50 protein-coding genes and 7 tRNA genes (1 of these 57 running past the window's edge) are annotated in these 57,671 nt (G+C 39.0%); 21 read left to right on the top strand and 36 right to left on the bottom strand.

From position 1 onward, the window contains the following. On the bottom strand, positions 1 to 199 hold the 5' portion of the coding sequence (locus I6F66_RS02780) for a hypothetical protein (protein ID WP_197208720.1). It extends 65 nt beyond the left edge of the window; only the first 199 of its 264 coding nucleotides appear in the window; it begins with the start codon at positions 197 to 199; the stop codon falls past the left edge of the window. After that, positions 199 to 786: a glycoside hydrolase family 108 protein gene (locus I6F66_RS02775; RefSeq protein ID WP_197208718.1), complete on the bottom strand. Its 588-nt coding sequence runs from the start codon at positions 784 to 786 to the stop codon at positions 199 to 201. Before I6F66_RS02775 ends, I6F66_RS02780 begins: the two co-directional genes overlap by 1 nt. Before the next feature lie 167 nt (positions 787 to 953). Here I6F66_RS02775 and I6F66_RS02770 point away from each other — a divergent pair, with 167 nt between their 5' ends. Further along, on the top strand, positions 954 to 1,370 hold the full coding sequence (locus I6F66_RS02770) for a DUF4124 domain-containing protein (protein WP_197208716.1): 417 nt from the start codon (positions 954 to 956) through the stop codon (positions 1,368 to 1,370). 186 nt (positions 1,371 to 1,556) lie between these two features. On the opposite strand, the gene I6F66_RS02765 is transcribed toward I6F66_RS02770, so the two are convergent. The 15 genes from I6F66_RS02765 to I6F66_RS02695 form a co-directional block, all read right to left on the bottom strand. Beyond that, positions 1,557 to 2,669, bottom strand: a complete 1,113-nt coding sequence (locus I6F66_RS02765) for a YiiX/YebB-like N1pC/P60 family cysteine hydrolase (RefSeq protein WP_197208715.1) — start codon at positions 2,667 to 2,669, stop codon at positions 1,557 to 1,559. A 463-nt stretch (positions 2,670 to 3,132) separates the two neighbouring features. Continuing rightward, the gene (locus I6F66_RS02760; protein WP_197208713.1) at positions 3,133 to 3,366 is read right to left on the bottom strand and encodes a hypothetical protein; all 234 of its coding nucleotides are present in this window, start codon (positions 3,364 to 3,366) and stop codon (positions 3,133 to 3,135) included. A gap of 219 nt (positions 3,367 to 3,585) precedes the next feature. Continuing rightward, complete coding sequence (locus tag I6F66_RS02755) at positions 3,586 to 3,771, bottom strand: hypothetical protein (protein ID WP_197208711.1); 186 nt, start codon at positions 3,769 to 3,771, stop codon at positions 3,586 to 3,588. A gap of 128 nt (positions 3,772 to 3,899) precedes the next feature. Continuing rightward, positions 3,900 to 4,253 carry a hypothetical protein gene (locus I6F66_RS02750; RefSeq protein ID WP_197208709.1) on the bottom strand — a complete coding sequence of 118 codons (354 nt, stop codon included), beginning with the start codon at positions 4,251 to 4,253 and terminating at the stop codon, positions 3,900 to 3,902. Beyond that, positions 4,253 to 4,678, bottom strand: coding sequence for a Mor transcription activator family protein (locus I6F66_RS02745; RefSeq protein WP_197208707.1), 426 nt, complete (start codon positions 4,676 to 4,678; stop codon positions 4,253 to 4,255). Before I6F66_RS02745 ends, I6F66_RS02750 begins: the two co-directional genes overlap by 1 nt. Then, positions 4,671 to 5,138 (bottom strand): gp16 family protein, encoded by a 468-nt coding sequence (locus I6F66_RS02740; RefSeq protein ID WP_197208706.1) that lies wholly within the window; start codon positions 5,136 to 5,138, stop codon positions 4,671 to 4,673. Before I6F66_RS02740 ends, I6F66_RS02745 begins: the two co-directional genes overlap by 8 nt. After that, entirely contained in the window at positions 5,131 to 5,310 is a 180-nt protein-coding gene (locus tag I6F66_RS02735) for a hypothetical protein (RefSeq protein WP_197208704.1), read from the bottom strand. Before I6F66_RS02735 ends, I6F66_RS02740 begins: the two co-directional genes overlap by 8 nt. Positions 5,311 to 5,407: 97 nt before the next feature. After that, the gene (locus I6F66_RS02730) at positions 5,408 to 5,593 is read right to left on the bottom strand and encodes a hypothetical protein (protein ID WP_197208702.1); all 186 of its coding nucleotides are present in this window, start codon (positions 5,591 to 5,593) and stop codon (positions 5,408 to 5,410) included. Positions 5,594 to 5,603: 10 nt separating this feature from the next. Continuing rightward, entirely contained in the window at positions 5,604 to 6,206 is a 603-nt protein-coding gene (locus tag I6F66_RS02725; RefSeq protein ID WP_197208701.1) for a DUF3164 family protein, read from the bottom strand. A gap of 6 nt (positions 6,207 to 6,212) precedes the next feature. Then, positions 6,213 to 6,419, bottom strand: a complete 207-nt coding sequence (locus I6F66_RS02720; protein WP_182693909.1) for a hypothetical protein — start codon at positions 6,417 to 6,419, stop codon at positions 6,213 to 6,215. Between the two features lie 2 nt (positions 6,420 to 6,421). Beyond that, entirely contained in the window at positions 6,422 to 6,751 is a 330-nt protein-coding gene (locus tag I6F66_RS02715; protein WP_197208699.1) for a LacI family DNA-binding transcriptional regulator, read from the bottom strand. After that, positions 6,738 to 7,340 (bottom strand): hypothetical protein, encoded by a 603-nt coding sequence (locus I6F66_RS02710; protein WP_197208697.1) that lies wholly within the window; start codon positions 7,338 to 7,340, stop codon positions 6,738 to 6,740. Before I6F66_RS02710 ends, I6F66_RS02715 begins: the two co-directional genes overlap by 14 nt. 10 nt (positions 7,341 to 7,350) lie before the next feature. Next, on the bottom strand, positions 7,351 to 8,058 hold the full coding sequence (locus I6F66_RS02705) for an AAA family ATPase (RefSeq protein WP_197208695.1): 708 nt from the start codon (positions 8,056 to 8,058) through the stop codon (positions 7,351 to 7,353). Between the two features lie 14 nt (positions 8,059 to 8,072). Continuing rightward, positions 8,073 to 10,280 carry a DDE-type integrase/transposase/recombinase gene (locus I6F66_RS02700; RefSeq protein ID WP_197208693.1) on the bottom strand — a complete coding sequence of 736 codons (2,208 nt, stop codon included), beginning with the start codon at positions 10,278 to 10,280 and terminating at the stop codon, positions 8,073 to 8,075. Between the two features lie 3 nt (positions 10,281 to 10,283). Next, positions 10,284 to 10,550, bottom strand: a complete 267-nt coding sequence (locus I6F66_RS02695; protein WP_182693691.1) for a helix-turn-helix domain-containing protein — start codon at positions 10,548 to 10,550, stop codon at positions 10,284 to 10,286. Between the two features lie 282 nt (positions 10,551 to 10,832). On the opposite strand from I6F66_RS02695, the gene I6F66_RS02690 reads away from it, so the two are divergent. From I6F66_RS02690 to I6F66_RS22510, 17 genes are all read left to right on the top strand, one after another. Next, complete coding sequence (locus I6F66_RS02690) at positions 10,833 to 11,441, top strand: helix-turn-helix domain-containing protein (RefSeq protein WP_197208691.1); 609 nt, start codon at positions 10,833 to 10,835, stop codon at positions 11,439 to 11,441. A 686-nt stretch (positions 11,442 to 12,127) separates the two neighbouring features. Then, positions 12,128 to 12,204 (top strand) — tRNA-Asn (locus I6F66_RS02685). A 21-nt stretch (positions 12,205 to 12,225) separates the two neighbouring features. Beyond that, a tRNA-Asn gene (locus I6F66_RS02680) sits at positions 12,226 to 12,302 on the top strand. A 21-nt stretch (positions 12,303 to 12,323) separates the two neighbouring features. Then, positions 12,324 to 12,400: transfer RNA gene (locus I6F66_RS02675), tRNA-Asn, on the top strand. 21 nt (positions 12,401 to 12,421) lie between these two features. After that, positions 12,422 to 12,498 (top strand) — tRNA-Asn (locus I6F66_RS02670). Between the two features lie 148 nt (positions 12,499 to 12,646). After that, positions 12,647 to 14,590 carry an EAL domain-containing protein gene (locus I6F66_RS02665; protein ID WP_197208689.1) on the top strand — a complete coding sequence of 648 codons (1,944 nt, stop codon included), beginning with the start codon at positions 12,647 to 12,649 and terminating at the stop codon, positions 14,588 to 14,590. Positions 14,591 to 14,605: 15 nt separating this feature from the next. Continuing rightward, positions 14,606 to 15,424 (top strand): ABC transporter substrate-binding protein, encoded by an 819-nt coding sequence (locus I6F66_RS02660; RefSeq protein WP_165729532.1) that lies wholly within the window; start codon positions 14,606 to 14,608, stop codon positions 15,422 to 15,424. 81 nt (positions 15,425 to 15,505) lie between these two features. Next, positions 15,506 to 16,087 (top strand): electron transport complex subunit RsxA, encoded by a 582-nt coding sequence (rsxA, locus tag I6F66_RS02655; protein WP_008172491.1) that lies wholly within the window; start codon positions 15,506 to 15,508, stop codon positions 16,085 to 16,087. Position 16,088: 1 nt separating this feature from the next. Beyond that, positions 16,089 to 16,643 carry an electron transport complex subunit RsxB gene (gene rsxB / locus I6F66_RS02650; RefSeq protein ID WP_007585357.1) on the top strand — a complete coding sequence of 185 codons (555 nt, stop codon included), beginning with the start codon at positions 16,089 to 16,091 and terminating at the stop codon, positions 16,641 to 16,643. An 8-nt stretch (positions 16,644 to 16,651) separates the two neighbouring features. Beyond that, positions 16,652 to 19,234, top strand: coding sequence for an electron transport complex subunit RsxC (gene rsxC, locus I6F66_RS02645; protein WP_197208687.1), 2,583 nt, complete (start codon positions 16,652 to 16,654; stop codon positions 19,232 to 19,234). Next, positions 19,231 to 20,289, top strand: a complete 1,059-nt coding sequence (gene rsxD, locus I6F66_RS02640; protein ID WP_024607244.1) for an electron transport complex subunit RsxD — start codon at positions 19,231 to 19,233, stop codon at positions 20,287 to 20,289. The genes rsxC and rsxD overlap by 4 nt, the downstream gene beginning before the upstream one ends. Next, a complete protein-coding gene (gene rsxG / locus I6F66_RS02635) occupies positions 20,286 to 20,927 on the top strand; it encodes an electron transport complex subunit RsxG (protein ID WP_197208685.1) in 642 nt (213 codons plus the stop codon). Before rsxD ends, rsxG begins: the two co-directional genes overlap by 4 nt. Beyond that, positions 20,924 to 21,622, top strand: coding sequence for an electron transport complex subunit E (locus I6F66_RS02630; protein WP_010553676.1), 699 nt, complete (start codon positions 20,924 to 20,926; stop codon positions 21,620 to 21,622). Before rsxG ends, I6F66_RS02630 begins: the two co-directional genes overlap by 4 nt. A 49-nt stretch (positions 21,623 to 21,671) precedes the next feature. Next, positions 21,672 to 22,304, top strand: a complete 633-nt coding sequence (nth, locus tag I6F66_RS02625) for an endonuclease III (RefSeq protein ID WP_024595475.1) — start codon at positions 21,672 to 21,674, stop codon at positions 22,302 to 22,304. Between the two features lie 269 nt (positions 22,305 to 22,573). Then, the gene (locus tag I6F66_RS02620) at positions 22,574 to 23,017 is read left to right on the top strand and encodes a DUF3592 domain-containing protein (protein WP_197208683.1); all 444 of its coding nucleotides are present in this window, start codon (positions 22,574 to 22,576) and stop codon (positions 23,015 to 23,017) included. Between the two features lie 157 nt (positions 23,018 to 23,174). Continuing rightward, the gene (locus I6F66_RS22515) at positions 23,175 to 23,924 is read left to right on the top strand and encodes a hypothetical protein (protein WP_231611819.1); all 750 of its coding nucleotides are present in this window, start codon (positions 23,175 to 23,177) and stop codon (positions 23,922 to 23,924) included. After that, positions 23,864 to 24,535 carry a S41 family peptidase gene (locus I6F66_RS22510; RefSeq protein ID WP_368668189.1) on the top strand — a complete coding sequence of 224 codons (672 nt, stop codon included), beginning with the start codon at positions 23,864 to 23,866 and terminating at the stop codon, positions 24,533 to 24,535. Before I6F66_RS22515 ends, I6F66_RS22510 begins: the two co-directional genes overlap by 61 nt. A gap of 289 nt (positions 24,536 to 24,824) precedes the next feature. Here I6F66_RS22510 and I6F66_RS02610 read toward each other — a convergent pair whose 3' ends face one another. Genes I6F66_RS02610 through I6F66_RS02600 form a run of 3 tightly spaced genes read right to left on the bottom strand, consistent with a single transcriptional unit; the run spans position 24,825 to position 27,152 of the window. Then, complete coding sequence (locus I6F66_RS02610) at positions 24,825 to 25,130, bottom strand: hypothetical protein (RefSeq protein WP_197208681.1); 306 nt, start codon at positions 25,128 to 25,130, stop codon at positions 24,825 to 24,827. Positions 25,131 to 25,186: 56 nt separating this feature from the next. Continuing rightward, a complete protein-coding gene (locus tag I6F66_RS02605; RefSeq protein WP_197208679.1) occupies positions 25,187 to 25,876 on the bottom strand; it encodes an SLATT domain-containing protein in 690 nt (229 codons plus the stop codon). A gap of 13 nt (positions 25,877 to 25,889) precedes the next feature. Further along, positions 25,890 to 27,152 (bottom strand): nucleotidyltransferase, encoded by a 1,263-nt coding sequence (locus I6F66_RS02600; protein WP_197208678.1) that lies wholly within the window; start codon positions 27,150 to 27,152, stop codon positions 25,890 to 25,892. A gap of 660 nt (positions 27,153 to 27,812) precedes the next feature. Here I6F66_RS02600 and I6F66_RS02595 point away from each other — a divergent pair. Next, positions 27,813 to 29,723 carry an aminotransferase class I/II-fold pyridoxal phosphate-dependent enzyme gene (locus tag I6F66_RS02595; RefSeq protein WP_033027026.1) on the top strand — a complete coding sequence of 637 codons (1,911 nt, stop codon included), beginning with the start codon at positions 27,813 to 27,815 and terminating at the stop codon, positions 29,721 to 29,723. 372 nt (positions 29,724 to 30,095) lie between these two features. On the opposite strand, the gene I6F66_RS02590 is transcribed toward I6F66_RS02595, so the two are convergent. The 12 genes from I6F66_RS02590 to I6F66_RS02535 form a co-directional block, all read right to left on the bottom strand. Then, the gene (locus tag I6F66_RS02590; protein ID WP_197208676.1) at positions 30,096 to 33,059 is read right to left on the bottom strand and encodes a TonB-dependent receptor; all 2,964 of its coding nucleotides are present in this window, start codon (positions 33,057 to 33,059) and stop codon (positions 30,096 to 30,098) included. Between the two features lie 524 nt (positions 33,060 to 33,583). After that, a complete protein-coding gene (locus I6F66_RS02585; protein ID WP_197208674.1) occupies positions 33,584 to 36,616 on the bottom strand; it encodes a TonB-dependent receptor in 3,033 nt (1,010 codons plus the stop codon). 325 nt (positions 36,617 to 36,941) lie between these two features. After that, positions 36,942 to 39,674: a poly(beta-D-mannuronate) lyase gene (locus tag I6F66_RS02580; RefSeq protein WP_197208672.1), complete on the bottom strand. Its 2,733-nt coding sequence runs from the start codon at positions 39,672 to 39,674 to the stop codon at positions 36,942 to 36,944. Between the two features lie 462 nt (positions 39,675 to 40,136). Beyond that, positions 40,137 to 41,099: a class 1 fructose-bisphosphatase gene (locus I6F66_RS02575; protein ID WP_010555334.1), complete on the bottom strand. Its 963-nt coding sequence runs from the start codon at positions 41,097 to 41,099 to the stop codon at positions 40,137 to 40,139. After that, positions 41,096 to 42,178 (bottom strand): class II fructose-bisphosphate aldolase, encoded by a 1,083-nt coding sequence (fbaA, locus tag I6F66_RS02570; RefSeq protein ID WP_007585332.1) that lies wholly within the window; start codon positions 42,176 to 42,178, stop codon positions 41,096 to 41,098. Before fbaA ends, I6F66_RS02575 begins: the two co-directional genes overlap by 4 nt. A 14-nt stretch (positions 42,179 to 42,192) precedes the next feature. Further along, positions 42,193 to 42,810 (bottom strand): bifunctional 4-hydroxy-2-oxoglutarate aldolase/2-dehydro-3-deoxy-phosphogluconate aldolase, encoded by a 618-nt coding sequence (gene eda / locus I6F66_RS02565; RefSeq protein ID WP_007585331.1) that lies wholly within the window; start codon positions 42,808 to 42,810, stop codon positions 42,193 to 42,195. 428 nt (positions 42,811 to 43,238) lie between these two features. Then, positions 43,239 to 44,171, bottom strand: a complete 933-nt coding sequence (locus I6F66_RS02560; protein ID WP_165740803.1) for a sugar kinase — start codon at positions 44,169 to 44,171, stop codon at positions 43,239 to 43,241. Positions 44,172 to 44,245: 74 nt separating this feature from the next. Next, the gene (locus I6F66_RS02555; protein WP_007585328.1) at positions 44,246 to 45,553 is read right to left on the bottom strand and encodes an MFS transporter; all 1,308 of its coding nucleotides are present in this window, start codon (positions 45,551 to 45,553) and stop codon (positions 44,246 to 44,248) included. 2 nt (positions 45,554 to 45,555) lie between these two features. Continuing rightward, a complete protein-coding gene (locus I6F66_RS02550) occupies positions 45,556 to 45,900 on the bottom strand; it encodes a cupin domain-containing protein (protein ID WP_002962963.1) in 345 nt (114 codons plus the stop codon). A gap of 5 nt (positions 45,901 to 45,905) precedes the next feature. Further along, the gene (locus I6F66_RS02545) at positions 45,906 to 48,116 is read right to left on the bottom strand and encodes a heparinase II/III family protein (RefSeq protein WP_197208670.1); all 2,211 of its coding nucleotides are present in this window, start codon (positions 48,114 to 48,116) and stop codon (positions 45,906 to 45,908) included. A 5-nt stretch (positions 48,117 to 48,121) separates the two neighbouring features. Beyond that, positions 48,122 to 50,380 (bottom strand): polysaccharide lyase 6 family protein, encoded by a 2,259-nt coding sequence (locus I6F66_RS02540; RefSeq protein WP_197142556.1) that lies wholly within the window; start codon positions 50,378 to 50,380, stop codon positions 48,122 to 48,124. Positions 50,381 to 50,528: 148 nt separating this feature from the next. Further along, positions 50,529 to 51,407, bottom strand: a complete 879-nt coding sequence (locus I6F66_RS02535) for an NAD(P)-dependent oxidoreductase (protein WP_007585320.1) — start codon at positions 51,405 to 51,407, stop codon at positions 50,529 to 50,531. Positions 51,408 to 52,054: 647 nt separating this feature from the next. Here I6F66_RS02535 and gloA point away from each other — a divergent pair. After that, entirely contained in the window at positions 52,055 to 52,456 is a 402-nt protein-coding gene (gloA, locus tag I6F66_RS02530) for a lactoylglutathione lyase (protein WP_024591533.1), read from the top strand. Between the two features lie 284 nt (positions 52,457 to 52,740). Here gloA and I6F66_RS02525 read toward each other — a convergent pair whose 3' ends face one another. The 4 genes from I6F66_RS02525 to I6F66_RS02510 form a co-directional block, all read right to left on the bottom strand. Further along, entirely contained in the window at positions 52,741 to 53,007 is a 267-nt protein-coding gene (locus I6F66_RS02525) for a DksA/TraR family C4-type zinc finger protein (RefSeq protein ID WP_166421086.1), read from the bottom strand. 250 nt (positions 53,008 to 53,257) lie between these two features. Next, the gene (locus I6F66_RS02520) at positions 53,258 to 56,125 is read right to left on the bottom strand and encodes a pitrilysin family protein (protein WP_197208668.1); all 2,868 of its coding nucleotides are present in this window, start codon (positions 56,123 to 56,125) and stop codon (positions 53,258 to 53,260) included. 281 nt (positions 56,126 to 56,406) lie between these two features. Further along, positions 56,407 to 56,482, bottom strand: a tRNA-Glu gene (locus I6F66_RS02515). Between the two features lie 37 nt (positions 56,483 to 56,519). After that, positions 56,520 to 56,595, bottom strand: a tRNA-Ala gene (locus tag I6F66_RS02510). 1,000 nt (positions 56,596 to 57,595) lie between these two features. Here I6F66_RS02510 and I6F66_RS02505 point away from each other — a divergent pair. Further along, positions 57,596 to 57,671: transfer RNA gene (locus tag I6F66_RS02505), tRNA-Val, on the top strand.

Below are 57,671 nucleotides of genomic sequence, written 5' to 3'. Positions count from 1 at the left end.
GGCCGTCTACGCGTAGTTGAATATCAATGGCTCTTACCGATTGCCAGCCTTTATTAAAGTAGCTTTGCATTGTGTTGCAGTGGCTGTGTAGTGGTATTTTGCGTGGGTCGAATGGCATGTTGTGCATGCGGGCGTCAACTTCCAATCCCATGCGTTTTTCGCGGCCTTTTTGATATGACCAATCCCAGTTTTTACCCATTAAGCCACCTCGCTTTGCTGGTTTACTGCAAATTCGGTTACATGAGCTAGGCGGTTATACCAGCCCTCTAGGTTTGGTTTTTGGCGGGTATCGTTTGCACAAATACGAGCGTACTTGCGACCACGGTTTACACTAAGCAGTACAATGAGGCTAAGGGCTGGGCGATCTAAAATAGCGGCTAGGGTTTTTGGTCCCATCCGGCCATCAGGCTTTGAGTTAACTAGACGCTGGGTTAATTGGGCCATGGCAGGTGCGCCGTGCTGTACTGCGCCATCGAGCAGCATAAAATCAACACCTGCGGGGCTTTGCTCGCAGTACATTGCACGCCAATACTCGCGGTGATACAAGCTTACGGCTTTGGCGAGTGTTAGGTTTTTAATATCAAGCTTTGGATACGCGCGCTGGCTTATGCCGTATTTTGTAAGGCCACCACGGTCCGATGCTACGTTGTTTAACCCGCCGTCACTGCGCAAGCCACCCTCTAAATACAAGATAGGTAATATACACTGGGCAAATTTAAGCGAGTACAGGGCAAGCGCAGTTTGTATTTCGGGAGATTGTTTAAAGTAGTTTATAGCTGGGAGCATACCGAAAAACCTTGTTGTTTTTCGGTATTTTGACTAGTTAGCCTTAGTTAATGGCCGTGCGGGATTTCGGGAAAGTTTATCTAAAAAGTAGACAGCCGCAGTAAAGTTTTTTATGGTACTGCAACTTAGCATTTTTCGCTAACCACCATTTAAAAGGATTTAACACATTGAGATACCCTGCCCTTATTTTGCTTGCTATATGGACTCTACCTAGCCAAGCAAAAATTTACCAATGCATTATTGATGATGTACCTACATTTAGCCAAACACCCTGCGCACCTGATGCAAAAGAGCTGCACTTAAAAATAACAAAAGCACCTGATACTAGCGCTGAAAGTAATGATATTTTGCAGCAGTGTACTGAGCTGGCAAAAAAGAATGGAGGATGGCGAGATCCAAATTCATTTATGGTTATGTCGCATGATAAGCAATGGCGTAATGATGCAAGCGGTGCAAGATTAGTTTTAGCTATGCAAGTAAATGCTAAAAATGGCTATGGCGGGTATGGGGCTTCTAAGCCGTTTTATTGCTTTTTAAATCACAGTGGCACGGGGTTAAGCTCTGTTCAACGATGGGTTAATTGAGTAATAATTTGTGATAAGTCAACGCTACTAATAAGCTAAGTAGAATGTTTGGGATTATAAGTAAAAGGATTGAATTTTTTGCCATACAAAATCAGAGGGTTTTCAAAGTCAATCTCAAGGAATTTGTTAAATAAATATTGGCTGCCACTCTTCAACAATAGAGAGTGGAAGCCTTAACTTCCTGACCTAAATGGTATTATCTAATTTTCCTATAAAATTTTCGGCTGAGTCTAAATTCTTCTTTACTAACATCGAAAGCTTATTGATATCTTTAGATGACTTAATATCACCTAAAATTTTCACCCCGCAACTTATTATTAGCAGTCGCACATACACACCAGTTAGCAGGTTGATATATAATCTTAAGTGCAGTCTGAAATATTCAATATTACTTTTCTTCAAAAAACTCATATATGCATTAAGCATCATTGAAAATCGTTTAAACATTTCCGGTTCTTTCTCAAGTTCAAAATCAATAAACCTTTCAATATCTGGCTGTTGACACATAACAATTATAAATAATTGCTGATTGTACCTATAAGGGTTATTTTTAGTATCTTCGTTATAATGTTCTAAGTAACCACTCTCTTTCATGAACCTAGCTACTTTTAAATCATATTCAGAATAGGTAATTAAAAAGTCATCTACATCATTAATTGTTTGAATATCAATATTGCAAAGGTGTGACTCTTTTTGAGCCATAATTCTAACTTTGTCTAACCAATTAAAAGTTCGCCGTTGATTTTCAAGATTAGGATCTTTGCTATTGCTAAACTCGATCTCTACTTTAGTTGCTTTTCGGTAAACGTTATCTACCTTTTGAAATGATTTACAAAGTGAAAGTTGTCTAGGTGAACAATATGAAGGATTTCTAAGATTAATAAAGTCATATCCAATAAAAGCATAAGCTTCTGCTACAAGCCTAGAACAAAACTGCCGCTTACTTTTATCTACCTTTAAAGCAGACTTTATACGCATTGTGATTGCTTCATCCAATGCATATAAACTTCCTGTCTTTGATCTAGCGTAAGAACAAACTCTTTCAATACTTTTTTCAGTTAATTTCTGCTTACTTCTTAATACAATCACATCACTTTCACGGTCAAATATTAACCTTTGAGTGTTTTTTGAAAACACTCCTTTTAATGTGGCTTCAATCATAGTCCCACCTACATATATTGCAGCGTGGGAATACCTAGATGCAGTGGAGATTTTCACGCCAATACTAGATAACGATTTATCACCTGAAAGAATAATATCGCCTGGCTTCAGTAAGGTGCGTTCTAAAATAAAACTCATAATATATCCATATACTTTACAGCCGATGCCTAAAGTTTAAATAACGGGTCACTTATCGTCCCCATTTACTAATTTAATAGAAAACATTTATATAACATATTGTTTTAGTATTTGATGAGCGCATACCGTAAAGTACTCTGCGCTTCTAATTTGTTTAAGATTTAAAAAGATTAATCATACCTATTTGTAGCTTTAGCGGGTCACTGCATCTACAGGTTGTAATAGCACACGAATGGTTAAGTTCTTCATGTGTGCAAAAATACTTATGATGGAGGAAAGTATAAATAGTATTTAAGTTAGAAACAACAAGGGTTTATTACAGCAGGCTACAATATTAAATTAACAAAGGGAAGATGTGAATTTTATACATTTAGGCTTAAAAATTAAGGCTCTGACATCCTCAAAAACACGCAACGATACTGTAGTCAAGTTAAAAACCTAACTACAGGGCATGTGTTACATGTTATTTTAAAAAATTGCCAAACACCTCGTTATATACATGACCTTTTGTATTATAGTTTACTGCTGTAGTTTTCTCTCCAAAGTTAAAATTTGCACGTATGTCATATTGGTTGTTAGGTAATATATTAATACTATCGAAGGACATACCTTCTATATATTCGGGATGAGATCTCAATTGTAGATTAAGTAAGTCCAGTAATTGTTTTTCAGATACTTGTACACTTTGTTCAGTCATTTTCAAATCTCCATTCTGGAATGTTCAGGATTAGTAGGTGTTGCAACCATTTATCATATTAAATCAATATCAGCATTAGTGAAAATAGCAAGCTCAGATATTAATTATGACCGATGAGTAGAAATAAAACTTATATTGAACCTTAAGTAATTTCAAGGCTTAGCTCTATATCTAAGCCCTAAAATAGTAAAAAGCCGCTTTACGCGGCTTATCATTTTATTAATCAAGATTACTGAGATTTTGCTTCATTCGGTGGGCATTATCTGCGAGTACCGTTGCAATATCACTTAAGCCTATTGGTACATCATTGCTGTTGGGGAGACTTGCAAGCTCTGCAAATAAAGATAAGGTGACTTGAATGTTATGTAACTCATTTAATGCATGCTCTTTTAATTTGTTATCCATTACCTATTCCATAATAAACATTTACGTAATTATTGAGTAATTCAGCAGTTACGGAAGTACTTCAACGATTTCAGCCTCTAACTTAACTTAAAACGTAAATCGCGCAACTGATCAGGATTAACTACTGTTTATTGACGTAACTCCTTAATTTTTATCTGTAATTCAGAAATCCCCTTTAGTAATTCATTCGGTTTATGTATAAGCATGAATTCTAATTCGCCTGCCTTTACGCTCTCAAGCGCTACCGATACTTTAGCTATGAGCGGAGCGCCTACTTCATCTATAAATTTGTTTTCGTCTTGCATTACGTGCAGTTGTACTTGTATGTCTGTATGTTGCATTTGCAGTGTGCCCAATAGCACATAGTTGTTTGGGTGTTTACCCTCTAGCATATCAACTATTAGCGTATCTACGCACTCAACCGCCTCGGCAGCTACGTTTACGGCTTCACTAAATACGTTGCTCATCAATACTCTACTCATTAAAATAACCTCCGTTGGCGGCGCTCGGTTTCAACAGCTCGTTGACGTTGAACTATTTCAGCTATTCGTCGCTCTGTTAGTTTAAATTTATTACCTAGCTGCTCAATGTTATTACCTTTGTACTCTTGCCATATTTGTATATCGCGTAGTGCTGCTTTTAGGCGTTGGTCTGTTGGTATGTAAACATCACGCCCTCCAAAGTAGTGACCTATCGCAAGGGTGATAGCTTCACCTAAACCTCGAGGATCGTTTACGCCAGCTTTAGTAAGTTGTGACTCAATAAGCAACGCGAGCGATTGTAAGTTACTAGGCCAGCGCTTGCGTACCTCAGCTGCGTCTGCTGTAGATAGTTTGTTTAGGCAATCTTGCAGTTCTTCGATGCTCTCACCAAATAGCTCTGGTTGTTCCTCTTGTTGGTTAGCCATTATTACCTCGATGTTGCTCTTTTTGTAATGCGCGCTTTTGCCACTGCTTGAGTGATTCGAGTACTTTAAGCGCTTGTTGTTGGGTTAAAAAATGAGTATGAAAACTGACATTCTGACCTAGCTTATTACGATTTAAAACGCGATTAACGTAGCTATCTAGGGCGGTTTCTGAGCCATCACGCACAAAACTTTGTTTGTGCATGGTGATCCAAATTGCGCGAATTTTGTTTATTTCGCCTAGTTGCTTTGGATCTGATTTTGGGCTTAAACGGCGTTTAGCCTTTGTTTTAAACCCTGCTTTTTTAAAGTGTTCTAACACTTTGTTTAGCTCGGGCACACTCATTTGGCTGCATGACGTTTTACCCGATGCGCCTAGTAGTGCTGCGCGGTAGGTATCGTCGTCTAGCCCTAGTTGGCTTTTCGCTATATGAATTAGCTGTATTAGCTTTGCTTTAGCCATTTTTAAACTCTTCTAACTGCTCACGTAGGCTTAAATAGCTTTGGCCTATGTCGGTGGCTTCTTGATCTGTAAATACGCTGGTGTCTATTGCCAGTTTATGTGAGCACTCTAAAAATTTAACGAGTGCAACAAGTTGCTTTAGTTCTAATGTGGGTTGTATTAATAGGGCCATGTGACCTCCTTTTGTTGCTTTGTTTTTATCAAAGTGCTTTTAGTTTTAGATAAAGCACTTTGATAAAAAGCCGCATCCGTGCGCGCTTTTTGGTTACTTAATTAGCCTTTATGGTTGTGCCTATTGGTATTACTGGGTTTACGCTTACCAGTTGGCTTTGCACTACAAAGGTGATGTTTTGAAATACAAAGTTAAGATTTACTGGCTCTTTACTTTGGGCTACCTGGTTAACTATGTTTTGTAGCTCGCTGTGTTCGCTTACTTGAATTGTTATGCCTTCCATGAATTGCTCCTTACAGCTTGGCTATATCAAGTGAGATTGCGTGTTCTTGTTCACCTATGGTTTCGTAAAAACGAATAAAGCGGGTTGAGTCAATGACTTGAATTGCATCGGCTATGATGTCCATTGCACGCTGCCATTTACCGGTATCGTCAGTAATTTTAAGGCGACGTAAACCAAGCACTTTTTGCACGCTTACTTTGCCTTTTTTATCGGTGGCAAAGGTTTGCTCAATAATAAGTTTAAGGTTTTCGTTTGCGCCTTCGCTCCATTCGTTTAAGCATTCGTCTATTAATTCTTTGGCTACTAGTAGCTCGGGGCCAAGCTCTATGCTTTCTTGCACTTGTAGCGTTACTTTTTGTTGGTGATCAAAACTGCGTAGTGTGACGTTTCCTTTTTTACCGCCCATTTCTACTGCGTACTCTTGCGCTAGTAAGCCAAGGAACGCGTCGAACTCGCTAAATTGCTGCGCTTTAAATTCAGCCAGAGCTTTGCTTTGCTGTTTGGCTTTAGCTATTGCTGTTTGTACAAACTCATGGCGAATTATGTCGGCTGGGCGAATAGCCTTAACCGGTACTTGATGGCCTTTGTGGTTTATTAAAAACTCTTGTGGCATGGTGGTTTATCCTTCTATAAACATGATGATTTGACCGTGTAACTTGGCTGGGCGAACCTGGCGAGTTTGCCCGTTTTTAGTTTCAGTTATTACTGGTAAATGTGCTGGGGCTTGGCCTGCTACCTCGATTACATGGCAGCTAAAGCCTTTGTGCGAGCTGATTACTTGTAACCCTCTTTTTTGTAGTTCGATTAATGTGTTACGTAGTTGCATGGTTATTTACTCCCGCATAGTTTTGAGTTGGGGCAACCATTGCGGCATGCTTTATAAAGGGCGACGCGTATATGATTGGTTGCTGCGAATTTTCTGTTTTGGTGCTCAAGACATTGATTTACTGCTATATCGCCAAGGATTGGGCAATCAACTGTAAATGCCATATAAACGCCCTCTACACGCTGCTGTATTACGTGTGTAGAGGCTTTGTATTTATTGTTTAGTACCTGGCTTACAGTTGCTTTGCTCACGCCAAGTTTTTCTGCTACTCGGCGCATTCCTTGCCTTTCAACTTCGTCTTTTAAGACGTGTAACCAGTTATTGGTAATCATGCGCCTCTCCTAATGTTACGGGTGCTATTACATTGGCTTTGCGCTTTACTTCTTTGAACTTTACGAGCTTGTTTAGGTTGGTGTCGTATATACCTGAGGCCTTTGGTATTGGTCGCGTTGGGCCGGTGTTTTTAAGCAGTCGATAAATTGTTGCTTCACCCGCTCGCTCTATTATTGAGCCTGTACGCGGAGCTGATTTAGCAATAAATACATATCCTGCTTTTTTTAAAATTGAGATATATGAACGGGCCGAGGCTAACGACACATCGGATGTACTGGCCACTTGGCCCGCGTCAAATTCGTTGAGGATTCGCATTGATTGCCACATGCGCTGTCTCCCTGAGTTTTGTTTAGTGGCACCATCATTTATAGGCTGTTTAAACGGGTTGTATTCGCCCTTTAAAAGCGAATACGTAACCTCTTCTTGGTCTACATGCTCAGTAATTGCTTTTGCTACGACTAAGCGTTTAGCAAAGGTTTTTAGCTGGGCTAATGTGGTGTGCTCTATTGCATCGCGCACTTGCTGCAATGAGAATTTTTTTAAGATTCTCATTGCATCCCATGCATCTTTTAGTTGTGGGCGGCTCACTAAGTTTCTCCTACGCTTTTTTAAGGAAAAATTCTTTGCTGCCCCACTGCTGTAGGTCGATGCTTGTTAGCCCGTTTGCCAGCGCGAATGCTTCAACTTTTGAAAGCCCTGTAATGATGCGGCGCACTTCTCCGTCGGTATCGCTTAAGAGCTGTTTTAATAAGTCATCTTGAATCGTTAAGCTTGGTTCTATTACTGCACTTACTATTATTTGTAGGTCGTTGAATTGCAGTGGCTTGAACTCTAGCCATTCTGATATACGGTTAAAAAACTGGCGGTGGCGCTGTAATTTACGGCGTACTGATTCCATGCCGATAAGTACAACTGGGCAGTTAGTTAGATCGTGTATGTCGCGCACAATTTCGAGTGTGTTTTTGTCGTTTAGCAGGTAGTCGGCTTCGTCTATGAATAGCGGACGATTAGAGATTGCCATGTGCTCTATGATGTAATTAAGCATGGCCTCGCGGGTGTAAATGTCAGGACCGCTTAGCTCTTTAACTATTTGGCGTAATAGTTGGGCTAATGTCATGCCTGATGTGGCGCGTATATAGATACCGTCGCAGCGGTTTACCAACCATGCGGTTGCGGTGGTTTTACCTAGACCTGGATCGCCATAAATTAAACCTATCCCTGGTACACCATGTGCACGCTGGTTTAGCGCTTCGACCATCATTTGCGTTGCTACTACATTGCTTACAATTGCTATTTTAGTTTTCATGGGTTTTCCTTTTACTATTTATGTAATTGAGTTGGTGCAGCTGGGGCTGCGTTCATGTCGTTTAGTAGGTCATCTAGGCGCTTTGACGAGGCGCGATTTTGTTGTTCCCATATATTTAGCCACTGCGCATCTGCATCAATTAACTGTTTTGCTAGGCGCTGTTTTTTATGGAACATGGCTTTACTTTGTGGATTGTCGAATAGCGGCGTTGGGTTTACGTTTGCTATTGCGGTTTCTTCATCTAACTGCTTACGGCGCTTTTCAAATTCACTTAATTGCTCGTCGCTAAAGCCAACTGCTGGCTTGCTGTCGAGTGCTTTAATAGTTGATTGCGTTATGACGTTAGTGTGTTCAACCGACTGTTTAGGCAGTGTTGCAAGTGCTTTATTTTGGGTGGTGTAATGCCCGAGCACTTCGTTTGCTATGTCTGAAACGTTGACGCTTTTAGCGGTCTTTTTAAGCTCTTTTAGCTTGCGTGATGTTTCGGCTGATTGACTGCGTTTTGCATGTTGCGCAACGTCTTGGCGTGTCATGCCTGCTGACTCTATTTCGTGGTCTACTGCGATACAAATAAACTCGTTATTCATGCGATTGAATACGTAAATACGGCCTACGTTTTTAGGGTCCCATTTACATAGCACTTCATCGCCTACGATTGCGCCTAGCTCTGATGCTATATAGAAACCGCCACTCAGTTTTATGCCCTCTTTGCCTACCATGCGTAAACCGCGATTTGTAGGTATTGGCTGTAGCATTACATCAAGCAAACGCTCGTCTTTGATCACTTTGATTTGGTCGCTACTTGCTGCGAATAAATCGAACGGTGTTTTGTTACCTATGTTGCTGTGTGGCTTGTGGTGGTAACGGCTGTCAATCCAATTATCTACAAACTCTTGCAGCTGCTGCGCTGTTATGTTGATTTCGATAGCTGTTTTATCACCGCCCTGCTTTGCTAATAAGCGCTGTGCAAAGGTTTTTCGCGCTTCGATTGCTTGGCGTTCTGATACGTTGTGACCAACATAGCCTGTTAATAACTCTGCTATATCGTGCGAGAATGTTTTGAAAAAACGCTCTATGTAAGGCTTTTCTTCGCCTGAAAACGGGCGTGTTGTTTCGTGCTTTATGTCGAGCGCGTCGAACACACTTTTGATTTGTATTGAGGTGTAGTCTTTACCGTTATCTGTACGTGCTATTTCAGGGATACCCCAATCAAGTATTGCTTTACGGATAACTAAACAAATACCGGTGCTGTCACTTGTTGGGTGAATAACGACTTTTGCACGGCGACTAAATACGTCAATAATTCCGATTAATGAGTGACGGCCATCGGTTAGCATTACGTCTGATGGGGTTGAATCGAACTCCCATAATTGGTTTAGACGTTTTACGTTTTCGTCCATTTTACCCATGGCGCTCATATACTTGTTTTTCCAAGCATCTGGGTTTGCCATTTTGGTATAAAGTGCGCTGTTTTCGCGCTTCCAACGTGTTAGCCAATCGCGAATTGTGGTTTCAGCTGGTAGTGCTTTACCTACTTGGTAAAAGCGAGCGATTAAACCCTCTTTTATTTGTGTGGCTTTTACGTGTGGGTATTGGTAGATCATGGCTATGCAAAAATCGGCTAGCTCTTTGTCTGAATCGATGATTGATTTGCCTGTACGCTTTGGCTTTAAAGCAAGCCCAGCTATACCTTTTTCAGTAATGGTTTTTTGCCAGCGTATGAGTGAGTTACGCGACACTGATGGTATAAGTGCCTTGTACTCTACTGGGATGTCTAACATGCACTGGTTGTAGTGTTCACTAAAAAGCTTTAAGCCTGCAATCTTCCCTAGCTTGTTTAAAGCTATAAATGAATCGGCAGCCTCTAATATGCGCACTTTCGCATTTACTTTAGGATCTATGTTTTGCAATCCGGCCAAACTTTTAAGATTTGACTGGCGCTGTTGATTGATTAAATCTTTATTTAAGCAGCTCACTTTTTCATTAAGAGCTAAATATGATTCGCCGCTTTTAGATGCGGACGTATCTAAGGATTTAATAATAGCCTCTTCGATTTGTATACGTACGTATACAGGTAACTCACTGAGCGCGTATTTACGCACTTTCCCACCACGGCTTTTAACTTCGGTAAAAGGCCAGTTTTCATTTTTTGCTTTAATTTGAATGCTGCGTTTACTAAAAAGTAAGTAATCAGCAATTTGCTTAGCAGTGTAAAGTTCCATGACTTATGCCCCGTTCATCTTACGACGTCCGATCTTACGGTTTGGCTTGCCATCTTTACCGTAACGCTCTGGCCATATTTCACAGGCACTTACACCGATTACATCTGCAATGATTCTTTCAATAGCTGGGTATGGTCTATGCAGTGCGGTTTGCACTGCATTTGAGGTGTAACCACGACTAAAAGATAATTGGCGACATGACCAACCCTCATCTTCTAACGCAGCTTTTATGTCTGCTTTTGTCCAACCGAGGCATTCTATGCTATCCATTTGAGTTACCTTTTATGTATATTCTTGTATCCATGAACACAAGCATATACATACAATCGTATACATTCAAACTATAATTAACACGACCGTATACACAAATTGGTAAGGCATTGATATTTAGTAGTATTTATTTTTAACTGAAGGGGTTCGCAGTTCGCGCTTTTAAAGCGCGAAAGATCGCACTTGATAACATGGTTCGTGTTAATTTTTTATTTTGTATGCACGCGCTTGTGTGATTAAATACATGATAAGTCCATCATCCGAACACAGACCTAAAGAAACATGACTGCATTCAATGACTATTTAAAAGCGCTAAGAGAGCAAAAGTCCCTAGATATAGGCACTGTGGCTAAGCGTATTGGTGTGCATAGGCATACCCAATCAAATTATGAAGGCCATAGAGATCCTCCTATTGATTATTTGATTGAGTTTGCTGAGGTGGTTGATGTGCCATTTACCGACATTCTTAAGAAGCGCCTGGATGATTCAAAGGCTACAGAACAGGCAAAGAATAATGCCCTCGATTCACTAAACTCTGTGAAATCAAATGACAACACGCTTGATGATATTTACGCAAGAAATAACGATCTTTTGCAAGTTAAGCTGAGTGAAGTATCCCATACCTCTATCCCTGTGGATGCAACTGTATACATAGACACCAAGGATAAATCCATAGCGCCAGGTAGTATGTACGGTTTCCTCAGCCCAATGAATGGTTGCTACTTTGCTGCTAAACTGGCTATAACCGATACTAAGCTCAAGCTATTATTTGATAGTACCGAACGTAAAGATACTGAGTTTAATATTGAAGATGGAAGTACTGAATCGCACTATATTTTGAAGACTCTTGGATTATTGGGTAAAGTTGTCAAAGCAGAGATTGTTTTTTAGTTACCCATCTGTTCCCGCGTAGTAAAACAGGGTTTTAATTTTACCCATTTTATTCGCTCTTTCTTTTTCGCGCTTAATTTTTATTAAACTCCTCTTAAACCCTTATTTCTCCCACATATTCCCATGTATTCTTATCTATTCCCTATTACCCAGTTAGATCTGTCAGTTACATCACGCTAAAAACTGTAGCTCACCAATTTTTCTTCTTAACATAGTTGTACGTTAGGTATAAAAAACGTTTAATACAAAGTTAAGTTATTGATTGCTCTATTTTTGAACGGATAAAAAAAATACTCATTTTATACATAGTGATTAGATCACAATTTAGATCAAAAAATATTTCTGTGAATATACGCATAGATATATTTTTAGAAAATTAAAACAAAAACGAATTAAATACGAGAAATATCGCTAAGTAAAAAATGAGTTTTTATGTTTTTGAGTTGTTTTTTAATAACAAGCCACTTTAATACCGTGTTTAATTTAACCAATTTGAAGGCTCAGCAATAATAAAAGTCACATTGTTATTCTTAAATTTTTAAAAAAGTAACTTTAATAGAGCTATAAAACACGCAGATCGAACACAAAAACAACGAATAAACCTCTTTTTTCAATTTATGACTTTTATATGTTGACACTTTGCGGCGCGGTCATTAATATTTCGCCCCGTTGAAAGGCAAGACGCTTCCCCCTTAGCTCAGTTGGTTAGAGCGACGGACTGTTAATCCGCAGGTCCCCCGTTCGAGTCGGGGAGGGGGAGCCAAGTTTATGTTTATGATGTAGTTCCCCCTTAGCTCAGTTGGTTAGAGCGACGGACTGTTAATCCGCAGGTCCCCCGTTCGAGTCGGGGAGGGGGAGCCAAGTTTATGTTTATGATGTAGTTCCCCCTTAGCTCAGTTGGTTAGAGCGACGGACTGTTAATCCGCAGGTCCCCCGTTCGAGTCGGGGAGGGGGAGCCAAATTCATAATTATCATTTAGTTCCCCCTTAGCTCAGTTGGTTAGAGCGACGGACTGTTAATCCGCAGGTCCCCCGTTCGAGTCGGGGAGGGGGAGCCAATTCTAAGAATTTCATAGACATCTCAAGCTAATTCCACTACTCTTCCTTATATAACTAAAGCATTAGTTTATTCCTTAATGCGCTGTACTTAGTTTATTAATCAAGGACTTGATTCCTTCCCTTTTGAATTATTAAAAGACTGAAAACATGGCTGGATTTAAAAAACTTATTTTTATACAAATTATCTCTTGGTTATTGTGTGTTGCAGCAGGAAGCTACTTCATATCTATAAGCTTTGATACTGCGGTAAGTGATGCACAAAAAAGTGCGCAAACTACTGTTACTAAGTATATTAATGACCTTTCTTTAGACGATATTTCTGCTCAAAATTTAAAACAATCAATTGCAGATGGTAAAACGTTTTCAAGCTTCACTCTAAGAGATTACCAAGGGGCTGAAATATTTAGTATTAACCCCCCTACTCAATTACCAATGTTTACTGATTTTGTACTCTCTAACTTTAACTCAGTGCGCCCTCAATTTGCTGTAAATGACGCCTCAGATATAAAAGTTGAATTTGTACTTAACATTGAGCATTTAGCGTCGCAGCTACAAACCTCCCTTTTTATTGTTATTTTGATTTCTGCCATTTTAGTTATTATTCCAATAATTCTAATGAAATCTATTTTTTACCATTTAAATAAAAACATAAGTACAACAGTTGCTGACATTATCGATATTTATATCAATCAAAACCAAGTTGATAATGATTTAGAAACAGCACTAGATGGCACTCGATTGAAAAAAATGGGAAAAGATTTAGTACCTAGCTTTAATCGATTATCACATTTCTTAAAAAACAAAAACGAAGACATACAAAGCGCTGCTATGACTATTAAGCATGAAGCGTACAAAGATGTAATTACCTCGCTTGGTAATCGTAATATGTTTGTTGAGTACTACGAAAAAAATATTGAAAACACTGAGCAAAGTACATTTGGCTCTTTAGCTATGGTTCGTTGTAGCGAACTACAAGCTATAAACCAAAGCCGTGGTTATCAAAAAGGTGATGAGTACGTAAAAGGCGTTGCCGATATTATTAAGCACATAAGCGGCACTTACACTGGCAGCCAAATATTTAGATTAAACAGCTCTGACTTTGCTGTCGTACTACCCCACATTCCTTTAAAAGAAGCTGAGCGCTTTGGTGAAAACCTGCAATCGCGCTTCACGCAGTACCAACAAAACCAAGAGTTAAGCTCGGTAGCTAATACAGGTATTGTAGGTTACGAAAAAGGTAAGCCGTTAGGCGAATTGCTTTCTGTTGTTGATAACGCAATGAGTATGGCGCAATCAAAACAAGTAAACGCATGGCACGTACAACGCGAAACCGATTTAGTTAATAACGTAAGTGCGGGTTTTGGTAATCAAAACTGGCGTAAGGTTATTAAAGAAGTTATTGAATCTAAGCGTGTGCATTTGGTAATGCAAAACATTATGCCGCTTGGTAAAAGCATAAAAGCCTACGCTGAAGTACAAGTTCGATTTAAAACAGAAGACAATCAAGTACTGCCTACCGCTTCTTTTTTAGCGATGGCCGAAAAGCTTGATATGGCAATAGAAATTGATCGCCTGATCATAGACTCTTCTCTTGAAAAGGTTAAAAGCCGTAATTTATCTGAAAAGTTTTTTGGTTTAAACGTGACAGCTTCTAGTGCACACAACGATCAGTTTGTAATTTGGCTAGAGCGCCGATTATTGAAAGATACGCATATTGCATCTAAACTAGTATTTGAAGTAAGCGAGTTTGGTTTACAGCAAAACATCAAGGCTAGTAAGCGCTTTATCGACATGGTTCACCGTGTTGGCGCACGCGTTACAGTTGAACGTTTTGGTGTTGGCTTAACTTCGTTTAAGTTTTTCCGAGATTTAAAACCTGACTTTATTAAAATGGACGCAAGTTATACTCGCGGCCTCGAAGACGATAAAAACAATCAGTACTTTATGCGCTTAATGGTCGATTTAGCCCACCGCATTGGTGTTAGTGTATTTGCTGAGGGCGTTGAGAGCCAAGAAGAAAAGCACATTATAGAAACGTTGTGTTTAGATGGCGTTCAAGGTTATTACATAGAAAAACCTAAAGACATATAGTCTATTGGAGGCATCATGAAAAGAGTAATTACCTTTATTATACTTTTTATTATGCCTTTGAGTTTGTACGCAAACGCCCCGCAAAAAGAATTAGTTTTTAGCACTCATAACTATCCTCCATTTTCATTTGTTGATGAACACGATAATGCCGCTGGCCCCTTTGTTGATATACTTACCTTAGCGTGTAAACGCCTCAATTATAAATGTGAGTTTGTCAGCGTACCAAATCGTCGCTCTAAGCTCATGTTAAAAAACCTGCAAGCTCAAGGAAACTTTCCTATGGGCTGGAATCTTGACCGCAACGAATGGCTTTATTTTTCGATCCCGCTTATGAAAATGCAATATGGCTTTTTTCAACCTGAGGGTGCTAAAAAAACCATCAAAAGCCTCAATGATCTACAAAAAATGCAAATTGCTGTTTTTGGCCCTTCAAATGCATCTTTTCAACTAATCAAAATACAGCAACAAATGATTAAAGACGGATTGAGGGAATTTGATATTGTTTTACTCACCGATGCCAATGGCACGGGTGTAAAAATGATAGAAAACAATCGTATAGATGGGTACTTTGCCAATACTTTACAAGCACGCGCTAGGCTAAAACAATTTAACTTACATCATGTTAATTTGGCCTTTTTACAAAGCGAATCCCCCTATTTTATTGGTTTTAATAAAATTCAATTATCTCCTGAACAAATTGCCCTATTTAATAAAGCACTATTAGATTTATACCAAGAACACGATCAATTTAAAGATATTTTAAAGCCATATAATATCGATCCTATTCTAATTACACCTGAAATCTTAAGTCGCTTTAATATCATTACTGATTGAGTCGTTTATTTGCTTCTCATGTGTTGTTAATCGATAAAGAAAAAAGGATAATACCCACGTTTATTATAGCGTGAGGCACACATGACAGAATATGTCTTGTTATTGATTGGAACCGTTCTGGTTAATAACTTTGTATTAGTACAATTTTTAGGCTTATGTCCGTTTATGGGCGTATCAGGTAAGCTTGATACGGCGATTGGTATGTCTTTGGCAACCACGTTTGTGCTTACCCTTGCCTCTGTAACTAGCTATTTAGTTAATCAATATATTTTAATCCCTCTGGATATCGCCTTTTTACGCACCATGAGCTTTATTTTAGTGATTGCCGTTGTAGTGCAATTTACCGAAATGGTTGTGCGTAAAACAAGCCCTACTCTATATCGTTTATTAGGCATATTTTTACCGCTGATCACCACTAACTGTGCGGTATTAGGTGTGGCTTTATTAAATATCAAAGAAGATCATTCGTTTTTACAATCTGCAGTGTATGGTTTTGGTGCTGCGGTTGGTTTTTCTTTAGTGCTTGTATTATTTGCAGCACTACGAGAACGTTTAGCAGCTGCTGACGTTCCTACGCCTTTTAAAGGCGCCTCTATTGCAATGATCACTGCAGGCTTAATGTCGATGGCGTTTATGGGTTTTACTGGATTAGTGAAGTTTTAATATGACCTTGTTTTATGCCTTGATAGCGATTGGTTCGCTAGCACTCATTTTTGGACTTATTTTAGGGTTTGCAGCAATTCGCTTTCGCGTTGAAGGTAACCCTATTGTTGAGCAAATTGATACTATTTTGCCGCAAACTCAATGCGGACAATGTGGCTACCCGGGTTGTCGCCCTTACGCCGAAGCCATAGCCAATGGCGATGAAATAAATAAATGCCCACCGGGCGGCGAATCAACCATGAAAAAGCTTGCCGGCTTAATGGGTGTTGATGAAAAACCACTTGCCGGTGGCGAGCAAGCAGAACCTATAAAAACAGTGGCTTATATTCGCGAAGATGAATGTATTGGCTGTACCAAATGTATTCAAGCCTGCCCGGTTGACGCCATTTTGGGCGCAACTCGTCAAATGCACACTGTATTAATTGATGAATGTACTGGCTGTGATTTATGTGTTGAGCCTTGCCCTGTAGATTGCATTGATATGCTACCTGTAGCCGAAACTAAACAAAACTGGAAATGGCAGCTAGATGCTATTCCTGTTACACAAATAGATTAGAGGTTTGAGTGGACAAGTTACTTGAACAAATAAAAAAAGGCACCGTGTGGGCATTTCCTGGCGGCATACACCCACCACAACAAAAATCACTCTCTAATAGTGCGAGTATCACTCGCCTACCGTTGCCCGACAAACTCATTGTTGCGCTTAAGCAACACATAGGCGCAAACGGTAAGTTACTTGTAGAAAAAGGCCAACACGTCTTAAAAGGCCAACCACTTACAGCGCCTGCTGCTAACTGGTCGGTACCTGTGCATGCTCCAAGCTCTGGTGTGGTTACTGATATTGCACCTATGCCATCAGCACATCCATCGGCCCTACCTGAACTAAGTGTTATTATTGAACCAGACGGCAAAGACGAATGGGTAGCTCTAAATAAAAATAAAAATCCTGCTGAGCTTAGTCATGACGAGCTGATAAATATTATTCACCAAGCCGGTATTAGCGGTATGGGTGGTGCTGGTTTTCCTACTTATGTAAAAGCAGATACCAAGCAACCTATCGAATTTTTGATTGTAAATGCTGTTGAGTGCGAACCTTATATTACTGCAGATGACGTTTTAATGCGCGAACACGCTAAAGAAGTTATCCAAGGCATTGAAATAATGCAGCAGCTTTTAAACCCAACACTGTGCATTGTGGGTATAGAAGATAATAAGCCTGAAGCTATTGCAGCAATGAAGCAAGCAGCTGAGCATAACTCAAAAATTATTATTCAAACGGTGCCAACTATTTACCCATCTGGTGGTGAAAAGCAATTAATTAAATTACTTACTAACCGTGAAGTTCCTAGCATTGGTATTCCTGCCGATATTGGTATTTTAGTGCATAACACCGGGACTTTGTTTGCCGTACAACAAGCCGTTTATGAAGGTAAACCACTCATTGAACGTATAGTTACGGTAACAGGTAACACTATTCATAAGCCTGGGAATGTATGGGCACTACTTGGCACTGAAATAAAGCATTTACTTGATTGCCAAGGTTTCTCGCCTGTACCGCAGCAAAGTGTTGTGATGGGCGGCCCAATGATGGGCTTTACGCTACCCACAGTACGTATTGGCATAGTTAAAACAACTAACTGTATTTTAGCGCCTGATCATAAAGAGCTTGCGGAGCCCGGCCCTGAAAAAGCCTGTATACGTTGTAGCGCCTGTGCCGATGCCTGCCCTGCTTCTTTACTGCCACAGCAATTGCAGTGGTTTGCTAAATCAAAAGAGTACGACAAACTACAAGAGCATAATTTATTTGACTGTATTGAGTGTGGTGCTTGTGCATATGTATGTCCAAGCGAAATCCCTCTTGTACAGTACTACCGTATAGCCAAAGTTGAAATTAAAGAACAACAAGCTGACAAAATTAAAGCCGACAGAGCAAAAGAGCGTTTTGATGCACGAAAAGAGCGTTTAGATCGCGAGCAAGAAGAACGTCAAAACCGCCACAAACGTAAACCTGCCGCTAAATCTGCTGACGAAAAGCAAAAAGTAGCAGAGGCACTAGCCCGCGTTAAAAATAAATCAGATAACGGCGATGAAAAATCAGCTGTTGCAGCTGCTATTGCACGCGCTAAAGCTAAAAAGCTAGGCGATCAATCTGCTGAATTAGAGCCAGACAATAGCGAAGTAGCAAAAGAGCGCGCACTACGTAAAGAACAAGCGCGTAAATATAAAGAGCAAAAATCTCAAACAGATGAATCGGCCGCTACTGCGCCCGTTGATGATAAAAAATCAGCAGTCGCTGCAGCCATTGCTCGAGCTAAAGCTAAAAAAGCAGCACAAGCATTAGATAACGCTGAACAAGCAGCAAGTGAAGAGCCACAAAACGTGGCCCCTGTTGATGATAAAAAGTCAGCGGTAGCTGCGGCCATTGCTCGTGCAAAAGCTAAAAAAGCGGCTAAAGCATTAGATGGCGCTGAGCAAACCGTGAGCGAAGAGCCACAAAGCGATGCCCCTGTTGATGACAAAAAAGCAGCGGTAGCGGCGGCCATTGCTCGTGCTAAAGCTAAAAAAGCGGCTAAGGCATTAGATGGCGCTGAGCAAACCGTGAGTGAAGAGCCACAAAGCGATACTCCAATCGATGATAAAAAAGCAGCCGTAGCGGCGGCCATTGCTCGTGCAAAAGCTAAAAAAGCAGCTAAAGCATTAGAAGACGCTGAGCAGTCCGTGAGTGAAGAGCCACAAACTGATGCCCCTGTTGATGACAAAAAAGCAGCGGTAGCGGCAGCTATTGCGCGTGCAAAAGCTAAAAAAGCAGCTAAAGCACTAGAAGAAGCCGAGCAAACCACAAGTGAAGAGCCACAAACTGATGCACCCGTTGATGATAAAAAAGCAGCCGTAGCTGCGGCCATAGCTCGTGCTAAAGCTAAAAAAGCGGCTAAAGCACTTGAAGATACCGAACAAACTCAGCCCCAAGAGCTACAAGTTGATAGCGCAGCACCTAAGAGTGCAGAAAGTAACACCGATGACTCATCCAATTCTACTGAAGCAGATAAACCTAAATCAGCAGACGATAAGAAAAAAGCCGCCGTGGCTGCTGCAATTGCGAGAGCAAAAGCTAAAAAGTTACAAAAAGAAGGAAATAATCAGTCATGAAATTAACCATGGCCAGTTCGCCGCATAATCACAGCCATAAATCGTTAACGCGATTAATGCTTAGCGTTATTGCTGCGTGTATTCCTGGGCTAATTGCTCAAGTTTTCTTTTTTGGAACCGGTGTACTTATTCAACTGGTGCTCGCGCTTGTTGCTGTAAGCGTATTTGAAGCTGCAATAATGCTAATACGAAAGCGCCCTGTTTGGCCTGCATTAAGTGATGGCAGTGCGTGGCTTACTGCCGTGTTATTGGCATTGAGTATTCCACCACTTGCCCCTTGGTGGATAATCGTGATTGGCTGTTTATTTTCTATTGTTATAGTTAAACAGCTTTATGGCGGCCTTGGGTTTAACTTATTTAATCCAGCAATGGCGGCTTATGTACTGCTTTTAGTTTCGTTTCCGGTACAAATGACCGCATGGTTGCCTGTTACCGATTTAATAAATACGCCAATAGGCTTTGCTGATCAGCTAAGGCTAATATTCACCGATTTTACGGCCTCTGGGTTTAGCCTAGATCAAGTACGTGCAGGGGTTGATGGCCTAACAATGGCAACACCGCTGGATACTGTTAAAACAGACATAGCACACGGTTTAACCGTTACCGAAAGCATGCAAAAGCCATTATTTAACGAATGGGCTGGCCTTGGTTGGGTGTGGGTTAACTTAGGCTTTTTAGTGGGTGGTTTATACTTATTAAAAGCAAAAATAATTAACTGGCATATCCCTGTCAGTTTTATCGTAACTTTAGCTGTATGTAGTGCTATTGGTTATATCGCATCACCTGGTACAGAGCCGGGCACCCTATTTCACTTATTAAGTGGTGCCACTATGATGGGGGCCTTTTTTATAGCAACCGATCCGGTATCTGCAGCAACAACTAACAAAGGGCGCTTAATTTATGGCGCGCTAATTGGCTTACTAATTTATTTAATTCGTACCTTTGGTGGTTTTCCTGATGCCATCGCATTTAGCGTATTATTGATTAATATTGCAGTGCCGCTAATAGACTACTACACACAGCCGCGTACTTATGGCCATGGAGCAGTAAAATGATCATTTCGTCAATGGCTAAAAATGGTGCTATTTTAACTGCATTTGCGTTAGCGACAACGGGCTTAGTTGCCTCTATCAACGCACTTACTGCTGATAAAATTGCAGAGCAAGAACAACTGCAACTTACTGCGCAGCTACAAGAAGTACTCGACCCAAAATCGTACGACAATCAATTATCACAAGATTGCGTAATTTTTACTGACGAAAAACTGGGCCCACACGCAAATCAAGTAATTTACCGTGCTCGTAAAAACAATAAACCAGTCGCTGTTGTTATTAGGCATGTTACGCCAAACGGCTACAGTGGCGATATAAACCTGTTAACAGCTGTGTTGAGCGATGGCACTATTGCTGGCGTTCGTACCACTAAACACGAAGAAACACCTGGTTTAGGCGACAAAGTAGAAGTTAAAAAATCACTTTGGATCACCACATTTAAAAGCTTAACGGTTGAAGGCGAAGAAGACGCTCGCTGGGCTGTTAAAAAAGATGGCGGTCAGTTTGATCAATTTACAGGCGCGACCATAACGCCACGTGCTGTTGTGGGCTCTGTTAAAAATGCCGTATTGTTCGCACAAACTAATTTTGATGATATTTTTGCAGCACCTAATGCCGAATGTATGGAGGTAGCTAAATGAGTGAGTTAAAAACATTATACAAAGAAGGTGTGTGGGTGAATAACCCAGCCCTTGTACAGCTTTTAGGTTTATGTCCACTGCTTGCCGTTACCTCAACTGTAACAAATGCCTTAGGTTTAGGCTTAGCAACTTTACTCGTACTAATAGGCTCCAATGTTACCGTATCAATTGTGCGTAACTGGGTGCCAAAAGATATTCGTATACCTGTATTTGTAATGATCATCGCGGGCTTTGTAACAATAGTTCAATTACTTATGAACGCTTATACCTTTGGTTTATATCAATCATTAGGGATTTTTATCCCGTTGATTGTAACTAACTGCGCCATTATTGGCCGCGCCGAAGCTTACGCCTCTAAAAACCCTGTTCATTTATCAGCATTTGACGGCTTAATGATGGGTTTAGGCTTTATGGCTGTACTGTTAGTATTAGGTACTATGCGCGAACTAATCGGCCAAGGTACGCTGTTTGACGGTGCCGACTTATTACTTGGCCCATGGGCACAGAGCTTGCGCATAGAAGTATTTAACTTTGATAACCAATTTTTACTCGCAATTTTACCACCGGGTGCCTTTTTAGGACTTGGGCTGCTTATTGCTGCAAAAAACGTAATTGACGCACAAATAAAATCAAAGCAAATTGCACCGCCAGAGGCTGAAAAAGGCCCTCGAGCACGTGTTACCAGCTTAACTTAAGGGGAAAACGTATTAGAGCAACAATTAGCACTAATACGTTTTAAGTTGCATGAATAAAGAAAAACGTCACCAAATACTGTCGCGCCTGCGCGACGATAATCCGCACCCAGTTACTGAGCTTGAATATTCAAGCCCGTTTGAGTTACTAGTAGCAGTAACACTCTCAGCGCAAGCAACCGATGTAGGCGTTAATAAAGCCACTCGAAAGTTGTTCCCTGTTGCTAATACGCCACAAGCCATTTTAGACTTAGGTCACGATACACTGCGTGATTATATAAAAACCATCGGCTTATTTAATTCTAAAGCTGCCAACGTGTACAAAATGTGCCAAATTTTGGTGGATGAACATAACAGCATCGTGCCAGAAAATCGTGAAGCATTAGAAGCCCTACCAGGCGTTGGCCGTAAAACCGCTAATGTTGTACTCAACACAGCCTTTGGCTGGCCTGTAATAGCCGTGGATACACATATATTTCGTGTATCTAACCGTACCAAGCTTGCCATGGGTAAAGACGTAGTTGCTGTAGAACAAAAGCTTGAAAAAGTTGTACCAAAAGAATTTAAAGTAGACGTTCACCATTGGTTAATACTGCACGGGCGTTACACCTGCGTAGCGCGTAAACCAAAGTGTGGCAGCTGTATTATTGAAGACTTGTGTGAGTTCAAAGATAAAACAGAGTAACTATAGGCTGCCTTGAGCGATAACCGGTCATTGAGATTAGCTAAATATAATAGTTAATTGATTGGTCAAACTGCTTTTTGCGCATATATTCATAAAAATGAGCTGCACGCGCATATTGATCTATTTAACTTAACTCAAATATTTTAGAAAACTTAGTGATAGTAATACCTTAGGTTATTTGTTAAAACTATATAGTGTAGACAAATGAGCGTTAAGTCGGCAGAAATATGTGCGATAAGCGCACTATTAAATTTTTAGGTAACTCAAGTATGTTCAGTATCGTCAGCAAAATGAACAACAACATTAAGATAGGATATATGTATCTGGTACTTGGTGTTCTGATGTTTTTGGGTGGCTTGTATATTACTAAAAGTACGTCAGATTTTATCGACAACGCATTATCAGCAAAAGGCACTGTAATTGAGTTAATTCAAAAAGACGACTCGCTATATCCTGTAGTAAGCTTCATGGATGAAACTGAAAAACAGCATGCTTTTGAGTCTAATTATGGTTGTAGTCCCGCTTGCTATAAAGAACAAGAGCAAGTAACCGTTCTTTATAGCGGTGGTAATGTTAAAGCTCCTGTAATAAGTGGGTTTATGTCCTTATGGTTACCAAGTCTGCTTTTGTTAGGCATAGGCATTAGTTTTATTGTTGTAAGTCTATTCCAAATAAAAAGGTTACGGGGCAATATAGCGCAAAGCGTTGCCTAACAACACGCCCTAAGGTGGACGACCAGTAAAATCAGCTATTAATTACAAATTTTAAAAATGGTGGACCTCAGTTCTTTTAGCCAACAGCAATTTGCCGCTTAAGACAGCATTCTACGCTTAGTCTAGTTCGGTTGTGATTCACTATTAGGAGTAAACTTTGAATAAAGGGGTTTTGTTATTTCTACTCACCGTACTTTGTACCATTAATTCTGCGAACTCCACTGAGACAACTTGGAAAACCCAAGGTTATGGTTACGTTTTTCATACTGTGGACAATAAAACAACAGCCTTTGATTTAACAACTAAGCATTGTTTGGAAAACCACTTTATCACCGATGAGTTTGAACAAATCTCGTTCATTGAAGAAACAAAAAAAGTGAATAAAGATACTCGCTTACTTAACTTTGGTGGTTTGTTTCCGTTAAAGCTAACGAAATTAGATAGTTTACCCGCTCAATGTCAATCCGAAAAAATTGTTAGTATTAAAGACAAAAACTATGAATTTAATGCCAGTATTGTTCTTGACGTTCTAATGAATAATTTTGAAGAGCACTATGCATTTTCAAAAGATAAAAATATTAATTGGGTTGAGCAGAGAAAACTTTGGCAAAAAAGAATAACCTCAAAAACTACGCAAGATGAGCTATTTAGTATCATAGATGACTTTCTTAAAGAATTACGCGACGGTCATGCCATATTACTCAATCAAGATCTTGATAGGCTTTCACATTACTCACCAAGAAAGTGGTCATTTTGGGATGAATTAAAAGCGCACTCAGAAAACTACCCTGAATACTCAACTTACTGGGAATTACATACCGCATTAATTGAAAAGTCTCAGGAAACATTAAAAATTACATTGATAAAAACTATTCCACTCTTCAATATCACGATAATTTTACCTTAGCAAAAACGCCTCAAAATATTGCCTATTTAAAAATAAGTAACTTTGATGATTTCTCAAATAATGACGTAAAAGCAACAAAAGAGGTTATGGAGATATTTACGCCTATCATCAAACAAAGCAATGGTTTAATTATTGACTTACGTTTTAGTATGGGTGGAAGTGACTTAGTAGCATTTTCTATTTTATCTTACTTAATAGATTCAGAATTAGCCTTGGGGGGGAAACAATTTAAAACATCGACAGGTTATAGTGAACTTCAAAAAATTGTTGTCGCCCCATCAAAAATTAATCATTACACAGGAAGCATTGTTGTTTTAACTAGTCAAAAAACACCTAGTGCGGCTGAAGTATTTCTTTTAGGTTTACAAGCAAGAGGCAACGTTACTTTTATTGGTGAAAGAAGCTACGGAGCTTTTAGCGATGCGTTAACAAAAGCTTTGCCCAATGGTTGGGGGATCACATTATCAAATGAAAGATATCTCAATTCTCATGGGGATAATTATGAAAACATTGGATTGCCTGTAGATCATGAATTTGTATTTCTTGATGTGGAGAATATTGAAAGCGGAAAAGATGTGCAGCTTAATGAGGCAATTAAAGCTTTTAGATAAGTGCATTTGGCGTATAACGAGGCGTTACCAATGTCTGCTGATGGCACTAAGCCGAACTTCGGCAAAGAGCGATCAGCAGACGGTCGATCAAAATCATTTTTGGACAGAAATGCGTTTGATCAAAGGTTCAAAAAGTAGGTGGTGGGATTAGTAAATGTATGGATATCAATTAAAGTTTACACTGCGTATCGCGCAGCTCAAAGTCAGTTTTAAGTGGTCTATTTTTGAGTTGCTTTCAAAAACATTGACAGGACTATGCATCCAGTGCAGGAGCCTGACTACACAAAAATTATTTATCGTCATATTGCTCAAAGATTTCAGATACAACTTGATTATTTTGCAACAGCTGTAACTTGATTTTATTGACGTCAGGAATACTTTGAAATGGTCCTGATGGATCATAAGATCTAAATTCAAATAATATTGAACTACCGTCAACTTCATTATAAGTACAATATAAACGATAATAGTGCGCCTCACCTGACACACTCAAGTTCATTTCACGGACTCTGTCGACCAAATAACTAGAATTTTGGATCATTGCAGATTGATTAATATAGCTTTTTATTAGATTGAATTTTACTTCTGCTAACATTGACACTCCATTTTTGACTTTTCCCCACATTCGAACAAAATCTAAGACTTTGTACCTTATTCTTCAGGAAGGCTGGCTTTTGGTAAAATCACTTCAGCTTCTTGGTTAGTAGACTCTATAGTTTTTTCAATCAAGCATCCATTGGGACATGGTTCTTGAATCCAAGTCCATGACTTACTAAAAAAGCAATATGGGTTCATATAAACCAATACGATTATAAGTAAAATGGTGGTTGTAAACCTTAAAGTAAGCGGAATTTTATCTTTCCAAGTTAGCCTTAACTCAGTACAAAACCATTTGTTGTTATGTTCAGAAAACAACTTGTAGTGAGCAAACCAAGAAGTTAACAAAATTGGTGTTGGCTGAAGGACAGCATGATGCTCACCTTGGAGAGTCCCTAATTGCTGCCTTCTTTCTTCATCAGGCAACGAATCTTGAGAATGAAGCAACTCAAGTTTTTTACTGATCGCTGTAAGTTTAACGCCCGCATCTAGATACTTTTCTTTTTGCATCTCCCTAGGTTTAAGCATCAAGCCAACAACACCTGCGATTAACAGAAACGAGGCTAGTATTTTGTTATTAAATGACTCAAATGATAATGCAAGAATACCTAATACAAGAGATAGGAAACTAATGATACTTGGGAGTTTTTCGCAAGTATCAAAAGATGCAAAGTTGAGCTTCGCACCATAAATTACGTTGTAGTATTCCCTAGCAATTTGCTTGGTCACAGTTTGTTCTGTCATATACTTGCAACCCTTATGCTATTGGAACTTCAATACTGTCTCTTGCAACCACAATGTTATTTTGAATGGCGTAGCACTCAACTATATGGTCACCGTAAAAATCTGATGTTTCTGTTTTAGTTCGACTACCATCATCATCGACGATCTGACCACGGATACAGTTACGTTTAACAGACATTTCGCCTTGATTGAGGACCTTCCACTTTAGCTCAAAATCCCCAACGATGTCAGTATCAGAGATCTTAAACTCTAGATTTCGTTCAGGCATGATTCTTTGTTTAACATCAAGCATCCTGGACAAGAAATGAGTAATTGCATCTTTTTTAACCTCACAATCTAATGATATGTTGTACTTTAGATTTTGCTGATATACATCCTCAATGAACTGCTCTGTTGAAGCTTTGACTACCCCTACTCTTGACGGGAACTTCTTACCAAATACGCTTTTGTAGCACTTATTGCATTTATCATCTTGTCCCGCAGCTCTTGCAGCTATAGCTTCATCACAACTCTCTCTCGCCTGCTTAGCGCTCTTCTGAAACTTCTTTTTGACCGATACATGGGAATTGCTCCCAGGTGATCGATAATAATCCTTATCAGGTTCATTTTCTAAGAACTCAAAAAAATCCCTAACTAGTACGTCGTATTTCCCAAAATTTGAATTGTCGAAACTCACATTCTTATCTAAAAAACGATAACATAGCGTGTCAATCAAAAAGCCACTCATTTGTATTTCATTTCTTGAACGCCAAGCTCTAACCATCTTCGCCAAGCGCCTTAGGTTTCCGTTTCGTTCCTGATTTTTGTCTTTAAATGCCTTCAGCTCAGCCTTGGGATCACATACCAGCCAACAACCACCATCATAGGTGTCTGGGTAGTAAAATTTATCATTTTCTAATCGAAAGACAGGAACCACTTCAATCACATAGTTGCTGAAGTTGACGACAACAACATTTCGGTCCTTTTTAGCCTCTGTCTGCGTATAGACTTTCTTGATCTGTTCTTTGCAGTCATCGAGTAAACCAGATTGATTGTTTTTATATTCTGCATATTTTGACGGGGGCAGAATGTAAAGCATATCTAAGTCAGAGATCCCATCGATACCAGTGTATCTGCCGTATGAACCAACTTGTAGGCTATTTGCAGTCTTACTCTCGTTGTCACGAAAGTGCATATTCAGACGACGGGTAATACCGCCATAACGTTTACTGATCTGCCCTGAATTCTTGATCTGTAGGTTTGTGAGAAAAGAACTAAAGTCGCTTTGTACAGTCATTACATTGTGATTTCCTTATCTAATTGTCCTTATAATGTTGGGGTTATAGCGCGCTAATTCAAGTAGTAAGAGGAAGAAATATCATGTTGATAGATTTGAACATTAACATCCATTTAAGGAATGCTTGAGAGCGTTTAAAACTCGTTTCAGGCAACAAAATGTACAGCCTATTCGGGGGTAGGTCTTGTATTTTGCTTGCTCATTAGCGCATGTATGGCAAACATTATTAATTGAATACTGCTCAGTCTGATGAGATAACAAACTTCGGGGCAGAAACGAGTTAATCATGAATGACTGCTTATGGCACTCTCCAGCCACTCGACAACATAAAATGCTGATAATAATTGGTAAGGTATTTTACTGTGTCGGATGGCGCTTCGCTTATTCGACCTACACTGGCACAAAACTGCCCATCAAATAAGTATGATTTTTATACTTTAGTGGTATAAAACTTAAAGGGAAGTATATTGTCGTTGATAATGATCAAAATCTTTATGCTTACGATGCAAACAGAAAACACATGAATTTCATTGCGCCTCTTATTTGTAGTAGCCAATGAAATAGAACAATTATTAGAACATTATCAAAGTATTAATTTCACAACGCTCACGCCTTTGGTTATGCTAGTGAGCATTATAAAATTATATTGCGAAACCCTCTATGCTACCTCTACTTCGTATCTTGATAATTGAACAAGACCCAGCCACCTTACAAGGGCTTTCAACTAATCTGTCAAAGACCATTCCTAACTTTGAGCGAGATGATATTCATATCGATATTATTGAATGCCTTGAGCTTAAACGCGCGTTGGAACATGTAGAGGAAGATGGTGATATTCAAGCCGTGGTTCTCAGCTGGGATATGCACAACAAAGTGGGTGAGCGAATGTATAGTCGCTTTATCGAGGATTTAAAGGCAATTCGTCTTGAGTTACCGGTTTATGTTATCGGCGACGACACTAAAGGGCTGGAAATCGTTAACGAATCAGAAGAAATCGAATCATTCTTTTTTAAAGATGAGGTGATTTCTGACCCAGAAGCTATTTTAGGTTATATGATTAACGATTTTGACGACCGCTCTGAAACGCCATTTTGGACGGCGTATCGTCGTTACGTCGGTGAAGCAAACGACTCTTGGCATACACCGGGTCATAGTGGGGGTTCTAGCTTTAGAAACTCACCTTACATCAAAGATTTTTATCAGTTTTACGGCCGCAATGTATTTGTTGGCGACCTGTCGGTTTCGGTAGACTCGCTAGGTTCATTGTCAGACAGCACCAATACTATTGGCCGTGCTCAAGAGTCAGCAGCAGCAACGTTTGAAGTTAAGCACACCTACTTTGTTACAAATGGTTCATCTACCTCAAATAAAATCATCTTGCAGACACTCCTGCGCAAGGGCGACAAAGTAATTGTCGACCGTAATTGCCATAAGTCAGTACACTATGGCATATTGCAATCAGCTAGTTACCCCATTTATTTGGCGAGTATCTTAAATCCAAAATATGGCATTTTCGCGCCACCGTCGTTGGCCGACATCAAATTAGCAATTGAAAACAATACTGATGCTAAATTACTAGTGCTTACCGGTTGTACTTACGATGGCCTGCTTAGCGACCTAAAACAAGTCGTAGATTATGCTCATCAATATGGTATCAAGGTGTTTATAGATGAAGCCTGGTTTGCATACTCTTTGTTTCATCCTAGCTTTCGTCATTATTCTGCAATACATGCTGGGGCTGACTACATTACGCATTCTGCGCATAAAGTAGTATCGGCATTTTCTCAGGCGTCTTATATTCATATTAACGATCCCGATTTTGATGCTGATTTCTTTCGAGAGATTTATAGCATCTACGCCAGCACATCGCCAAAATATCAGCTTATTGCATCGCTTGACGTGTGCCAAAAGCAATTAGAGATGGAAGGCTATAAGCTGCTCAATGCGCTGCTAAATCATGTTGAAGAGTTTAAACAACAGATGGCCTCGCTTAAGCAAATTAAAGTATTAGCTAAGCAAGACTTTATGGAAATATTCCCGCATTTTAGTGGTGATAATATGGGCCACGACCCATTAAAAATCCTTATTGATATTAGTGAGCTACCCTACTCATTAAAAGATATTCATAAATATCTACTGGATGAAATTGGGCTAGAGATAGAAAAATACACACACAGCACCATTTTGGTTTTACTTACGCTTGGCGGCACGCGCTCAAAAATAATTCGTTTGTACAATGCGTTGAAAAAGCTAGACAGCGGTAAGGTAAAACTATCGAAATCGACGCGTAGAGCTCGCTTACCTGAAAATTTACCTGCCATCGACTTGGCGTGTATTCCAAGCGATGCTTTTTATGGCGACCGCGAATCTGTGCCTATCAGTAAAAGCAACAACCGCATTTGTGCAGGTTTAGTTACTCCATATCCACCGGGCATTCCGCTTTTAGTCCCAGGCCAGCATATCACTAATGACCATATCGAATATTTACAAGAGTTAGCAAGCCAAGGACTGACGATACAAGGCAGTTTCGATGGTGAAATTTATGTTCTTAAGGGTAAGGTTAAGAAGTAACGGTATTGGTTTAATACTATCTCGATAATAATACCAATCTGCTTATATACGGGGTCTATTTAACGTTAAGAAAATTACGCTAGAACTAGGCAAAAATTTTTGTATCTAGTTGTTCTAAATAAAAAATTTTTAACGACGTTATAGTGCAATTTAATTCGTTAAATTGATCAAAGATTTATGCAGGTTGGTATAATTACTGGTGGCAGTGCAGCAAGACATTGCCGCTGTAACAGTATTTAAAAGTAAAATACAAAGTGGAATAAATCATTTTTATAAATGTTAACTAATTTTAGTTAAAAAAAAGCAAGCCAGATGGCTTGCTTTTAGCGTCTTTAAATACACACACTTATAGACTCGATTTAACTATAACGTTTAAAATCTATAGCTTGCGCCAAATGTAATACGGCGGTCTGTAATACCTTGGAAACAAAGTAAAGCACCTTCGTTAACACAAGACTGGCTAACTTCTGATTCAGTTAAGTTTACAGCTTCAATACCGATATTTAGCTGATCGTTCACATCATAACTTATGCTGGCATTAAGCTGCCCTCTGTCTTCTTGAACAACAGGGAAACCCCATGGGAAGCTTGAGGTGCTACCAAAGTCAGTTGAACGGTACCCTTCGCGCCACGTGTAACGCGCTCGAGCAGATAGACCGTATTTCTCATAGTAAAATGTAATATTATATGCGTTTTCTGACAGATCAATGAGTGATTGCTTAGCACTTATGTCTGCATCCGGGTTACCGGTTGTTAATGCAAAAACAGCATTTGCACGACTCGTTGCAGTGTCAAATGATTCACCACCAGAAAATTCTTGATAGGTATAGTTAGCAACCACACCAAAACCTGATGCCCAACCTAGCTCTTTTTCAAAACTTGATAAGTCGTATTGAGCTGCAAGCTCAATACCTTGCTGTGTTGTTTCACCAGAATCATTAATAGTAGTTTGTGTTGGTACACATAACCCTACGCCAGCATCTGGGCCAAACACGTTTATGTCTGCAATTGGATTAAATATGCCGCCTCCTTCACACTCTGGACCATTTGTATCGCGAAAGCCTGTGCTTGGGTCTTCAAATGGGTCAACTTGCTGTGTAACGTGCAAATCGCTACGTGTTTTATGAAAGTACCCCACACTTAACAAAGCAGCGGGTGCAAAATACCAATCTGTAGATATATCGAAAGAGGTTACTTCTTCTGGTGCTAAGCCTGAATTACCAATTGAAACGGCACTATTAGGGCTGGTGCCAAACGTAACAGATGTAGATAGGTCATCAAAATCTGGGCGTCTAATATCTTTTGACCAACCTAAACGAACAATCACATCTTCACTTACATTCGCGGCTAAATTGAATCGAGGTAAAAAGAAATCGTAATCACCTTTAGACGTTAGCTGAGTAACCAGTTCGTTGCCACTTCCATCTTGAGTAACAGAGTTACCTAGCGATGTAACTTCAGTCTCTAAATAACGTAGGCCAAAGTTACCGCGAAACATGCCGTACTCAAAATTTGCTTGTGCATATAAGGCATGTGTTTCTTCTTCAATATCAAAAAACGCATTTACTTGAGACGTTGGTGAACTTATTGGACCACGATCAGAACCCGTTATTGCATTATTAGCTTCAATCGCTTGGTTTAGCGCTGCTAATACGGCTTGTGGATCAGAGGATGCAAGCTCTGGGTTAATAAGTAAGAAATCACGAATATAAAGTGCTCGCCCATCACCATCGTTAAAGTTATCTGGGCCCGCTGTTAATAATTGTGCAAATAAATCACCCGTTGGACTATCAGCCATATTTCTTAAACCAACGTTAGAACGAACTTGATCCGACACACTACTCGTTTTACTGTAGCGGTAACCAAAATCGACTGACGTTATTACATCATCTAAGTAATATGTAAAATCTGTACGAAACGCATCTTCTGTATTTTCTGACTCATCTTGCCCTTGGTTTACGTCACGTAGAACAACATTTGCAGGGTCGAGCAATTGAGCCATTGTTGGCGCGTTTGCCTCTCCCGTTGCAATCCCAAACGTAAGTGTATCACCTGTAAGATCATACTCAAAAGGAGTCCCGTTTTCATTTGAAGAATTAGTAGCAACATTGGGATTTATAAAATTAAGCGTTGTATTAAAGCTTGGTGTAGTTGAATCAGAACGAGAGGTTGAGGCTTCAATACTTGCAAATAATCTATCGCCTTGCCATTCGCCCCCTATTCTAAATATTTTGCTCTTTGTGATGCGTGAATTAGTATCGCTAGAAAAACGCAAGTTAGGATCGCCACCACCATCTTCAACCGGAATAACGCCTCTTACAGCCGCTTGTATGCTGCCTAGGTTTTGTCCGTCCAGTGAACCAAAATTAACTGTTTCAAATTCACTCGGTATTGATACATTTCTAAGATCACTTAGGCCAGATGCTTGTACTCTTGAGCTTTCTTGGCGGCGCTCTTGATCGTTAACAACTGCATCAAAAAAGAATTTCATATTATCGTTTGGTGCATATTCAAATGTACCTGCGAAGTTTTTTGTCTCGTATTCGTAATTATCGTAATCTTGAATTAAAAATTGTACTGGTAGAAAATCAAACGATTGTGCACTTGCAGCACCACTATCAGCGGCTACCGAATTATCTCTATCTGCGCGAGGACGAAATGCGGTTACGTCTTGCTCACTGTAACTACCACTAAATACAACACCAAACTTACCGCCCGAATCAAGCTCCCAGTTATCACCCCAAGCACCTGATACCCTAGGAGTCACTCCATCTGTTGATAAGCTACTATCTTCACCTTGAACTCTAATTGAGCCTAGAGTTTCATTTAACTGTAACGGGCGAATTGTTTTAAGGTTTATTGTTGCGCCCACAGAGCCTTCGATTGTTTTTGCTTCTGGTGACTTAATTACTTCTACACCAGAGATAATTGCAGCTGATACATCCTCAAAACTAATGCCACTTCGTCCAGACCCTGAGCCAACTGTTGATACGCCGTTCACTTCTGTACGATTAGCATTGGTACCACGAATTTGAACACCCGTACCTACCCCTGCTTCACGAGTAATTTGAATCCCGGTTACGTTTTCAAGTACTTCTGCGAGGTTTTGATCTGGTAGCTTACCAATATCTACAGCCTCAATAATTTCAACAAGGCTATCTGCTGAACGCTTTTGTGCAAGCGCATTTGTAAGCGATTGTCGAATACCTGAAACCTCGATAACCTCAAGATCGTCTGCAGCTTTTTTTGGAGCTTCTTGCGCCTGTGTAGACAAAGACATACCAAGTGCGGTTGCCGATATAACTGCCAGTGTAATTTTAGATAACTTGTGACTCATAGTTTTTTTCCTGTGTGTGTGAAATGCTATGTTTAACCAGCTACTTTATTGTTTTTATTAAAAGCCCTTTCTTATTACAAAGTCTTAACTTTATATTTACACCCACACCTACAAAGGTCAACCTTTTGGTAATGAATTTAGATCAAATATTATGCAATATGTTATTACCAAAATAGAAAAACCTAACTAAATTTCAAGTTAAAAGCAAAACTTACATTTTAAGTTGATGTTATTTATAGTTTTTAAATTCTATTAGAAATAGGGCTGTCAATAACAAAGGTTAGAATAGTTATCGTTTTAAAAATGAAATAATTTAGGCAGGAGAAACCGATGATGTTGGGCGTGCTGAATAAACAGCATTATTGGTTAACCAATTTAATTGTTTTTAGTCAAGTAGCGTAATTTAGGAGTGAGTTTTTTAAGTACTGTTTGTTGATGTTATCGAAAATATAAAATTGAAGAATTTGAGGATCAAAAAAGGCGGTAAAACCGCCTTTTTGATGTGATCTAATGTTTAACTATTATTACAGCTTGTAGCTTAAGCCTAAGAATAAACGTGGGCCGTAGTCATTCACTTCACCTAGGTTACCTTCAACAAAGAAGTCTTGTGATTTAGGTGCACTGAACAAGTTAATTGCTTCTGCTTTAACTCTAAAGTGCTCATCAATTTTGTATGATGCGCGCATTTCCCATACGCCTACGCCATCAACATAACGAAGTCGAGTACCATTTGTAGTATATGGTTGGAAATACTCACTACGATATTTGTAAATAACAGCAGTATCAAATCCACCAATTTGGTAGTATAGCTGACTGCTAAATACATGCTTTGAGAAACCAGGTACTGAAGCCGACTCAATAATACCGTCAGTTAACTGTGTAGTATTACCATCTACGTCAGTCTCAAACGTATCGCCGTATAAGCTATCTTGGAACTCAAAATCAGTGTCTGCATAGTTGTAACCAAATTTCATACCGATGCCATTATCCCAGCGGTAAGAAAATGAAGCTTCAAGACCTAATATTTCACTGTCTTCATCTGATGTAACAGAGTTAGTAATTGGTAATGAAACAGTTTCACCGGCAACAGTAAAATCTTCAATTACTGTTTGTTGTTGAAAACCACCGTTGAACTGTTTGTAGTATAAGCTTAACGCTAAGATTGAATCTTCGTTAGGGTACCATTCAAACGCAGCATCGTAGTTCCACGACATAAGCGGTTGAGTGTCCGGGTTACCAGAACCATTTACACCCACTAATAAATCGCTGATTGATGTTGCTGTACCTTCTGTATCTTCTTGGAATGTACGGCTGTAACCTAAATCAGATGGATCTGCGCGTGACATACCACGGTATATACCTGCACGGAATAAAATATCTTCACTGTAGTCAATAACTAGGTTAAAACTTGGTAAATACTTCGTGTAGTCACCACCGCTTTTTATTTTATCCAATGAACCATTATCAGATTCAACCAGAGAAAGTACACCGGTGTCGCTTGTTACTACGTCAAAGCTATTTCTAAAACCAATCGAAGTTACTTCTGTGTCTACAATACGAAGACCAAAGTTACCGCGAATGAATTTACCAAACATTTCAGTATCGTAGTTAGCCATTAAGTACACTGATGTTGTTTTTTCTGTTACATCGATTGTACCTGCATTTTCATATTCAACTTCTGGGTAAGCAAACACACCATCAGCGTTAGAACCAGCTACAGCTTGTGAGAAACATACGTTGTCGTATGTAGCCCATGATGAACCTGTACCGCTATCTACAACGTTACCGTCACTATCAACATTTGTTACGATATCGCCATCAGATACACTTGATAAAAAGCCTGATTCAGGGAAATCGATTTGACAACCTTGTAATACGTCAAGCGCTTCAGTACCAGAGTCTAGTGTGTATTCATTTCGTGAACCGTTACCTTGGCTACCACCATACTGTAGGAAGGTCATTTCAGATGTTCTAATACCACCTTGAATACTGGTGAAAACATTGCCATCTAAGGTATAGTCAAAATCTAGTCGCGCTGAGATAACTTCGTTTTCACGAACATTTTCACGGTCAAGTCGTGTTCTTAGGCTATCTGTAAAGTTTGAAATATCTGTTACGTCAAAGTCTGTCAGTGTGAAATGAGGGATCTCATCGCCCATATCCCAAGAAAAGAAATTACGACCTGATGTTCTACCACGGTTAGATATTTGAAGTTCTTCGCGTTCTGTTTTTGAATACGCTAAATCTAAGTCAACAGTTAATCTATCGGTAACTGTATGTTCTATATTTATGCCGTAACCTTGGTAGTTTTCTTCACGAGAAAATTGCTCACCTGCAGATTCAATTCGCTCTTCGCCTTCCCAATGAAGGATACCGCCAACATCATTAGTAACAAGTGTTGGACCGGTTACGCCTGGTGTTGCACGTTTTTGTAAAAAGATTAAATCGTGGCGTGCTTCTTTTTGTGTTCTATCTGAAATTTGTGCATCAAAGTTAACATCCCAATCAGCTGAAGGTTGATATTGCAGTGCAAAAAACATTGCATCACGTTCATCTGATGTCTCGTTTTGGCGGTAACTACGGCTACTGCCAGTCCAAGCATAAGGAGTCCCATCACTTACTGCTTTACCTGTATCAGGATCAATTTTTGTATCGTAACCTTGATTTTTACTGCCGCTTACTTGATCTTCACAGTCACCTGCGCTGCTGCGATAAAAACCTTCGTTGGTATTATTAGGATCGTTTAAACACGCCCATAATGAAGAACCTGATGGGCTAGAGCTTCTGTATTCAGCTTCTGGTTGGCTGATATCTTGGCGCTGTACACCAAAAGACACACCAACGGCTTGGCCGTTATCAAATTCAAACTGGTCTACATAACTAAACGTGCCACGGTAACCCGCGTCACTTTGAAGTGAGTTATCTACATTACCTTCATCAGGGTTGTAGTTTAATTTAACTTCAGCTGATACACGTTGCTTGCCAAAATCAAGTGGAGTTATAGTTTCAAGTGCAATAACACCTGCAACACCACCTTCAATCATTGACGCATCTTGCGTTTTATAAATTGCTACTTTTTTTACAAGTTCAGACGGAAACTGCGAAAAGTTAACTGAGCGGTCACCACTACCATTAGTCGCTTCACGACCATTGATATGCGTTGCACTTAAAAATGGACCAAGACCACGAATAGTGATTTCTGTTGCACCACCGTTTTCACGGTGAGATGCAGCACCTGTAATTGATTCCAGTGCTTCACCGATAGACAGTGCTGGTAAATCACCAATATCTTCAGATGACAGGCCATCAACTACCGTTGTTGCTTCACGTTTAATTGCTATTTGGTCTTGAATCGTTCTACGTGTACCTGTAACACTAATTATTTCAACGTCTTCTTCAACTTCTGTCGCTTTTCCCTGATCTTCCTGTGCGCTTGCTGTAAATACGCAAGAACTTGCCATACCTGCGATGACCGCTGTTCTTACCCATTTTGCAACTGGGCGCATTGCAAACTGCCCTGTTGTAGAATTATTATTCTTTTCTGACTTCAACGACATGTGAATTCTCCGCTGGTTGTTGTTGTGTGATTTTAGTGTGTTAGCTTGTTATGCTTATGTATATTTTATGTGACCTTTGACGTTAATATACTTAAACGCAGCACGATGATCAACCAATTTGACGCTTTAATATTACCATAAGGTATACCAATTTTAACTTAGCGGCATTACCAGTAGGTCAGACAGGTTTTTTACTAGAATATAAACCGCTCTAAACTAGTTTATAAATGGGTAATGTAGGTTGAGAAAAGTGTGGTGATTATTAATAAATAATAAAAAAGCCCCAAATTTGGGGCTTTTAAAAGTTAACTGATTAATTGGTTATTTAATCGTTTTGTATTTTCCATATAGATCCAACACCGACTTCAGATGATTGAATATAATGAAGACCTTTAGCACCCGCCTCTGCCTGAAGGCCTGCAGGGTCAGTTTCTAATAACGTACTTGTTGCTGTAACGTACTCAAGTACTTCTTTGCCATTAGTTGCTGGGTCTTGGTCAATTGCACCATCAGTATCGAATGCGCCATTACCATTTAGTTTTCTAATTTCAACCCAGTCACCGCTTGCATCGCCTGATACTCGACTATCCATATAACCAAAGTTGTTACTTAGCAGCGAGCTATCATGATTAATTAAGTCACAGTCATATTCAAAAGCATGGTCACTATCAAGTGTATTTGGATAAAATAGGCCTTGAGTTGTAGCACTGCTGTTTATTGTATCTTCGTCTGTTTGATCGCCTAAACCGTTTGCAATTAAATTTCCATTAAAGTTGATAACAAACGCATTTTTGGTTAGACCGTATAGGGTTGGATTATTGACGACCGTTAACTCATCACAATCACTAACGTTTGAATTATCATGTACTTCTGTGCTAAATACGATTGGCTGTTGTGAGTTTAAAACCGTATTGTTAGTTACGTTAAGTGTAAAATCACCGGCACCATCAAGAACGGCTTGATTACCTGACTTTGGTACTCCGCCATCAGCTTGCGAAAATGGATTTGCAGTAAATACAATACCGCCCGCTTCTTTGTTAGCTGAGCGGATGCCTGCAATATAGTTATTGCTCACTGTATGCCCAAGCGGTGTTATTAAAATACCGGCAGGTCTATCTGATGAGCTCGCTATATCTGTAGTACGAATAATAATGTTGTCTGTAACACTGTTAAATCCACCATCTTCTAGTGAAATACCCCCATTAGGATTTACGATTGTATTGCCTTTGATGGTTGCACCAGAAGTTTGTACACGCATTAAACGACGACCTGTTACAAAGTTTTCTACGCGGTTATACTGAATAGTAAAGTTTGCGTTATCAGCTGCACCGCTACCCGTTGTGCTACCTGCATTGATTAAATATAAACTTGATTGACCAAAGTTTGGATTATCACTGTCACTAAATAAATTATATTGAATAACGTGATCAGAGCTTGATGATGATATTTTTATCACAGACCCTTTTTCTGCTACATTTCGATTAGAGAATGTATTTCGCTCAACCAACGCGCTTTGACCTTTTATCATCAGCCAATGGTATTCAGAGTTATTGAGTGTAGCTTCTTCTCCATCCATCGTGTTTTGCGAAAAAGTAAAGTTATCCCCTTCTGAGTAAATAACAGCACCTTCTTCGGTTTCACAAAATGCACCCGCTTTAGTATCTATATTCTTAAAGGTAAGCCCTGTTAATCCAGCGCCATCTACTCCAGCAGCTACATGCACACATACTTCACCGCTAAGTACAGGAGTTTGACCTTCTACAGCGCGAAGCGTTACTGCACTGGTTAATAAAACTGCGTCCATATCAGCATAAACACCGGTGTTTAAGCCAATAACATCACCATCAGCTAAACCACCACTTATAGCACCAAGGAGTGCTTCAGGGTTACTAACTAATTGTGTGTAAACTAATGTATCAAGTGAGTTTGTAACCTCACTCGCAAAACCATCGTTATCTGTATACGTAGCTTTTACCGACATTATTGAGCCAGCGTAAGCAGAAGGTGTAAATGTTTTACTATTACTGTCGGCTACTTCAACGCCATCAGCAGACCAAGTATAAGTAACGTTTGCCTCTTCAACACCGTTGTTATCAGTTATCTCAGCGGTTAACTCGCCACTTGTCAAATAAGGCGCTACGCCCATAATGGCGACGCTACCGGCTTCGTCAACCGCAACAGCAGAAACAGCAATTGTTTCCTCTGATGTATTATCCTCGATAAATCCATTATCATCTGTGTAAGCAACTTGAACACTTATCTTTTGACCTAAAAGTGATGCATCAACTGTAAAGGTGCTTTGTGTTGCGCCATCTATCTCTTGTGCGTCAGCAAGCCATTGGTAAGTAATATCTCCTGTTGCCCCGTCGGTATCAGCAACTTCTGCTGTTAATATATTACCAACGGTTGGCGTGCCACTAATTGTAACTTCGCCTTCTGAGTTTGTTCGTGCTACAACCTCTGTACCCGTTGAAGTCACAGACTCGTTAAACCCACGGCTATCTTCAAAAGATGCACTAACTGTTATAACTGTACCAAACTGTGCGTCTGTTAACGTGAGCGTTGAAAGTGCTTCATCTGCAATCTCTATGTCATCAACAAACCATTTATAAGTTACTGTATCGCCATCAAAGCCATTTTCGTCAGCTACATTGGCTGTTAGTTGCGAACCGACTAGAGCGTCGCCCGTAATAGTTAAACTTGCAGGGAATGCGATTGCGGCAACATCTGCGGTTGGATCTGTAATATGCGATTCATTGATACCGCCATCATCGGTATAAAGCCCTTGAACTGTAATTGGTAACCCTATCTGATCGTCAGTCAGTGTAAACGAAGCGCTATTTGCACCTGTAATTGCCTCACCATCTGCATACCAATAGTAAGTCACGTCACCTGAGATACCATCAGGGTCACTAACTTCAGCTGTTAATGTTTGTCCGCTTGTAACCGTTCCACTAAGAGCAATAGAGCCCAAGTTGTTGTCATTGTTGTTTGAGTTTGTGTCACAACCAACTATTGCAGCTGCAATAGCGCATAGCGCAAAATGTTTTAATTTCATGGTGGCTCTATTCTCCAAATTTATGGTTTTAATATTTGGTTATCTATTGTGTGTGTTACCAAATAAATCATGCGTTTATTACCAAATTCATTTAAATTGCAAATAAATTGTTAACCAACTTGGTAATATAACCATAATAAAATAACTTTTTCCACTACATCCACCCAATTAAATAACAACAAATAAACATAAAGTTAACCCTGCACTGTTGTCGCAGGTCAAAAATTGAATTCAATCATGCACAATTACTGCGAAAATACATAACCTTAGAGTAAAAAATTGGTTTTACATGGGGTTAAGTAAATCAGATTTATTTAATATATATGAAGTATTCTTATTTGAAGACTATAAGAAAATTAAGAAATGAAGTGAGTTTGTATAAAAAGGATTATTTACAGAGAGAATGAAAAATAAGGGTAAAAAAGGGGCTATTTTCTTGCCCCTTTTTTATTAAGTACTGGTTTATAAAATAGCGTTATTATAAAACTCTACAGGCTCATTTGAGCCCAAAGCAACAGGCACACGTTGATGCAAGCTAGTTGGCGCAATATCTAAAATACGCGTTCCTCTAGAGGTTGCTTTACCACCTGCGTTTTCAACTAAAAGCGCTAACGGGTTTGCTTCATAAAGCAGTCTTATTTTTCCGTTATCGTTACCACTGCGTTTATCTTGCGGATACAAAAATAACCCGCCTCGGCATAAAATACGATGAACGTCGCCTACCATCGCTGCATTCCAACGCATTGAGCTTTTTTCAAAGCTTTCACAGGTGTAAAGCAATTTATCAAAATACACTTGTGTCGGTTCGTCCCAATAACGGTAGTTAGCCATATTAACGGCAAATTCACGACTCTGCTCTGGCACACTTAACTGCTTATTTGTCAGTAGATAACCGCCATGCGTTGAGTCTAATGTATAACAACGCGTTGGACCGCCAGTGCTCATTACAAGTAATGATGAAGGGCCGTATAACACATAGCCTGCACATACTTGATTTACACCAGGCTGACTAAATTGCTCGTCGCTGTCGAAGGCAACATCATCACGGGCTAAGTAAATAGTAAATATAGTGCCTATTTGCCCATTAACATCAATATTAGAAGAGCCATCTAGTGGGTCAAAAGCAACAATAAACTTACCTTCAGGATGGCCACCTACCGCATGATCTTCTTCCTCTGATGCAACTGATCGAACGCTGCTGTCGTCAAGTAGTATGTCTTTAAGTAGTTGGTTTGCAATTACATCTAGCTTTTTTTGAACTTCACCTTGGATGTTTTCATTCAATGTTGAACCTAAAACACCGGCTAATTCACCTTGGCTTACTCGAAAAGCAATTTCTTTACTGGTCGCTAAAATTGTGCGAATAAGTAAAATAAGATCGGTATCTACACCGTCTTCTTTTAATACTGTATTTAGTCTTTTCATGCGCTATACCTATTTACACAATTTAGATCGTCAAAGCATTGCTCTAGTCTTGCAACCATACTTTGCTCTGAATGACGCAACCATACGCGAGGGTCATAGTATTTTTTGTTTGGCTTATCATCCCCATCAGGGTTACCAATTTGCTCTTGTAGGTATGCTTGGTTATCTTTGTAGTAGTCTAAAATACCTGTCCAACACGCCCATTGCGTATCGGTATCAATATTCATTTTAACTACACCATAGGTTAAAGACTCTGCAATTTTATCGTACTCAGAACCACTACCACCATGAAATACAAAGTTAATTGAGTTGCTTGGTAGATTGAATTTTTCTGATACGTAAGCTTGTGAATCTTTTAAAATAGTTGGTGTAAGAACAACGTTTCCTGGCTTATATACACCGTGAACATTGCCAAAAGACGCTGCAATTATAAAGTTAGGGCTAATACGACTTAAGCGTTCGTACGCAAATGCAACATCTTCAGGCTGAGTGTATAAAGAAGAGCTGTCTAGGTGTGAGTTATCAACACCGTCTTCTTCGCCGCCCGTGCAGCCAAGCTCAATTTCAAGCGTCATACCTATTTTTGCCATACGCGTTAAGTAACGTTCACAAATTTCGATATTTTCTTCTAAAGGCTCTTCTGACAAATCAATCATATGCGAGCTAAACAGTGGTTTGCCAGTCAGTTCAAAGTGTCTTTCACCTTCATCAAGCAAACCATCAATCCAAGGTAGTAGCTTTTTAGCTGCGTGATCAGTATGAAGCATCACTGCTACTTCATAATGTGCTGCCACTGAATGTACATATCTTGCAGCACTTACCGCCCCAAGCACTGCTGATTGTTGCTCTGGTAAAGATAAGCTTTTACCACAAAAAAATTGAGCTCCACCATTAGAAAGCTGAATAATAACGGGCGAGTTTTTCTTTTTAGCAGCTTCTAGCGTTGCATTTATAGATGTTGTACTAACAACATTTACCGCTGGCAACGCATATTGATTAGTACGCGCATGTTCATACACAGCACTTACTTCATCGCCAACGATTACGCCTGGCAGTATTGTTGGGGCTAAATAATTCATTTATGAAATCCTTTCTATTTTAAAGCCTGGATACAAGAATCAGTAATTGCTTGCCAATTTTCTTGTTCAACCCACTCTTTTTTCGCTATCCAAGTACCGCCAACGGCGAATACATTATTTAAAGAAAGATAGTCCATTTTGTTACTTTCGCTAACGCCGCCTGTAGGGCAAAAGCTGACTGCTCTAAATACTGACGACACAGCTGATACAAAAGGTGCTCCTCCGGCAAGCGAAGCCGGGAATAATTTTTGCTCTTCAAAGCCATATTCAAGTGCCATTAAAATATCACCGGTGTTTGATACACCAGGAAGTACCGGCACATTACATTTAGCAAGTGCTGTAAGTAATGCAGGAGAAACGGCTGGCGTTACAATAAAGTCAGAACCCGCTTCAAGTGCTTGCTCTAAAATGTCAGTATTTATGACTGTACCCGCACCGACTTTTAGCTCTGGCACTTGTGCCTTAATAGCTTTTAATGCTTCTAAAGAAGCCTCTGTTCTTAGTACTACTTCAACTAAAGTAAGGCCAGCGTTAGCCATAGCTTTCGCTATTTGAACACCTTGCTCTGGCGTATCAGCTTGAATTATAGGTAGCAGTGTTTGTCCTGACATAAGTTCAGAAAAGCGAGTCATAACGTTGTTCCTTTATAAAAAGTAATGCGGCCGAGGTATGGCGGCCTTTAATGTTTGATTAACCTGAACTCTAGATAATAAATCTATCTCAAGCAGCTATTTTCAGCGCTAACTGCGTTGAATTTACTTGCAATAGGCCCGCTATTGACGCGTAAATTCGCCTTGTTTTCACTGAAAATCTCTAGCTAGAGAAAATAATTTTAAATATCACCATGATTCAATATGTTAGTAAATCTCTTAACCAGAGTTCAGGTTAATTATTTTGTTATACCAATTGCATTAAATTAATGAGCTATTATAGCGACAAGAAAATAGCTCAATAACAAGGCTAAAATTATGATACATAGTTGTTCTATATAAATAATTTTTAACGTAGTTAGTGAGTTATTTAATACGCTAAGGTGATCATGTTTTTAATAAAATTGGTATCAGATACCAGCTTCAACCATTGCTAGCTGAAATATATCTTTTGGAGCAATAGCGCCTGGCTGTTGTATAACCGCACCGGCGGCTTTTGCAGCAAGTTGTACAGCACTCGAAATTGGTTTATCAGATAAACGAGCACCTAAGTAAACACCGTTAAAAGCATCGCCTGCGGATGTCGTATCTACAACATTTGTTACCGGTATTATAGTGTGGCTTTGAAGCGTATTGCCCTCTTTTGTCACTACCGATTCAGGGCCATTTTTAACAACAATTTCTTCAATTTGGTAAGGTTTTAAATATTCAACAACCGCTTCTACGCTATGAACGTCATAAAGTGTTGTTAAATCTTCAACGCCAGGTAGGGTAATATCTGCAAGCGTAAAGGCTAAATGATATTGCTCTTTAGTTTCCTCTACACTATTCCACAAACGCGCTCTGTAGTTAGGATCAAAAACTATTTTAACCCCAGCATCTTTGAGCTGCTTTACAACTTTCCAAAAATGCTCACGTGCACTTTTTTCAATTATTGCTAATGAAATTCCTGAAAAGAAAAACATATCACCTTGGCTAAGCTGCTCGAGTGCATCAGCATCTAAAAAATCAACAACCTTTTTAGCTGCAGAATCATTACGCCAATAAATAAAGCTACGCTCACCATGCTCATCGGTTTCTATGTAATACATGCCAGGTACTTTGGTATCGTGAGCAAATACGAGTTGTGTATTTATTTGTTCACTTTCAAAGCGTTCTAGCATTTTTTTACTTAAATTATCTTGACCTAAAGCCGTAACAACCGAAGTAGTAACCTGCGGGAAGCAACGTTTTAAATACACTGCAGAATTATAAACATCGCCTGCAAATGATTGGTGTAGTGTGGCTGCGCTCATAGCTCTAAGCTCGACCATGCATTCACCGATAAAGTAAATATTTTTCATCTTGGAAGTTACCCTATGTAGTTAACTGCTATGCGCTTATACAAAACATGTTGGCATAGCAGTTATTATCTAGATTATTGAGGCTTTTTAAGAGGTTCTATTTTTGGAATTAAAATCCAAACAGCTGCCATTGCTATAATGGCTAAAGAAGCACCAATAACAAATGCTGGCGTATAATTACCATCAGCAGTAAGAATAGGCACAAGCGATGTAAGGCCTACAGCACCAAGTTTTGCCGCCATACCAGAGAAACCTGATAATGTACCTACAGCTTTTTTGCCTAACAAATCACTTGGTAGTGTTTGCACGTTACCAATTGCAGTTTGAAAACCAAATAATATAACAGCCATAATTAGTACCGCTGTCGTTGGTCCGCCTGGATTTGCCATTGCAAGTAACGCAGGTAACATAATTAAACAGCCCAGCGTTATAGTTAGCTTACGTGTTTTATCTGTATTCCAACCGGCTTTGAGTCGGTTTTGAGCTAATAAGCCACCAAACCAAGCACCAAACATAGCGCCAACATAAGGTACCCAACCATATATACCAATAGACTTAACATCCATGCCGTATACTTCGTTTAGGTAAATAGGTATCCAAAAAACAAATAACCACCAAATAGGGTCAATCGCAGCAGAGGCAATAATTACACCCCAGCTTTGCTTACGAGAAAGTAACTCAGCAGTTGAAGGGTTATATTCTTCTTCGTCTTCACCTGTTACATCGCCATTATCATCAACACGTCTTTGACCTGTTAAGATATATTCACGCTCTTCGGCAGTAAGCCAAGGATGAGAGCTAGGCGGCGCTTTAACCAAAATTAACCAAGGCACTAACCAAAGAAAACCTAATACGCCCACAAAAACAAACACCATTTGCCAGCTAAAGTAGATAGTTAAATAAGCAATTAAAGGAATAGCAATAATACCGCCAATAGCAGCGCCAGAGTTAAAAATACCCTGTGCTAAGGCACGCTCTTTAGTAGGAAACCATTCAGCATTACCTTTAGCTGCGCCCGGCCAGTTACCAGCTTCTGCTACACCTAAGATTGCGCGAAAAATACTAAGGCTAAGCACACCTTGTGCAAATGCATGTGCAACGGTTGCAATAGACCAAACACCTATCGATAAAACAAAACCGAAGCGTGTGCCTACCCAGTCAAATATTTTACCAAATATGGCTTGACCAAATGCATAAGCAAATACAAACACAATTGAAATATTAGCGTATATTTGTTTGCGTTCTAGCGCTGATTCATCAGGAAATAAATCTTCAACGATGTCCGGCCAAAGCACACTAAGTGCTTGACGGTCGATATAGTTAATAATGGTAGCTAGCGCAATTAGCGCTATAACCCACCAACGTAAGCCTTTAAGTTGCATAATTAATCCTCAAGAAAGTCTTCACGCGCTGGGCTAAAAGTATCAATCAGGATTCCGCCTGTTGGGCAGGTAGCTCCATGATCAGCAAATGGTGGGATTAAGCAGCTATCACCCGGTTTTAAGATTTTAGTTACGCCATCAATGTTAAAGTGGAACTCACCTTCAACAACATACGTTACTTGAGAATGTCTGTGAGCATGGTTATAACCAATAGCCCCTTTCTCAAACCAAATTTTAACAGCCATTAGCTCTTCGTTATAACCTAGCATTTGACGTTTTAGACCATTTCCTAAATCTTCAATTTCGGTCTCGTTGCCAAATGAAAAGTTTGCGCTTTGCTTTTGCATCCTATTTACTCCTGATTATTGTTCATCATATAAACGCCTAATCGGCCATTTAAAGTGAACTCTTTATTTTGATAATTGAATGTATTTTTAGCTGAGGTTGGTGCTTTATTAATAGCCACTAAATATGACTTGCCTTTAATATCAAGTTCAACAAGTGTTAAATCGCCCTGCTGACTATATTCAAGCTTTGTAACTCTACTAACAGCTTCTAACGTATATTCTTTACTTGGATTGTATTCACCGTGAGGCTCTAATACAGATATAAATTTATGATGCTTTTGACCCTCAACACGACGAATAAAACCGTTTTCGTTGCGTAAGTTAAAATCAGGGTCGTTTGCGCCTATTTGAGTAAACAAGAAAGACTCATCACCTTTAACCAAACTCGTTTGCGTATAAAAGCGACCATTTTCGTTTAACCACGTTACTTTAGCTAAACCACTTTGAGGTTGCGCTTGAGCTTTAAGCCATAGATGCTGGTAGCCATTTTTAGTACCTAATGCAGACAGTTGTGTTGCATTCGCTTTTAGCTCAAAGCTGGTATCTATAAGCTGACCTTTATAATGCAAAGGCAAATCAAGCTGATGTGCTTTATTTGCTGCAACATCAAATATATCAAGTGCAACTGTGCTTTGTAGTTCAGGTAAGTTAATAAGTGCAAGCGTACGCTCAAGATCAACGCCTTTATAAGCTGTGCTTATTTCGCCGCTTGAAACCGTGCCGTATTCATTCGTTTCGAAAAAGTTAAGTGTAGGGTAATTACTATTTCCTACTTCAACATTTGCATTAAAATGCGTTGTTTCGTCAACCACTACCGTATTGTGCGCAACCGTGTGTTTAGCGTAAGTTTCGTTTTCAGGTAAATAACGACCGCCGTATTTAGCTTCTACATTTAAAAAACGTGCTGCGCCATAATCAGATACAATTTCATTACCGTGGTCGTAAAACTGCCATGTTAGTTTATCAAAATGACCGTGGCCTAAGCCTTGTGCAGCAGGTTTAAATAGTAGAGCTTGATCGCCACCTACCTGCGTTCTCATTACAACTAGAGCACCTTGTTTACCGTCATTACCATCGCCGAAGGCAACAGACTTAAACGAATAAGGTTTTGCCATGTTGTTATCAAGTGCTTGAGCTACTTTTAGTCCATCACCAGAGAGAATTATTTGGTCTTGTTGCTTAGCAATATCTAAATAACCCGCATCGTTGGTTAAGCCATATGCTGCCGTTACACCATTAACTAACTCAATAGTATCGATACCTTTACTTTTTATTGCATCGTTAATTGGGAAAAACAAACCGTTGTAGCTAAGTTGAATCGTCGTATCAATCGCTTTTAATAATATGCCATCGCGATATTCAAAGATTTTTCGTTGTGGTTCGTTGTTTTCAATCGCTTTAGCAAACGTTACAAAGGGTAATAGTGCAAAGCGTTGATAGTAAGGACCTTCGTTATAGTAACCTTGTGGTGAAAACAGCATCTCTAGCTGCTTAATAAAGCCTCCTTTACCCGACTTTTCTAAATCGTATAATGATTTTTCTACCCACTCAGATTCGCCTAATACATACCCGGCCATGCCAACACCCGCTGTTGCCCATGTTCCATGGTTGTGTACTTTATTAAATGTAGAGGGTTGGCCTACTGATGTGAACAACGAAACAGGACGTAGTAAGTCATCCTCGATTGTTTTAATGTTATCGGCATTTAACGAGTCATGAATTAGATCATAAGCTTGTATTGTGTACACAAGCCACATTGCTTCATTTAGGCTTTGCCAAAAAAACTTACCTGGATTTTGCGAGTCCATTTTACGTTTTGGATGCAGACCAAGCGTTGGGTATAATTTTGCATACTCAAGCAACATATCACGTACATAGTTTGCGTATTTATCATCTTGGCTTAATTGATAAATAATGCCCGCGTTGTACATAAGTTGGTAATTTTTCTTGTGGCGTTCATGTGTATAACCACCACCACCATCTTTTGGTACAGGTACCGCAATTGGTTGAGCTATTTGTTCGTCTACTTGCGCTTTTAATAGCTCAAACGCAGTAGAAAATTTACCTTCGCTGCCTATTGCTTGACGCATATGACTTACGTCATCAGTAGTAATTACTAAGTTTGGGTGCGCTGCATGCGCACCCAATGATGTAAGTAATGTAAGTGCTGCTACAGCCGCTATTTTAAAACCTGTTTGGCATTTTAATAAGTACATAGTATTTACCCTGCCTTATTTAAAATGTTGTTATTTTTTAATACTGCTGTATGTGGGCCTTTAACTCTTAGTTCTTTAACACTTGGTGCTTTAGTTACATCAAATGTATTGTCTGAGATTTCAGTTTTAGGCTCGCCTACTGTGTGCTCTACAACAATAGGAGCAGATTTAACAAATTTATTATCTTTGATATTAGTAACCTGAACACCGTGAACATAAATGCTCGCTTGCTCTTTGTTACGCTTACCAAGGCCAACGTTATTAAGCGTGTTATTTGTCATTTCAAAATGAGGGCCAAATGTACTTTCATCAGTACCACCACGGTAAAGCTTAAGTACACCACCTTGCACATCATTAAATGTATTATTATTTACAATAACGTATTCCGCGTTATAAACACCTAAGTCTTCAATTTCAGTATTTAGACGTAAAATGTCACCTGTTACTGTATTAAAGGTATTACCTGTAAGAATAATTTCATCAGCCATTGCACCTTTACCAGTGATAAAGAAATGGAATGAATGATTAATATCTAAAGCATTTAACTCTGAGTTGGTCATTACAAAGCGGTAATTATCAACCATACCCCATTTTTGCGTACGAACAATGCTGTTACCTATTGCATCTGGCGCGTTTTCACCTGAAATAGATAAACCATCTAGTTTTAAGCTGCCGCCATCATGTATTTCAAACAAGGTAGAACGTTGAAAAGTAAGTTTAGACTTTGTGTTCTGCTTCGCTTTAATTGTCAACGTTTTATCAATTTTAACCAGTTTAGAAACATCATACTGGCCAGGCGCTAGTTCTAGAACATCGCCCGACTGTGCATTATCAATAGCATCTAGTAATGCACTTACATCAGCTTTAACAGAATGTGTCTTACCAGAATCAAAATCAACTAAAGCAGGTACTTTTGCATACCAGCTAACACCGGTATCTTCTTTTTTAAGTACTTTTAAATCGCGCTTTGCACCTACATTTAAACTTTTAGATGTTGGGTAAAGTAGACCATTACTTGCTTTTTTAAGCGTGATTTTTTCTTTTTTTACACCGTACGTTAGCTCAGAAAGTACTTTTGTATCAGCAATGTTGTTACTTAGTACCAGCCCGCTTACATCATCAAATGTTGTAAATGGCTGTTCACCATCTTGATTTATGATTAAGTTATTTTTCATTACGCTATCTTTAGGTGCAGCGCTACGCTCAGCATCGCTACCTGCGGCAAGTTGAATATGACGCACATTTATAAATGTGTTGTTTTCAATTGTCGCATTTTCAACTTGGTGATAACGATTTATAGATGAATTTGGTACGCCGTTCATCACAGTAAAACCACTGCCAAAACGATACCCTGTTAGACCTTGTAGGTAGTTATTTCTTACAATTTGGTCTTTATTGATAACGCGGATACCACCGGTGTGGTCAACACCATTACCAATAAATATATTTTCTTCTATTAGGTTACCGTTACCATGGCGCAGCGTTAATGTACCGCGCGCTTCATAAAATACGTTATTACGAAGGATGTTTTTACCTGACTTAACCGACACAATTTCTACTTCACCATTGGTGCGTTCAAAGTAGTTATTTTCTACCAATGTATGTGAATCAGTTAATGAGTAATGACTAGTACCAATACGAAGTGTTTCACCACCGTTTGAACCAAAAGTTGGACGGTAGCCAAAATAGTTATTATCTATACGGTGATAGTTTTCTTGGCTTGCTTGAGTGTTTAAACGAACAGCAACTGTCACGCCTTTATTTCGTTTGCCAACTAAATGACTATGATCAAAGCGGTTATGTTGTCCATATAATGCAACCCAATAATCAGACTCTCGTTTGTCTGGATTACTGTAATTATCAATTACAATTTCTGTTACTCGTGAGTTGTAGGCTAATTCATTTTTGTTTTTACGAAATTCTATTACAGCTGAGCTCGGTGTGTAGCCGTCTTTAAATACTAAGCCAGAAGCCTCAAGGTATTTACCTGCAAGTCTTAGGTTAGATTGACCCGATAAAATTACTTTGCCGTTAGTTTCAGCGGTCAATAAAATAGGAGAGTTTTTTGTACCTTGGCCTTCAAGTAGGATTTCGAAGTCAGACCAAGTACCATTTTTAAGTACTACTTTGTCGCCAGCAACTAGATTAGCTGCGATATCATTAAAAGCTTGTTTACTTTCTACAAAATAATCTTTGGCCGCTATTTGTGTGGATATGCAACCGATGAGAACTAGACTAAGCTTTATTGTGTTAATCAAACGCATAGTTAACTCTTTTTCGTTGTGACTGAAAGTAGTGCTTCATCAGAATTTTAAAAAGCTGACATTGCACAAAGACTTTAGTCAATTGGTGTCATGTGTGTTAAAGCGCCTTAAGCCAAAAGCTTAAAGCGCTCAATAAGGTCGAGAAGTATTACTTTTCTAGCTTTTTGAAGTAATCAAAAATTTCAGGAACGTTACCTTGACCCATACCAGCGTCAAACGCTGCTTGTAGGTTAGCTGATGAACCTTCAGCGATTTTTGATTCAGTACCTAGGTCTTCTACCATTTGTAGGAAGTAGCCTAAATCTTTGTTTGCATTAGCAATCGAGAAACCAAGGTCGCTAACATTATCAACTGCATAGTTTTTACAAAATTGCATAAACGGTGAATTAGATGGACCAGTCGACATGATGTCAAAAAGTTGTTGACGGTCAACACCAGCAAGCTCTGCAACTGCAAATGCTTGTGACATAGCACATACTGTAGTCATGCCCATGAAGTTGTTGATAAGCTTAGTTGTATGACCTGCACCTAGCTCGCCAAGATGGAAAACGTTTTCACCTTGATCTTCTAGTACTGGTTTAACTTTATTGAATGTATCAATATCGCCTGCAGCCATGATGTTTAAAAGGCCGTCTTTAGCATGTGCTGGTGTACGACCAAGAGGAGCATCAATCATGCCTGCGCCTTTAGCTGCTAAATCAGCACCAATTTTTTTAGTAGATGATGGAATAGAAGTACCAAAATCAACTAGTACTGCACCTTCTTTAATACCCGCTAGGATACCGTCTTCTGCATAAATGATTTTTTCTACAACGGCAGAAGTTGTAAGACAAAACATAACAATATCTGAACCTTCAGCTAGCTCTTTAGCAGTGCTTGCTGTTTTTGCGCCTCTAGCGACACATGCTGCAACCGCATCTTTGCTAAGGTCCATAACAATTAGCTCATAGCCTTTGTTTTGTAAATTTTCGGCCATGTTGCCGCCCATTAAGCCTAAGCCGATGAAACCGATGACTGGTTTTGACATGAATAACTCCTAAATATGTGGCGCATACTTTTATAAGAACAAGTAAAATCTACTTTAAAATACGCTGTGTCTTTGTTTCAATTTGTAGAGTAACTTTAAGCTTGAGTTATTTATAAATTAACCTGTGCAAAACGTAACTCTGATTAATTACCAATACATTGTATTCACTCAAACCAAGCAACTTACCAATTGGTATGCAAAAACTGTATTACCATACGCCTTTTTTGTCAACCAATAAGTTAACCAAGTAAATCCCGTATTTTTACAAATTACATACAAATAAATTTAATATCAATTAAAAACAAATAGTTAGATATAACAAACCCAATCAGACATAGGTTAACTTTTGTTGAACAATCAGTAACTTTTTTTATACTAATAGGTTGACCAATAATTGAGTGTTCTTTATTTAAATATGCAAAATTCAATAAAATGGTTCATTAATTGGTAATTTACAGTTGATGTTATTGGTAAAATTATAAAGACCATACGTGAACAGCTTCCAACTCTAAATGGTATTGAGGTTGTGATTTGTACGTAACGCCTACATATATGGCTAATACATATAAAAACCACAAAATGCGCCTAATAATAGCGCTTAGTTAAAAATATACTGAACTTTGAAAAATCACTAAAGGAACTGAATAATGCGTTTATTACATACTATGCTGCGTGTTGCGGATTTAGACAAATCAATTGCTTTTTATACTGAAGTATTAGGTATGAAAGAATTACGCAGAGCTGATAACAGTGAATACAGATACACTCTTGCTTTTATTGGATATGGCGAGGAAGCAGATAATACAGTATTAGAGTTAACTTATAACTGGGACGAAGATAGCTACGACCTGGGTAATGGATATGGTCATATTGCCATTGAGTTTGATGATATTTACAAGGCCTGTGCTGATATTAGAGCAGCCGGTGGTAATGTTAGTCGTGAACCTGGACCAGTAAAAGGCGGCACTACTGAAATTGCTTTTGTAAAAGACCCTGATGGCTATGCAATTGAGCTAATTCAGAAAAAAGATGACATGAGTAAATTTTAAATTACCTACCAACTAATTCAAGTTATAACAATTTGCTTAATGCCAATCTGCTTATATATGGGGTCTATTTAACGTTAAGAAAATTACGCTAGGACTAGGCAAAAATTTTTGTATCTAGTTGTTCTAAATAAAAAATTTTTAACGACGTTATAGTGCAATTTAATTCGTTAAATTGATCAAAGATTTATGCTGGTTGGTATAACTATGGAGGGGTTTAATTTTATAAATTGTTCAAATATTTATGCAGATTGGTATTAAGTAAAAAGGTGCTTTTCAGCACCTTTTTAACGCAACTGACTATCTTTACTGCCACGTCTATTAAACGATTTAGCGCTAGCATCATTACCTTCTATTGCAGCTTGACATGCAACACAGTAACGCACTCCTGGTAACGCGAGCCTTCGTGCTTGTGGGATTTCCTCATCGCACTCATCACATAACTCTGCACTTGCGCCAGATATTAAATTGCTTCTTGCATACTGTACGGCGTCATTAACACTCGCATCAATTTGATCTTGAATTGCACCGTCTCGTGCCCATCCACTTGCCATAAATCCTCCTAATAAAGTTGGATGTTTAAATTTATGCTACCAAATCGAATCTTTATAAGTACTGAATAAAAAAGCTAGGAATGTGATGTTCTTTGAAGGTTTAAGCTATAAAACTATATTTTATATCTAAAGAAAGATGCTGTAGTTGCTCCTTGTAATCTATTTTTCACAAAAAATTCAACACTCTACAATTAGGCAAAAAAAAGCAGCTAAAAAAGCTGCTTTATAATTCCAATGATTTATTTAAATATTAAAGACTGTAGTCAACAACCTTCATACCTAATTTTTCGAGCTCTGGACGAAGTGTTTTAGCATCACCCACTACTAAATAAATCATGTCTTTAGTATTTAAGTGTTTTTTAGCTAAGGCGTTAACTTCTTCTTTGCTGATATTGCTAACAATCTCATTCCTTTCTTTTACAAAGCTAGGTTTTAAATCGAATTCTAATATTTGTGCTAAAAAGCCAAGTTTTGCATTAGGCGTTTCGTATTTAAGCGCATCTTTTTGATTGATAGCCTTACGCATAAACATAAGCTCTTCATCAGTGACACCGTTTTGAGCATAGTTATTAAGCTCATTAGTAAACTCTGTAATAGACGCTGCAGTAGAGTCGGCTCTCACCGCTGCAGAAGCGGTAAAGCCACCTGATGTTTTATCACCCCAGAAACGAGAGCGAGCACCGTAAGTGTAGCCTTTATCTTCTCGTAAATTTAGATTGATACGGCTATTAAACGTGCCACCAAGTGCAAAGTTCATCAAGTTAGCTTTAAAAAACTCACCTGTAATATCTTCAACCATATCGCGTTTACCTATACGAATTTCTGATTGAGGAGCGTCTGGTTTATCGACCAAATAAATTACATTAGTTTCTACTTTAGGTTCACTGAAATCAACCGCTACTAAGCTCGATTTACCTTTCCAATTTGTAAGTGTAGCTTTAACTTTTGGTTCAATTGTTGACTCTTTTAAATCAGAAACAATAATTACTTGAGCGCCCTGCGGTTTAAAGTTTGCGTTATAAAAAGCTTTAACGTCAGCAAGTGTAATAGCCTCTATACTATTAAGCGTTCCAGTACTTGGAAGTGCAGCTATATTGTTGCCATATAGTAATTTACTATATGTATTAGATGCTAAATACCCAGCATCCTTCATTGAATGTTGAATATTTTGAATGATTTGCTTTTTATTACGCTCAAAGTCATCTGCATTAAATGCTGGTTTAAATAACTTTTCTTCTACAAGCTTTAGCGTTGCATCTACATTTTTGGTTAAGCTAGAAACATACACATTTGTATGTGTTTTATCTGAGTAGATACTTACCTGGCTACCTAGTTTTTCAAGCGCGTTACTCATCTGCTCTGTAGTGTAGTTTTGCGTTGACTCGCTCATTAACGATGCAGTTATTGATGATAAACCCACTTTACTCGCTTGCTCATTATATAAGCCACCCGGAACTTTAATGAAAATAGCGGTAGTTGGCGTTTCTGTACTTTGAGTACCTAATATTTTAATACCGTTTTCGGTCTTAGTTTGCCAAAGAGTAGGAACATCAACAGCAGGATTTGCGCCGGCCTCTGGATGAGCACTTCGATCAAATGTATCAACAGCTCTTCGTGCCACTAAATCATCAGCTGAAGTTGTAGATGGACCTCCAAAATCATGCGATTTAGGCGTAAAGTTGTCTGGAGCAGCTATAAGTTGAGATTGCCCTTCTGGTACAACACTCATAATAACGGCAGATTTACCTTTGATATATTGATTAAAAACACGCATAACATCAGCTTTTGTAACTTTGTTATAACGTGCAATCTCATCTTTAGCTGAATTTGGGTTACCTGTAAACGTTTCTGACGCGGCTAGTTGAGAGACTTTTCCTGATACGCTTTGCAGACCAAAAATTGCACCCGATTCTATTTTAGCTTTTACTTTATCTAAATCATCTTGTGTAACGCCACGCTCTTCAAATTCAACAAATGAATCACGAATGATTTTTTCCATATCAGCTAACGTTTTCCCTGCTGTAGGATTTGGTAAAGCATAAAGACTAATTGAACACGCTAACTCTTGGCATGGATGATTTGCACTTGCTTGAACAGCAAGTTGAGTTTTAACTAAGTTTTTGTATAGTAGTGAATTATTACCACCACCCAATATTTCAGCAAGTATATCAAGAGGTGCTTCATCTTCAGAGCGAGCGTAAGTCGTTGGGAAACTCATACTTAATAAAGGCAAATGTACCTTATCTTCCATTGAAATATATCTATCAGCATTGAGTGTTACAGCTGTTTTTTCTACTGTAGGGATTTCAGGGCCTTTTGGAATTGGTGCAAAGTATTTAGTAACTAATGGCAGTATTTCATTAGCGTTGATATCGCCACCAATAGTAAGCGTTGCATTATTAGGACCATACCACTTTAAAAAGAATGCTTTTAAATCATTTACATTTACGCGATTAAGATCGTCCATAAAACCAATTACTGGCCATGAATATGGATGACCATCTGGATACATCGCTTGAGCAACACGTTCACCTAAACGACCATAAGGGCGATTATCAACACGTTGGCCGCGCTCATTTTTTACTGTTTCGCGTTGTACTTCAAATTTTTCTTGGGTTACAGCATCGAGTAAAAAGCCCATTCGATCAGCTTCTAGCCACAACATTTTTTCTAATTGATTTACAGGTACTGTTTCAAAATAATTTGTTCTATCTGAGTTAGTTGTACCATTTAAAGTACCGCCTGCTTCAGATATTATTTTAAAATGTTCCTCATCAGCAACATTCTCTGAACCTTGAAACATCATATGCTCAAAAAAGTGAGCAAAGCCTGACTTACCCAGCTCTTCGCGAGCAGAACCAACGTGGTATGTTACATCAACGTGTACTAAGGGATCTGAATGATCCTCATGCACAATTACAGTTAAACCGTTATCTAGTTTATATTTTTTATACGGTATGTTGATTTCACCTGCATTAGATTTCACTGATTCAATAAGTGTAACGCCAGGAATTGATGTTTCTGTAACAATATTTTTATCAACAGCTTGAGTTGAGCTATTACATGCAGCCAACCCTGATGCAAGTAAAACAGCAAGTGCAATTTTTGTGAGTTTCATTTTTTAGTCCATATTTAAATTAACTCAATGAGTTTAAAGACTAATTAAAAGTACAACAAGGAATATGGAGCGATTATGGGTTTGGTTTTGTAATAAAGTGTAAATAGATTGATATAAAAATGAAGTGTAAAATGAGGGTATTAATTTGTGGTTTTATTCTAATAACACTGCACTTCCCTATCTAAGTAGTAAATGTCATAGCTAAGAGATTGATACTCTTAATAACATCGTGCATATAGAGTGTTATGTAACACTGCTTATACAATACTTAAAATAGTAAGTGGCGTCCCCAAGGGGATTCGAACCCCTGTTACCGCCGTGAAAGGGCGGTGTCCTAGGCCTCTAGACGATGGGGACACAGAAAACTGCTACCCTAGGACAAAACACTAATTTTTGGTGGAGCCATGCGGGATCGAACCGCAGACCTCTTCACTGCCAGCGAAGCGCTCTCCCAGCTGAGCTATGGCCCCAACTTAATCAATACCCGTCGTGATAAACACATCGTGTATTGCTTAGTGCGGGGCGCATTCTATGCACCACCCAAAATAAAGTCAACAGTTTTTTACCTAGCTTTATTTAAATGGTTTAATTTTCAACAAACTGGCTATCAAGCGTGCTAATAAATACAATTTGAATAAGATTCTAGCCCTACTGCTTATAATTACATCACTATTTTGCAGCGAATACTCAATCACGCCCTACTCCCCATAATTGATGCAACAAAGTTGTATCAAAGAAAAGGTATACATTTATATGCAAATTGAACTTATTTAAAAAACTACCGAGTTAGGCCTCGCCAATCGTCTTAATCCTTTAAAAGTTACAATTACTTATAATAACCAAAGCTCAAATGTGAGTTTGAGAGTGCCCGCAGCCTTCACTCGCTTGATAACCAGCATAACTCGTACTAAAAAACTCGATTGTTGTTTGAAGAACATTTTTTAAAGAGCATTGTAGCTTCGTAATTCTATGTACAACTATATGTCATCTATTTAAGTCTTAATCCAAAGAGCTCTGACTAAAGAGTGCGTCTTTACGAGTTGGCTAGGTTGGCTTATAAAAATAAAGTAAGTACAAAAATAGAGTTTAGAATGCTGGAAATATCATTTGTGTTGGGAAGTTTAAATTAAATTCATTTTTAAAGGCCTGCTCTATTTACTAAATAACTCGCCCTAATATTAATCCATCTTGCTCATAATCATAAAAACGACTCCAGTAAAAAAAACAATAAGTATCGTGAAGCTAAATTTAAGATTAATAAAATACAATTCCCTACTCACTTTTAGGAGCTTATTAGGTGCTTAATTGAACTGCAATATCAAATTTGATGATAAAATAGACTTCAACCATATCCTATTGTTTATAAAACCTTCATTCAGTACATTTTTATCATTCAAGTGTTGACACATTTCCAACTCTATCTATAATAGCGCCCCACAACAACGCAGCAATGCAATGTTGTTTAGATGTGGGTGATTAGCTCAGTTGGGAGAGCATCGCCCTTACAAGGCGAGGGTCACTGGTTCAAGTCCAGTATCACCCACCA

Source organism: Pseudoalteromonas sp. NZS100_1, assembly GCF_015864285.1.
Classification (GTDB): domain Bacteria; phylum Pseudomonadota; class Gammaproteobacteria; order Enterobacterales; family Alteromonadaceae; genus Pseudoalteromonas; species Pseudoalteromonas arctica.
Note: the sequence above shows the minus strand (reverse complement) of the source record. Positions and strands in the feature narration are given on the sequence as shown.

Bases quoted from the DNA above. Each gene is read 5' to 3' on its own strand.
- I6F66_RS02535 (WP_007585320.1), bottom strand. From the start codon at position 51,407: ATGTCAAAACCAGTCATCGGTTTCATCGGCTTAGGCTTAATGGGCGGC.
- I6F66_RS02745 (WP_197208707.1), bottom strand. From the start codon at position 4,678: ATGGCTAACCAACAAGAGGAACAACCAGAGCTATTTGGTGAGAGCATC.
- I6F66_RS02550 (WP_002962963.1), bottom strand. From the start codon at position 45,900: ATGCAAAAGCAAAGCGCAAACTTTTCATTTGGCAACGAGACCGAAATT.
- I6F66_RS02585 (WP_197208674.1), bottom strand. From the start codon at position 36,616: ATGTCGTTGAAGTCAGAAAAGAATAATAATTCTACAACAGGGCAGTTT.
- I6F66_RS02775 (WP_197208718.1), bottom strand. From the start codon at position 786: ATGCTCCCAGCTATAAACTACTTTAAACAATCTCCCGAAATACAAACT.
- I6F66_RS02720 (WP_182693909.1), bottom strand. From the start codon at position 6,419: ATGCAACTACGTAACACATTAATCGAACTACAAAAAAGAGGGTTACAA.
- eda (WP_007585331.1), bottom strand. From the start codon at position 42,810: ATGACTCGCTTTTCTGAACTTATGTCAGGACAAACACTGCTACCTATA.
- I6F66_RS02575 (WP_010555334.1), bottom strand. From the start codon at position 41,099: ATGAAAAGACTAAATACAGTATTAAAAGAAGACGGTGTAGATACCGAT.
- I6F66_RS02750 (WP_197208709.1), bottom strand. From the start codon at position 4,253: ATGAGTAGAGTATTGATGAGCAACGTATTTAGTGAAGCCGTAAACGTA.
- rsxG (WP_197208685.1), top strand. From the start codon at position 20,286: ATGATCATTTCGTCAATGGCTAAAAATGGTGCTATTTTAACTGCATTT.
- I6F66_RS02540 (WP_197142556.1), bottom strand. From the start codon at position 50,380: ATGCGTTTGATTAACACAATAAAGCTTAGTCTAGTTCTCATCGGTTGC.
- I6F66_RS02610 (WP_197208681.1), bottom strand. From the start codon at position 25,130: ATGTTAGCAGAAGTAAAATTCAATCTAATAAAAAGCTATATTAATCAA.
- I6F66_RS02760 (WP_197208713.1), bottom strand. From the start codon at position 3,366: ATGACTGAACAAAGTGTACAAGTATCTGAAAAACAATTACTGGACTTA.
- I6F66_RS02765 (WP_197208715.1), bottom strand. From the start codon at position 2,669: ATGAGTTTTATTTTAGAACGCACCTTACTGAAGCCAGGCGATATTATT.
- rsxD (WP_024607244.1), top strand. From the start codon at position 19,231: ATGAAATTAACCATGGCCAGTTCGCCGCATAATCACAGCCATAAATCG.
- gloA (WP_024591533.1), top strand. From the start codon at position 52,055: ATGCGTTTATTACATACTATGCTGCGTGTTGCGGATTTAGACAAATCA.
- rsxA (WP_008172491.1), top strand. From the start codon at position 15,506: ATGACAGAATATGTCTTGTTATTGATTGGAACCGTTCTGGTTAATAAC.
- nth (WP_024595475.1), top strand. From the start codon at position 21,672: ATGAATAAAGAAAAACGTCACCAAATACTGTCGCGCCTGCGCGACGAT.
- I6F66_RS02605 (WP_197208679.1), bottom strand. From the start codon at position 25,876: ATGACAGAACAAACTGTGACCAAGCAAATTGCTAGGGAATACTACAAC.
- rsxB (WP_007585357.1), top strand. From the start codon at position 16,089: ATGACCTTGTTTTATGCCTTGATAGCGATTGGTTCGCTAGCACTCATT.
- I6F66_RS02595 (WP_033027026.1), top strand. From the start codon at position 27,813: ATGCTACCTCTACTTCGTATCTTGATAATTGAACAAGACCCAGCCACC.
- I6F66_RS02740 (WP_197208706.1), bottom strand. From the start codon at position 5,138: ATGGCTAAAGCAAAGCTAATACAGCTAATTCATATAGCGAAAAGCCAA.
- I6F66_RS02725 (WP_197208701.1), bottom strand. From the start codon at position 6,206: ATGCCACAAGAGTTTTTAATAAACCACAAAGGCCATCAAGTACCGGTT.
- I6F66_RS02620 (WP_197208683.1), top strand. From the start codon at position 22,574: ATGTTCAGTATCGTCAGCAAAATGAACAACAACATTAAGATAGGATAT.
- I6F66_RS02560 (WP_165740803.1), bottom strand. From the start codon at position 44,171: ATGAAAAATATTTACTTTATCGGTGAATGCATGGTCGAGCTTAGAGCT.
- I6F66_RS02730 (WP_197208702.1), bottom strand. From the start codon at position 5,593: ATGGAAGGCATAACAATTCAAGTAAGCGAACACAGCGAGCTACAAAAC.
- I6F66_RS02545 (WP_197208670.1), bottom strand. From the start codon at position 48,116: ATGTACTTATTAAAATGCCAAACAGGTTTTAAAATAGCGGCTGTAGCA.
- fbaA (WP_007585332.1), bottom strand. From the start codon at position 42,178: ATGAATTATTTAGCCCCAACAATACTGCCAGGCGTAATCGTTGGCGAT.
- I6F66_RS02715 (WP_197208699.1), bottom strand. From the start codon at position 6,751: ATGATTACCAATAACTGGTTACACGTCTTAAAAGACGAAGTTGAAAGG.
- I6F66_RS02660 (WP_165729532.1), top strand. From the start codon at position 14,606: ATGAAAAGAGTAATTACCTTTATTATACTTTTTATTATGCCTTTGAGT.
- I6F66_RS02695 (WP_182693691.1), bottom strand. From the start codon at position 10,550: ATGGATAGCATAGAATGCCTCGGTTGGACAAAAGCAGACATAAAAGCT.
- I6F66_RS02735 (WP_197208704.1), bottom strand. From the start codon at position 5,310: ATGGCCCTATTAATACAACCCACATTAGAACTAAAGCAACTTGTTGCA.
- I6F66_RS02555 (WP_007585328.1), bottom strand. From the start codon at position 45,553: ATGCAACTTAAAGGCTTACGTTGGTGGGTTATAGCGCTAATTGCGCTA.
- I6F66_RS02690 (WP_197208691.1), top strand. From the start codon at position 10,833: ATGACTGCATTCAATGACTATTTAAAAGCGCTAAGAGAGCAAAAGTCC.
- I6F66_RS02665 (WP_197208689.1), top strand. From the start codon at position 12,647: ATGGCTGGATTTAAAAAACTTATTTTTATACAAATTATCTCTTGGTTA.
- I6F66_RS02520 (WP_197208668.1), bottom strand. From the start codon at position 56,125: ATGAAACTCACAAAAATTGCACTTGCTGTTTTACTTGCATCAGGGTTG.
- I6F66_RS02525 (WP_166421086.1), bottom strand. From the start codon at position 53,007: ATGGCAAGTGGATGGGCACGAGACGGTGCAATTCAAGATCAAATTGAT.
- I6F66_RS02630 (WP_010553676.1), top strand. From the start codon at position 20,924: ATGAGTGAGTTAAAAACATTATACAAAGAAGGTGTGTGGGTGAATAAC.
- I6F66_RS02705 (WP_197208695.1), bottom strand. From the start codon at position 8,058: ATGAAAACTAAAATAGCAATTGTAAGCAATGTAGTAGCAACGCAAATG.
- I6F66_RS02590 (WP_197208676.1), bottom strand. From the start codon at position 33,059: ATGAGTCACAAGTTATCTAAAATTACACTGGCAGTTATATCGGCAACC.
- I6F66_RS02700 (WP_197208693.1), bottom strand. From the start codon at position 10,280: ATGGAACTTTACACTGCTAAGCAAATTGCTGATTACTTACTTTTTAGT.
- I6F66_RS02600 (WP_197208678.1), bottom strand. From the start codon at position 27,152: ATGACTGTACAAAGCGACTTTAGTTCTTTTCTCACAAACCTACAGATC.
- I6F66_RS02580 (WP_197208672.1), bottom strand. From the start codon at position 39,674: ATGAAATTAAAACATTTTGCGCTATGCGCTATTGCAGCTGCAATAGTT.
- I6F66_RS02755 (WP_197208711.1), bottom strand. From the start codon at position 3,771: ATGGATAACAAATTAAAAGAGCATGCATTAAATGAGTTACATAACATT.